This is a genomic window from Actinokineospora diospyrosa, assembly GCF_024171925.1.
GTDB lineage: Bacteria > Actinomycetota > Actinomycetes > Mycobacteriales > Pseudonocardiaceae > Actinokineospora > Actinokineospora diospyrosa.
In genome coordinates this window covers 168,739-225,310 of record NZ_JAMTCO010000011.1, presented here as the reverse complement: position 1 = coordinate 225,310, position 56,572 = coordinate 168,739, and the positions used below count along the sequence as shown (strand labels likewise).

Below are 56,572 nucleotides of genomic sequence, written 5' to 3'. Positions count from 1 at the left end.
GTTCGGGCACGACCGGCCGCTCGCCTACGGCCAGGTCTACTCGACGCTGTCCCGGTTGCTCCGCAACGGACTCGTGGAGGAGCGCGGTGTTGAAGCTGGTGGGGGACCTGAGCGCAAGCGCTACGCGATCACCGACGCGGGTGTCACCGATGTCTCGGAGTGGCTCGTGACCCCGGAGAACCCGCAGATCTACCTGCAGAGCGCGCTCTACACCAAGGTCGTCTTAGCGCTGATGTCCGATCGCGACGCCGAGGAGGTGCTCGACGCGCAGCGGTCGGCGCACCTGGCGTCGATGCGCGAGCTGACCGCCCGCAAGCGCGCCGGTGACCTCACCGACCAGCTGATCTGCGACCACGCGCTGTTCCACCTGGAGGCCGACCTGCGGTGGCTCGAGCTGACCGCGGCCCGCCTCGCTGACCTGGCCAAGCAGGTGACCGGGTGAGCGAGGTCCTGCTCAGCGGCACCAACCTGGGGAAGGCCTTCGGGCGCACCGCCGCCCTCGACGGCGCCTCCATGCTGGTGCACGACAACGAGATCGTCGCCATCCTCGGGCCGTCCGGGTCGGGCAAGTCGACCCTGCTGCACTGCCTGGCCGGGATCGTCGCGCCCGACTCCGGCACGGTCGCCTTCCGCGGCCGCGAACTCGGCCGGATGACCGACAAGGAGCGCAGTGCCCTGCGGCGCACCGAGTTCGGCTTCGTCTTCCAGTTCGGCCAGCTCGTCCCCGAGTTGTCCTGTGTGGAGAACGTGGCGCTGCCGCTGCGGCTCGGGGGGATGCGCCGCAAGGACGCCGAGGTCAAGGCCAAGGAGTGGATGGACCGGATCGAGGTCGGCCACCTGCTCGACAAGCGCCCCGGCGAGGTCTCCGGCGGGCAGAGCCAGCGGGTCGCGGTGGCCAGGGCACTGGTGACCGGGCCCAAGGTGGTCTTCGCCGACGAGCCGACCGGCGCGCTCGACTCGTTCAACGGCGAGCAGGTGATGCGCCTGCTCGTGGACACCGCCCGCGACACCGGCGCCTCGATCGTGCTGGTCACGCACGAGGCCAGGGTCGCGGCCTATTCCGACCGCGAGGTCGTCGTCCGCGACGGTAAGACCCGTCAGGTCGCGTTAGCCCACTAAGCGCTGCCCGGTGCGTGGGGATCCGCGTGGTTCCCGGGTGCGCGGGCGCGGGTGACGAGTAGGTCCACACAGGTTGTCGAGGGGGAGAGGCGGTCCGGTGAGGGCCTGGTTGAACGACTTCGGGATCGGCGTGCGGTTGGCCATCTCGGGTGGTCGGACCTCGTTGGCGCGGTTCGTGCTCAGCACCATCGGGGTCGGTCTCGCGGTGGCGGTGTTGCTGCTCGCCGCCTCCGTCGGGCCGATCCTGGACGCGCGGGCGGCGCGTGAGCTCTCGACCGCGCCCGACATGGCGCCAATCGCCGGTGTCGCGCCGACGTTGCAGGTGTCCCTGCCGTCGTTGGCGGACGGGCGCCGGATCGGCATGGTCTACCTGCGGGGCACCGGCGCGAACTCGCCCGTGCCCGCGGGGATCCCCAGGCTGCCGGGGCCGGGCGAGATGTTCGTGTCGAAGGCGCTGGCCGAGGTGATGACCGAACCCGCGCTGCGCGACCGCTTCACCGAGCGGGTCGTCGGCACCATCGACCACCAGACAGTCCGCGATCCGCAGGAACTCATCGCTTACCTGGGTAGCGCCGACCTGCAGGACTCGCCCGCGCTGCGCGTGTACTCCGTCTACAAGTTCGGCTTCCCACCGCAGGACGGCAGACCGCTGGAGCAGGACGCGCTGCTGTTGCTCCTGCTCGGCAGCATCGCCGTGTTGATCCCGGTGTTCATCTTCCTGGTGTCCAGTACCCGCATCGCGGGCATCGAGCGCGACCGCAGGCTGTCCGCGCTGAGGCTCGTCGGCTGCGACAACAGGCAGATCCGCCGGGTCGCCGCGGCTGAGGCGCTGGTCAGCTCGATGTCCGGGCTGGTGCTGGGTGCGGGCCTGTTCCTGATCGGGCGGCAGTTGGCTGCCAAGGTCACCTTGTTCGGCGCGAGCGTGTACCCCGACGACATCGTCCCGGTCTGGTGGATGGCCGGGTTGGTGGTGCTCGCCGCGCCGGTGCTGGCGGTGTTCGCGGCGCAGTTCGCGTTGCGCCGGACGATCATCGAGCCGCTCGGCGTCGTCCGGCACAGCAAGCCGACGAGCAGGCGCATGCTCTGGCGCTTCGCGGTGGTCATCTCCGGGATCGTGATCCTGGGCTGGCGGGTCAACCAGGACGCGACGACGGGTCCGCCCGACTCGGCGATCTGGGCGGTCACCGTCGCTGCCGGGGTGACCCTCGTGCTGCTCGGGGTCCCCGCGCTGCTGCCGTGGCTGGTCGAGCGCTCGGTCAGCCGGTTGCGCGGCGGTCCGACGTCGTGGCAGATGGCGGTCCGCAGGCTGCAGCTCGACAGCGGCACGTCCTCCCGGGTCGTGAGCGGTGTCGCTGTCGTGCTCGCCGGTGCCATCGCGATGCAGGCGACCTTCGCCTCGCAGGCTGACGAGCTCGAGATCACCTACCAGTACACGACCAGCTACACCCGTGCGAGCGCCTACGTCCTCCAGCCCGGGATGGCCGAGGCCGAGCGGGTGCTCGACTCATCGCCCGCGGTGGGTGCGTGGAGCCTCACCCGCAGTGTGGAGCTGCGCATCGGTGACCGCACGATGCTCGCCGAGGTGATGAACTGCGATCTCGCCACCAGGATGCGCAAGGTCCCCGATTGCGTCGACGGCAAGGTCTACCGCGAGGACGACATCGACTTGTCGGCGTTCCCGACCGGGAGCAAAACCACCATCTACGTCCCCTCCTTCGACAACTCCAGCGGGATGGCACCCGCGGGTGAGTGGGTCGTGCCTCAGGGCATCGTGTCCATCCCCTACCGCGACGGGCCGGACGCCTACATCCAAGCCATGCTCTTGTTGACCCCTGGTGCCATCGCGCAACTCCCCCCGATCAAGGCCGCAGCGACCTACACGATCCAACTCAACGATTCCGTCCCGGCTGCGGGAGATCGCTTGAGGGATGCCCTGAGTCCGCTGTCGTGGCGGGCGGGGGTGACAACGTCCGAGAGCAGGCTCTACAACAGCCAGCAGGAGACCTACCTGACCATCCGCCGCGGTCTGCTGATCGGTGCGGTGTTCACACTCTTGTTGGCTGGTCTCAGCCTGCTTGTGCTGGCTGTGGAACACATCCGGGAGCGCAAGCGCCCGTTGGCTGTCCTAGCGGCGGGCGGGGTCCCGACGGCAGTTCTCGCCCGCTCCCTGCTTTGGCAGATCGCGATACCGATCACCCTCGGCGTGGTGGTCGCGGTCTTGCTGGGGACGGTCTTGGCGGTGCAGATGATGCTGGTCATGCACAACCCGCTGCTCATCGACTGGGTAGGTGTTACGACCATGGCGGGTACCGCGGCAGCTCTTGTCCTACTCGTCTCTTTGTTGACCCTGCCGTTCCTGCGTAGCGCTACCCGCTTGGACTCGCTGCGCACTGAGTGAGGCACCGCCAGAGGCCGTCACTGGGGGTCGGCCTCTGGCGTGTGGCCTTGGGCCGCTCGCTGGGAGGAGGTGAGTTGGAACAAGCGCAGCGCGAGTTGGATCTCTAGAGCACGCTCAGGGGTTTGCCAGTCAGCGCCGAGCAGGGAACCGATCCGCTCCAACCGCTGGACGACCGTGTTCACGTGCACGTGGAGGTTCTCTTTGGCCCGGGTGAGGTTGGCGCCCGCGGTGAAGTAGGCCTCGATGGTACGTAGGAGCTCGGTTCCCCTGCGGTCGTCGTATTCCAGGACAGGGCCAAGTGTGCTGTGCACGTAGCCTTCCAAGTCGGCGTCACCGAGCAAGAGGCCAACGAAACCGAGGTCGGACATAGTGCCGCCTTCGCCAGTGCGGCCCAACGCCAGCATTGACCGGACACAGCGCATCGCTTCAGTGTGTGCGGCCACTAGACCCTCGACGCCGCACGCAGGTCCGGCAGCGCCAACGGTCACCGGTGAGTCCACAGTGGAAGTAAGAGACTCGGCGACTCTTGCGGCAAGAGCGCTGGGGTCGTCGGTGCGTGCGAGTAGGGCTACCTGATCCGCGTGCACGCCGATCAGCACCGCGAAACGGTTCGCCGCGGAGAGAAGGCGCCGCCGGGACACCTGGTCCGCCGTGATCACCAGAACCGCGTAGGCCTCGCCGAGGTCCACCCCCAAGCGGTGGCCACGCGCCACGAGCGCGGCGGGATTGCGGTCCGGCGCGGCGAGCAGGTCTGTCAACAACTCGCCACGAACTTCGTCTTCGGCCTGCGCGACTGACCGGCGCAGCATGAGGAGCAGCGCTGTGACCACGCCCGCGCGTTCGAACAGCCGCCGATCCGCGTCTGCCAGGTCAGGCCTGCCAGTGAGCAGGAGGCTGCCGAGAAGCTCTTGCCCTGCCTGGACCGCACAGACCCAACCGTCTTCGGTTGGCACAGCGCGGCCTGAGGTCCGAGCGGCGGTTACAGCCTCATCGGTCACAGACGCCTGGCTGTCCCCGACGTGCGCAAGCTCTACCCCGGTTGCGTCGAACACGGCAATGTCGCCGTGGAGCACCTCCGCCACGGCTGCCGCGATCTCCGGTAGGTCACCCCCACGCAGGATCAGGTCGGTGAGCTTGTCGTGAGCGTCTTCGGCGCGCCGCATGGCTTCGTTGTGGGCGCTGATCGTGCCGTTCGCGGTGTTGAGGTTGTCGAGCGCTAGGCGGGTCTCGTCGAGCAGCCGTGCGTTGTCGATCGCGATGGCGGCGTGGTCTGCCAGGGACGATGCCAAGGCGACCTCGTCTGGTGAGAAGTCCCTGGCTGAGCGGTCTGCGGCAAACAGGACCCCGATGACCTTGCCGCCAACGGCCAAGGGGACGCCCAAGATCGCCGTAATACCTTCATCGTGCACCGACGAGTCGATAGGCGTCGTGTGTCTGAAGCGAGGGTCGGCGAAGTAGTCGCGGGTGGCGTAAGGCCGGGCTGTTTGCGCTACCAGCCCTCCCAGGCCCTCGCCCATCCCTAGCGTCACCTGCTGGAACAGGGCGGACGCCGAGCCGTCGGTGACTCGCATGTATGTCCGGCCGGTTTGCTCGTCGTTGAGCGTCAGGTAGGAGACGTTGACCCGTAGCAGCGTCCTCGTCCGCCGCACGATCGATCGCAGTACCGCGTCCGTGTCGCGTAGACGTGCCAGGTCGCTGGCTGTGTCGAAGAGGGCGGTTAGCTCTGCCTCGCGCCTGCGGTGCGCCACGAGGGTCTGCCGTACCTGGAGGGCGTACTCGGCGGCCTGGTCGACGGCGGCAAGCTCATCAGCATTCAGCCCTGCTGCCCGTGCTGTTACCGCTACCTGGGCCAGCCGTTCTCCACTCGCTCCGGTGGCGAGTAGTCCGACCAGTTCACGCACGGCGTCGTGGGCCCTCACGGACGACATGGTCGCACCAATCCGCACCAACCGCGTGTACGGCTCGGGGCCGCCCGGTTCGTGGACGGTCCCGAGCGGTTGGCTCGATAGGGCGGACTTGTTTGCGTGGGGCCCCTACGACACCCGTGGAAGGTCCGCAAAGCAGGGGCCGAAATGACTGGCCCTGCCGCGAGGAAACGCTACGGGTGTCCACACACACGCAAACCAAGTCCGCCCCATCGAGCAGGAACAGGAGTGCACAGCCGGGTCACGCCGGTACGCGAGCGGTCGTGGGCTCGGGCTCGGCGAGCGATTGGCCACGGGTCTCCCGCGCGGCCAGCACCGCGACGGTGGTGATCGCGCACATCCCCACCAGGTAGAGCGACACCGGCAGTGTGCTCCCGTACCGCTGGAACAAGGCCGTCGCGATGAGCGGCGCTAGCGCTCCAGCGGCGATCGAGGACAGTTGGCCTCCCACTGACAGGCCCGTGTAGCGCACCCGCGTGGGGAACTGCTCGGAGAAGAAGGCCGCTTGCGGGCCGTACATCGCGCCGTGGAGCGTTAGGCCTACCGTGGCCGCCAAGATGATGACGCCAGGCGAGCGCGTGTTCAGAAGCGCGAAGAACACAAAGGCCCACACCGCCATGGCCACGGCACCGAACAGGTAGACCGGCCGCCGCCCGAGGCGGTCAGACAGCGCACCCCATAGCGGAATGCTGACGAAGTGCACGGCGGAGCCGATCATCACGGCGTTGAGCCCAATTGTCTTCGCCAAGCCCAACCCGGTGGTGACGTAGACCAGGATGAAGGCGGTGATGATGTAGTAGGACACGTTCTCGGCCATACGCGCGCCGATGGTGACCAGGACCCGTTGCCAACTGTTCCGGAAGACCTCCACCACCGGCACATGTGGCTCCGCGTGTTGAGCTGCTTTGGCCTGGGCGTCGAGGAACACCGGTGACTCGGTCACGGTCAGCCGGATCCAGAGTCCGATGAGCACCAAGACGCCGGACAGCAGGAACGGGACACGCCAACCCCAGGCCAGGAACGTCGCATCCGACTGGACCGTCGCCAACAGCGCTAAGACGCCCGTGGCCAGCAGGTTCCCGCCCGGAGCGCCGCACTGCGGCCAAGACGCCCAGAACCCGCGCCGTTCTGGAGACCCGTGCTCGGAGACGATCAGCACGGCACCGCCCCACTCGCCTCCCAGGGCGAACCCTTGGACCAAGCGCAGCACGGTAAGCAAGATCGGTGCGGCCGCTCCTATAGCGGCGTAGGTCGGCAGCAGGCCCATCGCGAAGGTAGACCCGCCCATCAGTAACAGGCTAAGGACGAGCAAGCGTTTGCGACCTATTCTGTCGCCGTAGTGCCCGAAGATCAGCCCGCCGATGGGCCTGGCCATGAAGCCGACCGCGTAGGTCAGGAACGCCAGCAACGTGCCGGTAAGAGGGTCCGCTGTCGGGAAGAACAGCTTGTTGAACACCAGAGCTGCGGCCGACGTGTAGAGGAAGAAGTCGTACCACTCGATGGTGGTGCCGATCAGGCTCGCGCCGACGATCCGCACAAATGGCTTGGACATGGCGGGTCACTCCTATCGGTTCAGTTGGCTGTCCAGCCGCCGTCGACCGGGATCGAGGTGCCGGTGACATTGGCGGTGTGCGGGCCGCACAGCCACACGACGGTGGCGGCGACGTCTTCCGGTTCGACCAGCCGCTTGATCGGCGACCGGTCCAAGAGCACTTGCTCTACGACCTCGTCGGCGCCCACCCCGTGCGCGCGGGACTGCGCCTCTATCTGCCCGGTCACTAGAGGCGTGCGTACGTAGCCGGGGCTGACGCAGTTGCTCGTCACCCCGTGCGGTGCGCCCTCTATCGCGGTGACCTTCGACAGGCCCTCCAGCGCGTGCTTAGCGGTGACGTAGGCAGCCTTGTACGCGCTGGCCCGCAAGCCGTGGACGCTGGAGATGTTGACCACCCGCCCCCACCCACCCGCGTACATGTGCGGCAGGACGCGGCGGACCAGCAAGAACGGCGCGGTGACCATCACCAGTTGGATCAACTCGAACCGCTCCGGCGGGAACTCGTGCAGCGGTGCGACGTGCTGCAACCCGGCGTTGTTGATCAGGACGTCGACCTCGGCGGGCAACGCCGCCACCGAGGTGGGGTCGGCGAGGTCGACCACGTGCGCCACCCCGCCGACCTCGGCGGCGACCGCCTCGGCCGCGGGTCCCGCCCGGTCGACGACGTGCACTTTCGCGCCCGCCGCCGCCAGCGCGAGCACGCATGCCCGGCCGATCCCGCTCGCGCCGCCGGTCACCAGGGCGGTGCGCCCGGCGAGGTCGCCGATGTGATCCGGACCACTTGTCATAGCTGATCACGGTAGGTAGCGCGGTCCCGATCGACCATGTGTGCGACGCCTACAACCTGGTACTCACAGATGTTGATCGTGGCTATGCCGACATGCGCACCAGTAACTGCGTAGTCTGATGAAGTGATTTGTCCGAAGTGCCAAAACGTGATGCGCACCGTCGACCGCCTTGGCGTGCACATCGACCAGTGCGATGGGTGTCGGGGCATCTTCCTCGACCGTGGTGAGCTCGAGCAGATTGCCGCGGCTGAGCAGCGCCACTACACGGCGGCGGCACCGCCGCCCCCGTACCAGGGTGCGCCGACGCCGCCTCCTGCCGCTTACCCGGCTCCCGCGGCGCCGTACCCGCCTCAGGGGTACGCGCCCGGCTACCGCGACTCGCCCCCTGGGTACCGCGACTCGCCTCCCGGGTACGGCCACCATGGCGGCCACGGTGGCCACTATGGGCACAAGAGGCGGAAGAAGAGCTTCCTCGAAGACCTCTTCGACTAGTCGCCGTTGAACCCGATGATCTGCGCGGCCTGCGGTGAGTGGGCCGACGTACCTCGGGTCGACGGTGATGTCCTGGTCTGCGGGTTGTGCGGACATCGGGAGCCCTTCTCGCGGCTCCCGATGTTCGCCCTGACCGGGCCAAGCGGCACCGGTAAGTCCACCGTGTGCCGCGGCCTTGGCGCGCTCCTAGGCGACCACGCCGTCGTCCTGGAGCAGGACGTGCTGTGGATCGGCGCCTTGCGCGACCCCGAGGACGACTACGGGTCGTTCCGGCAGACCTGGCTGCGGATGGCGGCCATGGTCAACCAGAACGGTCGCCCGACGGTGCTGTGCGGCACCGTCGCCCCGCCCCAGTTCGAACGTCGGCCTGAACGCGCCCTCTTCTCGGACATCCACTACCTCGCACTGGTGGCCGACGATGACGTCTTGGCCCGCCGACTGCGCGGCCGCCCTGCCTGGCGCGGCTGGGATGACGAGCAGCGCATCGCCGACATGCTCGCCTTCAACACGTGGATGAAGACGACTGAGACAGACCCACCGATGCGACTGCTGGACACCACAGATGCCACGGTGGAAGACACGACGAAGGCCGTGGCGGACTGGGTCTTAGGCCATCTCAAGCCCCGGTAGTGCCATCTATCGCTTCGCGCAAGAAGTCCGCGTGACCGTTGTGCCGGGCGTACTCGTGGATGAGATGCAGGATCACGAGCCTGAGTGACACGTCTGCCTCCCACCGTGGGAAGTACCCGGTCACATCAAGCGACTCCGCTGCCTTCTCGACCTCGCGCGAGTGCGCCACCTCCCGCTGCCACGTCGCCAACGCCTCGGCGGCTGTGGCGCCTTCGAGGTTGAAGGCCTGCTGGTAGTCGCCGCTGTCGGACCACACGAACGGCAGGTCCTCCTGGTTGATGACCCTGCGGAACCAGGTCCGCTCCACCTCGGCCATGTGCCGCAGCAGCCCCAGCAAGGTCAACTCCGACGGCGGGGACGCCTGTCGGTGCATGTCCTCCTCCGGCACGCCAGCGCACTTCATCTCCAGCGTCGCGCGGTGGAAATCCAGGAACGCTCGAAGCGTTTCCCGCTCCCCGCCGGTCAGCGGCGGAGCTATCCGTTCAGTCATGTGCTCAAGCTTCGCGCAGCGATCCGGTGCGGAGCTCGGCAGGCCAACCTGCGGTTGGCGTCCGAGTTCGCTCGATCCGGTGGCGATGTCCGCACTGCGTGGCTGTGATCGACCGCACTGACCTGCGCAAGCAGTCCGCTTGCAGGAGCTAGCACCGGGGCGTACCGTCGGAAGCGGCACGAGGAGGCGGTACCGGTGGACGACAACGAGGGCAGTGCGATGGACAGGGTCGCCGACCTCGGGCGCGGGATCGGCGAGTACATCAAGCACCAGCGCAACACCGCCAAGATCTCGCTGCGCCAGCTGTCGAGGTTGGCGGGCGTCTCCAACCCCTACCTCAGCCAGATCGAACGTGGCCTGCGCAAACCCAGTGCCGAGATCCTGCAGCAGATCGCCAAAGGGCTCAGGATCTCCGCCGAGGCGCTGTACGTGCAGGCCGGGATCCTCGACCTCCCGGCCGGGGGCCCGGTCACCGACGCCGTACGCGCCGACCGTGACCTGACCGAGCGGCAGAAGCAAGTGCTGTTGGACGTCTACGACTCCTTTCGCAGGGAGAACGCCGACAAGGCAGCCGCCGCTAAGTCCACTGTGGAAGCCGAACCGAGGAGTGAAGATGACGCTGCCCAAGACTGAAGACGTGCGTAAGGCAGGTGGGCAGGCTGCCGCCGCCGTGAACACCGCGATCGAGCAGGCCCGTACCCCGCTTCTTGCCGCGCTCGGCGCCGGTGACCTCGCCGCGAAGGCCGTGGTTGACGCCGTCAACAAGGCCAAGGCTCGCGCGGAGGCCACCCCGAACGAGTTGCGCGGCAAGTTCGACCCGGCTGAGCTGCGCAAGCTCGTCGAGGAGTACACCGCCGCCGCGCTCCGGCTCTACCAGGGCCTTGCGGAGCACGGCGAGGATGCCCTCGGCAAGCTGCGCTCGCAGCCGCAGGTCAAGAAGCTCGAAGAGGCCATCGAGGCTGCCCAGACTCGCGTTGGCGTTGCCGCTGGGGACGCGCGCACGCTGGCCGAGGACGTGCTGGCCAAGGTGACCGGCAAGACCCGTGAGGCTGGCGAGAAGGCCGCCGAGACGGCGGAGACCATTGCCGCTGATGTCGCCGAGGCCGTGGTTGACGCTGGTGACGAGGTAGCCGAAGAGGCCCGTAGTGCCTCTCGTCGGGTCGCCAACCGCAAGCCCGCGGCTCGTAAGCCCGCTGCTAAGCCGACCGCCGAGTGACGACGGTCCGACCCCTGACCTCGTGCGTCACCCCTCGGGTGGGCGCGCGGGGTCTTGTGGTGGACCCGGGTGGATCGCACGTACGCTGACGGGGTGCCCGATTCCGCGCTTTTGATCCTGAAGGTCATCGACTGGGCCGCGGTGCCGGTCGCGGCCTTCGCGCTCATCCACGCGCTGCTGCAGCGGCCGGACGCGTACTCGGCCGCCGAGCGCCTCACCAAGCCCGCCTGGGTCGGTATCACCGCTGGCGCCACCGCCGCCCTGCTGCTGTTCAGCTTCGCGGGCACCGGGTGGATCTTCTGGATGGCGGGCCTGGTCGCCGCGCTCGTCTACATCGTCGACGTGCGGCCGAGGCTGATCGAGGTGCAGCGCGGCCAGCGGTGGTGATCGCCCGGGCACACGGCTCGGGAGATCCACGCACCCTCATCGTCCCGGGGTTGGGCGCCACTGCGGGTGAGGCCCGCATCCCAGCGTCAGGGCTACCTGGCACTCGGATCGTGTTGACGCTTCCTTCGCACGCTGACGCTGCCGACGCCTCGCTGGACTACTGGCATTACCCGACGATCGCCGCTGACGTCCGCAGTGCTCTAGACGGTGTCAGGCAGGCCATCGGGGTGTCCTTGGGTGCGGCAGCCCTTAGCAACCTCGTATCCACTGAGCCTGATGTGCTCGACCGGCTTGTGTTGATGCTGCCTGCCGCTCTTACCCAACCGCGGCCATCGGCGTCTGCCGCGCACGTGCTGGAGATGTCGACGGCGGCATTGAACGGTGATCGGGCCCGCCTTCGTGCGCTTGTCGCTGCCGACGCTCCCGGCGGCCTGGACGACTACGTCAACGAGCGCACTGACGCGCTGCTGCGCTTGGGTCCGGCTCTTGCCGCCGTTGCGACGCAGATTCCAGTACCAGATCCGATGCCACTTACTCATGTCACCGCAGAAGTGCTCATAGTTGCGGCTACCGGTGATTTGTTGCATCCGCTCGAGACAGCGCAAGAGGCCGCGGTCGCCTTCCCTAAGGCGACCATGGTCCAGTTTGATTCGCCCGCGCCGATGGTCACCCACCGCCGTGAGTTGCGTTCGCTGTTGTCGGACTTCCTCGGCGTACCCTCTGCCGGGTGAACTGGACCATCGCCGGGACGCTCACCGTGCTCCCCGCCGCTGAGCACCCCGAATTGCTCGCCGACCCCGTCGCGAAGGCCCTTGCGGCGCTCGCTGCCGACCGCGTGGGGGTCGCTGAGATCGACCCCGAGCTCGCCGACACCGCGGCCTTCTGCGAGCACTACGGGTCCCCGCTGGGTGCCTCGGCGAACTGCGTGGTCGTGCTTGGCAAGCGCGGGGGCGAGGAGCGCTTGGCGGCGTGCCTGGTCCTTGCGACGACGCGTGCCGACGTCAACGGTGTCCTGCGCAGGCGTCTGAACGCCCGCAAGGCTTCCTTCGCGCCGATGGACCTAGCCGTCGAACAGAGCGGAATGGCCTACGGGGGCATTACCCCGGTTGGATTGCCGCAAGAGTGGCCGCTGTACGTAGACGCCGCTGTTGCCGCTGCCCCTGAACTCGTCATCGGTAGCGGTATCCGTGGAAGCAAGCTGCTCGTGACCGGTGACTTGATGGCCGCGCTACCCGGCGCTGAGGTCGTTGACGACCTCGCCCGATAGACCGAACGAGCGGCGTTGGCCCCGACGATCGTCGGGATGACGCCACATTCCCTGTTCCCCCACGCTTTCGGTGTGCTTGCATACGGCCCGTGAGCGGGTCGAGAGGGGCTATCACGTGACTACACAGACTGAAGTCGACGGCACGGTTGTTGAACGGGCGACCATTCGAGTGGGGATCGTCGACGACGAACCGATGGCGCGCGCCTTCGTCACCAAGATCCTGGGGGCCGCCGCGGACGTGGCGGTCGTCGCGGAGGGGGCCGACGGCGCCGACGCGCTTGAGCTGGTCCGGACCACTGAACTGGACGTCCTGCTGCTGGACCTCCGCATGCCGCGGATGGACGGCCTGGACGCGCTGCGCGAACTGCGCAGACAGCCGAGAGTGCCCGCGGTTGTCGTGCTGACCACCTTCCACGCCGACCAGGCCGTGGCCACCGCGCTGCGGCTCGGCGCCAAGGGGTTCCTGCTCAAGCACATCGAGCCCGCCGAGCTCGTGCGCGCCGTGCGGGTGGCGGCCAACGGGGGTGCCGTGCTGGACCCCACGCTGACCAACGACCTGATGGGCCACCTGGCCACCCACCACCTCGACCGCATCGGCGCGGCCGCCGAGGTCGCTCGGCTCTCCGCGCGGCTGCGCGACGTGTTGAGGCTGGTCGGGATGGGGCGCAGCAACGGTGAGATCGCCGAGGAACTGCGCCTGTCCGATTCCACCGTGCGCGGCTACGTCTCCGAGATCCTTGCCGCTACCGGTTGCGCCAACCGGGTCACCGCCGCCGTTCTAGCGCAGCGCGCCGGTCTACTGGACTGAGGTGTAAGACTCGAGGAACGAGACAGCCTCGGTAGCGTCATCGGTGACCAGGATCCACTGCTCCGCCGGACGCCCCTTGGCGAGTTTGCGTACCAATGGCGCGGCCGGGACCTCTTCGGTCCAGAACCGCTCGCCGAGGAACACCATGGGCGCGGCAGGGCCAACCGAGCCGTAGTGATTCTGGGTGTAATCCTGGAACACTTCTTGCACGGTGCCCGCGCTACCCGGGGTGTAGATAATGCCGCCCGTTGCCACGGTCAGCAGGCCCTCTTCGCGAACCGAGTTCTCGAAGTACTTCGCGTGCAACTCGCAGAATGGATTGGGCGGTTCGTGCCCGTAAAACCAGGTGGGCAAGCCGATGGTTCGAGGGAGGCTGCTGGTCGGTAGATCTACCGCCAGGCCTGCGGCCAACCAACGGCCGATCTCCGCCGCGTCCACTGTCGTGCCGCTGGCGAACTTCGGAGCTGCCGACAAGACCTTCACCACGTCGTCCACACCGGACATGTCGGCCAACCGAACACCCAGCGGCACGGCCTCCATGGCACCCGGGCCGCCGCCGGTCAGCACGGTGAACCCCGCCTGGCCCAACAGCACGCCTAGCTCCACCGCGCTGCGATAGCCGTCAGAGTCGCGAGTGAGAGCGTGACCACCCATCACCGCGATAGGCATACCGGTGAGGATGTCGCTTAGAGCCTCGCTGATGCCGTGGTCGTGCAGCCGCTCGGCCAAGGCGTGCAGCGGGTCCGGCGGGTAGCCCTGTTCGCGCGTGTGTTGATAGATCCGTGCGTCGGGGGTGAGCGCGTAGGTCTCGGGATGGTCCGGATCGAAGTCCTCGAAGAGCTCTTCCGGCGTATAGAGGTGCGACCGGTACACCTCGTACGGCAGGCCCGGCACCGCCGGGAACAACAGGGCACCTGCCGCGTGGGCGCGTCGCTGGCTCTCTGGGCGCAACGTGCAACCCAGGAACAGGGCACCGTCAAGGGAGGTACGGAGTAAGGCGTCGTCACCGGGGTCCGTTAGGTCTAACCGGACAAGAACGGCATTGCGCAGGTCCAGCCCGTTCTCACGGTGCTCGCGCAGGCTTGACAAATCGGCGATCTCGAGGCGCACGGCGGTAGCCTACGGACGCCAGGTAACCGACGTACGGAGAATGATGAACCAGGTCCAGGCGCTCGCCGAACGCACGATCGCCGCCCCCGTCGACCGCGTCCGCGCGGCCGTGGCCGACTACCGGGAGACCCGGTCGCGGATCCTCACCGGACACTTCAGCGACTACGAGGTCAAGTCCGGGGGCACCGGCGCGGGAACGGTAGTGCACTGGCGACTGCAGGCCACCAAGAAGCGGGTGCGGGACTGCCTGTTCGAGGTGAGCGAACCCACCCCGGGTGCGCTGGTCGAAGCGGACCGTAACTCCACCTTGGTCACCACGTGGACGGTCGAGGGCAACGACGCCACCTCGACTGTGCGGATCGCCACGACCTGGGAAGGCGCCAACGGCGTCAAGGGCTTCTTCGAGCGCACCTTCGCGCCCGCCGGACTTAAGCGCATCCACGACGAGTTGTTGGCCAACCTCGCCGCGGCGCTCTAGGTGCCTAGCCCAACGCTTGCATGAACGGGGCATGAATGGCTTGGCGGTCGCCGGGTAGTGGGCGACCGCCAAGAGTCATCAGATCGCAGCGGAACACCGGCTCTAGACCGTGCTCGGCCAGCCACTGGCCCAGTTCTGGGTGCTTGTTGTCGATGTCGACCCGGATCGGGCCGTTGGCGTCTGCTGCCAAGTCGGCGATGAGTGCGCGAGCATCGGCAGGGTCAACTGCGATGACGGGACCAAGGATCGTGGATTGCATCTTGGTGCCGGGACGCCAACTCGACGCGTAGCCGACAAGCTCGCCATCCCGCTCGACCACGCGCACGCGGTCGGCGAAGTCGAATAGTCCTGACAGGACGTTGGATCGGTCCACGCCGAACGTCGCCGCGTCAAACGCCAAAATGGCGGCCAGGTCCCCCTGGTCCGCCACTGTGGTTCGCCTACTCGGCCCGGCTTTGAGAACGCCGGTACGGGCGTCGACCTCCGTCAATGAGCGGAAGCCGAGTCGTTCGTAGAGGGGGCGGCCCGTCGAGGTCGCGTGCAGGTGCACGGTCGCCTCGCCCGCCTGGGCAACCGCGTGGCGAACCACGCGGGTGCCCAGGCCTTGCCGTGCGTACTTGGTGGCGACCAGCACCATGCTGATCGCGGCCAAGTCCCCGGATGTGGTCAAGATGGTGGACGCGACCAAGTCCCCCGACTGGTCGACGATCCCGTAACCCTGCCCGACATCGAGCAGGAACTCCCATTTGCGGTCCTCGTAAGGCCACTCGCGGTCGGCGGCGAGCGTAAGGCAGGGAATCAGGTCAGTAGTGGACAACTCTTGGACATGCATGGTGCGAACCTCCCCAGTGGTCACACCAAGATCGTGCCGCGTGTTTGCCTTGTGTCGCAACCGAATTAGCGGGCATAGCGGGAACTCGCCCGTTCGTCAAACGGCTATCCACACCCGATCGTGTCAATGACAGCCCCGGAACCCGCGCCTACCTTGGAATCAGAAAGCGAGTCCAACTCACCGAGGAAATCGTTGTGCGCCAACACGTCCCCAGCCGGTCCCGGGTCCGTCCCCGATCAGAACACCACCGTCTTGTTGCCGTGCAGCAGGATTCGGCCCTCCAGGTGCGCCCGCAACCCACGCGCCAGCACGACCTTCTCGATGTCGCGGCCCTTGCGCACCATGTCGGCGATGGAGTCCTTGTGGTCCACCCGGATCACGTTCTGCTCGACGATCGGACCCTGGTCCAGTTCGGCCGTCACGTAGTGGCAGGTCGCGCCGATGAGCTTGACCCCCCGCTTGTGGGCCTGGTGGTAGGGGCGCGCGCCGACGAAGGAGGGCAGGAAGCTGTGGTGGATGTTGAGCGCCCGCCCGGCCCAGTCCGCGCACAGCTCCGGCGGCACCACCTGCATGAACCGCGCAAGCACGATCGCGTCCGGGGTGTTGGCGTCCACCAGTTGCCGCAGCTGTGCGAACGCGGCGGCCTTGCCCTCGGCGTCCGCCGCGGGGAAGGGCACGTGGTGGAACGGGATGCCGTGCGCCCGGGTGATCGGGGCGAGGTCGGCGTGGTTGCCGACGACCGCCCGCACGTCGACGTCCAACTCGCCGCTGTGCACCCGGCCGAGCAGGTCGTAGAGGCAGTGCCCCTCCTTCGACACCAGGATCACCACCCGGCGGCGCACCCCGGTGTCCACCACGCTCCAGTCCGCGGCCGGGCTCAACTCGCGGGCCACCGCGCCGAACCGCGCCCGCAGTTCGTCCACCTCGAACGCGAGCGAGTCGGCCCGCACTTCTTGGCGGGTGAAGAACCAGTTGGTCTCCGGGTCGGTGTGGTACGACGCCTCGACGATCCACCCGCCCGCATCGGCGAGGAACCCGGCGATCCGCGCGACGATGCCGGTCCGGTCCGGACACCCCAACCTGATCACATAACGACGCTCATTCGGCACGCGCCAATCCTCGCAGCCCTTGTCCACTTGGCAGCCCGGCGCCCGATGCGCGCTGCGTGTTCGTCCGTGCGCGCACTGTGGCGGTGGATCCGGCGTGCTTTGGGTCAACGGTCGTGGCCGCACCCGGTCCTCGCCGACCAGCGGGCGGGCTGGTGGCCGGGTGCGGCCACCAGCCGCCGGTGGCTAGCGGCTCGACTCAGGGCGTTGGTCGAGACATGGTCGACGTTCTGGGTCGCGCCACTAGGAGAGCGTGCTGTTGGCGTACTCCGTCATCGCCGCACGGAGGTACTCGGCGAGGCGGGGGTCGGTCTTGTCGAAGTTGGCCCGGAACCGCGGGTCATCGGCGTAGACGTCGGCCAGGCCGATGTAGGACTGGCGGTTGGGCTGCCAGAACGCCTGGATCCAGCGGTAGTGACCGTCGATCGTGGCCTGCACCGCCGGGTCCCGCGGGGTGCGGTCCGCGTCGATGTGCTCGACGAGCGCGGCCAGCATCGCGGCCCACTCCTTGCCGTGGCCCTGCTGCCAGCTCGTCTGCGCGGACGCGTCGACGACCTCCGGGCCCCAGCGCTCGCGGGCCTCCTGGCGCAGCTGCTCCTGGGTCGCGGCGTCGAAACCGTCGAACCAGTGGTCGGTTTTGGTCATGGTGGTTCCCTCCTCGACATCGGTGATGGTTCTGGAGACGGTCCTGGCCAGCCGGTCGAACCGGTCGCGCTCGGCGAGCAGCCAGCGGTGGTGCATGCGCAGCACCGACACGCGGTCCCCGCCGTCGCGCACGATCTCGCCGATCGCGTCCAGGCCGAGACCCAGCTCCCGCAGCACGAGGATCTGCTGCAACCGCAGCAGCTGCTCCTGCTCGTAGTACCGGTACCCGTTGTCACCCACCCACGCGGGCGGCAGCAGGCCGATCTCGTCGTAGTGCCGCAGCGTCCGCGACGTCACCTTCGACATGCGGGCGACCTGGGCTGTCGACCACGCCATCAGAACCTCTCCTACCTGGGCTTTTCCGGCCCGACACCAACGGTAGGAGTTGACGCCGCGTCAATGTCAAGCCGGGTTCGGCGCCACCGCCGACCACGACAGCGTGACCTCGCCGAGCCGCCAGCGCCGTCGGTTGTCGAGAACCGGCCAGCCCTCGCCCGCCAGCAGGCGCACCGCCTCCACCCACCGCGCCCGCGGGCCGAACGGGGCGAACGGGGCCGCGGTCGCCCAGCACGCGTCCAGCGCCCGCAGCAGGTCGAACACCGGCTCGCCGGGCACGTTCCGGTGGATCAGGGCTTTCGGCAGCCGTTCGGCCAGGTCAGAGGGCCGCTCCAGGTCCGCGGGCAGGCAGGCCAGGGTGAAGGTCTTAGGGCCGTCGGCGTCCAGCAGCACCCAGCTGCAGCGTCGGCCGATCTCGTCGCAGGTGCCTTCCACCAGCAGTCCGCCGGGGGCCAACCGGGCGAGCATCGTCTCCCAGGACTGCCACGACTCGGCCTCGGTGTACTGCCGCAGCACGTTGAACGCGCGCAGCAGCACCGGTCGGGCTCCGGCCAGCTCGAACCCGCCGCGGCGGAAGTCCAGCCACGGCGGCTCCGCCATCGGTTTCGCCGCAGCGACCCGTTCCGGATCGATCTCCAACCCGAGTACCCGCACGCCGGGGTGTGCCGCGCGCAAGCGGGTCGCCAACTCCAGTGTGGTCACCGGGGTCGCGCCGTACCCGAGGTCGACGACCAACGGGTCTGGACTGTCCAAAGCGGACTGGACGGCGGGTGTGCCCGCCATCCACCGGTCTATCCGCCGCAGTCGGTTCGGGTTGGTGGTCCCCCGGGTCGCGACGCCCAACGCGCGGGCCCGGCCCGCGGCCAACCGCGGCACCTTGGCCATCAGCGCACCCCGGAGTCGCGGCGAGCCGCGCGCAGGTGCGGCCGCGGACCGCCTCGCCGGTGGCCCGATGGTGCTGTTGGCCCGAGGTGGGGCTGGCGGCAGTGCATTGGGAGCCGCGCCGAGTCGACCTGGTTGGTCAGCGGTCGGGCGGGCGGGGCGGGGTGACTGCGGCTGATGTGGCCGCGCACCGCGTGGACCGGGACGCACTGCCCTGGTGGTGGGACAGCGCCGGGTCGGCGGGGCGTGAGGTCAGGGAGCTTCATTGCGGGATGAGCCGGGGAAGGGGGTGGGTGTCACGAGGACTCGGCGAAGCGGGCCTCGGTGGTGAGGAGGTCGCGGACCCGGTCGGCGATGACCGATTCGATCTTCCCGCCGATCAGGGGGATGCGGACCTTCACCTCTGCGGTGGTTCGCAGTTCGCTGCCGGTGGCCGTGTCGGTGAGGGTGTAGCGGCCCTTGATGTCACCGGGGATGCCGGAGACGGTGGCCGCTGTGGTGCCGGTGAAGCCGGTGCCCTCGGGACGCCAGGTTTCTGTTCGTTCGACCACCAGGTCGCCCTTGACCAGGGAGCGGACCGCTGACGGGAGGTGTGCTGAGTCGATGCCCTGGCGCAGGCGGTAGTGGGTCGCGTCGCCGGTGGTGGTGTGTTCGACCAGGGTGGCGTCCTTGCCGCCGATGGCGCGGAGCCGGGCCTCGAGAAAGGCGCGGTCCACCAGTCGGGCGTGCACGGTGGCGGCGGGCGCGGTGAACTCCGCGCGGTGCTCGATACGGCTGGCCATGTGCGGGAGGTTACCGTTGGCGCCCGTGACCAGCCTTCCCCTCGGCGCCGACGTCCGTTCCGGTGTCCCGCTCTCCGGTTACACCACGCTGCGTCTTGGTGGGCCCGCGGCCAGATTCGTGACCGCGTCCTCGGCCGCCGAGGTGGTCGACGCCGTCAAGGCCGTTGATCGGAGCGGGGAGCCGCTGCTGGTGCTCGGTGGTGGGTCCAACCTGGTCATCGGGGACCTCGGGTTCGACGGCACGGTGGTGCTCGTGGCCAACCACGGCAGCAAGATCGACTGTGTCGAGCCGGGGCGGGTGCAGCTGACCGTCGAGGCCGGTGAGGACTGGGACACCGTTGTGGCGGGCACGGTCGAGGCCGGGCTCGGTGGGCTGGAGTGCCTGTCCGGGATCCCGGGGCTGGTCGGGGCGACGCCGGTGCAGAACGTGGGGGCGTACGGGGTCGAGGTCTCGCAGGTGCTGGTGTCGGTCGACCTGCTCGACCGGGCCACCGGGGAGGTCCGCACGCTGCGCACCGACGAGTTGGGGTTGGACTACCGCACCAGCATCCTCAAGGGCACCGATCGCGCGGTCGTGCTGCGGGCTCGGTTCGAGCTGTCGGACGACGGGCTTTCCGCGCCGATTCGGTACACCGAGTTGGCGCGGGCGCTCGGGGTCCGGCAGGACGAACGGGTGCCGGTGGCCGATGCGCGGGCGGCCGTCGTGGACTTGCGGCGGGGTAAGGGCATGGTCCTCGACCCCACCGACCACGACACGTGGAGTGCGGGGTCGTTCTTCACGAACCCGATCATCCCGCTGGCCGCCGTCGACGAGGTGCTGGAGCGGATCGTCGCCGTGGTGGGGGCGGAGGTCACGGTGCCGCGCTACCCGGCGGGGCCCGGCGCCGCGAAGCTCTCCGCTGCCTGGCTGATCGAGCGGGCCGGGTTCGGGAAGGGCTTCGCGTACGGGCGGGCGGGGTTGTCGGGCAAGCACACCCTCGCGCTGACCAACCGGGGCGAGGCGACCACGGCGGACCTGCTCGGGTTGGCCAAGCAGGTCCGCGACGGGGTCAGGGACGCGTTCGGGGTGGACCTGCACGCCGAACCGATCCTGATCAACTGCGCCCTGGACTAGTCACCGCGCTGGACCGGTCACCGCGGGGCGCCGCGCGGGGGTCAACCGGTGCGGTGGGCCCTGGTCGCCGAGGCCTGGGCCCGGGGCTTGAGCACGATCTGGTCCAGGTTGACGTGCGGTGGGCGGGTGACGGCGAAGGCGATCACCTCGGCGACGTCGTCGGCGGTCAGCGGGTCGATGCCCTGGTAGACCTTCTCGGCGCGCTCGGTGTCGCCGTCGAAGCGCACGGCGGAGAACTCGGTCTCGACCATGCCGGGCAGGATCTCGGTGAACCGCAGCGGCTCGCCGAGGAACTCCCCGCGCAGGGTCCGGTGCAGCGCCGACTGGGCGTGCTTGGCGGCGGTGTAGCCCGCGCCGCCGTCGTAGACCTCGATGGCGGCGATGGACGTGACGGTCACCACGTGGCCGTTGCCGGAGGCGATCAGCTTGGGCAGCAGCGCTTTGGTGACCCGCAGCGTGCCGAGCACATTCGCCTCGAACATCCACCGCCAGCGCTGCTCGTCGGCGGCGTCGACCCGGTCGAGGCCCTTGGCGCCACCGGCGTTGTTCACCAGCACGTGGCACTCTGGAACCCGGTTGGCGAACGCCTCGACCGACGCCGGGTCCGTCACATCCAGTTCGATCGCGTCGCCGCCGACCGATCCGGCCACCTCGGCCAGCCGGTCCAGCCGCCGGGCGCCGAGCACGACGTGGAAACCGGCAGCGGCCAGGTGCCGGGCGGTTGCCGCCCCGATGCCCGCGCTCGCCCCGGTGACTACTGCGATTGGCTTGTTCACGGTTGTCGATCCTGCCCCGGGACCCGGCCGCCAACCGGGCGCGGGAGTATGAGCACAGTCACAACGCGGGTGGCGCACCCCATCGCCACCCGGGCGTCCTACATCGGTGGGGAGAGACTCGACAGTGGGAGGTTCCACGGTGAGACGACCGGCTTCGACGACCAGGACCACCGGCCTCGTGGGAGCCCTGTTCCTGGTTCTCGCGCTGCTCGCCGGCTGCACCTCGGAGCAAACCGGCACACCGGGCGGTAGCGGCGGGGGCGACAGCGGGCAGCAGGAGGCGGCGCCCAAGGCGAAGCTGGCCGCGAGTCCGGCCAACGACGCCGCCGACGTACCGCCGGGGGACCCGCTCAAGATCAGCGTGACCGACGGGGCCATCGACTCGGTCGAGGTGCTCAGCCCGGACGGCAAGGCCGTCAAGGGCGCCGTCGCCGCGGACAAGCTGTCCTGGGCGTCCTCGGAGGTGTTCGGGTACGGCAAGAAGTACACCTACACCGCGGCCGCGACCGGGTCCGACGGCAAGAAGGTCGAGCTCAAGGGCGGTTTCACCACGCTCAAGCCCGCCAAGACCCCGCGCGCGACGATCAACCCGGCCGACAACGCGACCGTGGGCGTCGGCATGCCGATCAGCGTGAAGTTCCCCGAGGGCAAGGTCACCGACAAGGCGGCCGTGGAGAAGGCGCTCAGCGTCGAGACCTCCAAGCCGGTCGACGGGGCCTGGGCGTGGCTCAACGACCAGCAGGTGGACTGGCGGCCGAAGGAGTACTGGCCCGCGGGCACCAAGGTCACCGTCACCGCTAAGCTCTACGGCCTGGCCTACGGCGGCGGCGCCTACGGCAAGGCCGACCTGAGCACCGCGTTCACCATCGGCCGCAACCAGGTGGTCAAGGTCAACACCCCCGACCACAAGATGAACGTCTACCGCGACGGCCAGCTCACCGCCAGCTACCCGTCCAGCAACGGCAAGGACGCCGACCCGGACCTGAACACGCCCAACGGCACGTTGATCGTGATGCAGAAGGACCCCATCGGCGACTTCTCCAACCCGCGCTACGGCTACACCAACGTCAAGAAGAAGTGGGCCGTGCGGATCTCCAACCACGGCGAGTTCATCCACGAGAACGAGGAGAACCGGGCCAACATCGGCAAGGCGAACACCTCGCACGGGTGCGTGAACCTGCTCGAGCCCGACGCCAAGGCCTACTTCGACTCGGCGCTCATCGGTGACCCGGTGGAGATCACCGGCTCCAAGGCGAACATGCCGACCAGCTCCGACGTCTTCGACTGGCTCATCCCGTGGAGCCAGTGGCAGAAGATGTCGGCGCTGCGTTGATCCACACCGTCGCGGGCGCGGGCGGCGCCGGGTTGGCCGTCCGCACCGCCGGTGATCCCGCGCGGCGACCGATCGTGTTCGTGCACGGCTGGGCCCAGTCCAGCCGCTGCTGGGCGGCCCAGTTCGCCGACCCCGGGCTGCTGGCCGCCCACCACCTGATCGCCGTCGACCTGCGCGGCCACGGCGAGTCCGACGTCCCGACCGGGGGCTACGACCAGGCCGCGGTCTGGGCCGAGGACCTCGCCGCCGTGCTGGCCTTCGCCGGTGCGCCCGCCCTGGTCGTCGGCTGGTCTTACGGTGGTCTTGTCATCACCGACTACGTGCGCGAACGCGGCTGCGCCGACCTGGCGGGCATCGTCCTGGTCGGCGCCATCACCGAGATCGGCAAGGGCCATCCCGGCGGCCAGCCGGGGCCCGCGATGCTCGCCGGGCTGCCCGCGCTGTTCGCCGAGGACCCCGGTGTGGCCATTCCCGCTGTCGCGTCCCTCACAGTCGCGATGACCGCCGAGCCCGCACCAGGCACCCTCACCCAAGCCTGGATGGGAGACACGCTGCGGGTGCCGCCCGCCGTCCGCAAGGCCCTGTTCAGGCGGGATGTGGGTAGCGGTGACGTGTTGGCCGCGATCACCGTGCCGACCACCGTGGTGCACGGGACCCAGGACGCGGTCGTCGATCCTGCCGGTGCCGAGTACGCGGCCGGGAAGATTCCCGGTGCCACACTGCGTTGGTTCCCAGGGGTCGGGCACGCGCCCTTCTCCGAACGGGTCGACGAGTTCAACGGTGTGCTCCGCGAAGCTGCGCGCGTAGCGGAGGGCCGGAAGGGGTGATTGCGGGGTGACTCCCACGCAGCTGCGCAGACCTCGGCGGATCGCGGTCCTGTCGGTGCACACCTCCCCCTTGGAGCAGCCCGGTACCGGGGACGCGGGCGGGATGAACGTCTACATCACCGAGACCACCACGCGGATGGCCCAGCGCGGCATCGCCGTCGAGGTGTTCACCAGGGCCACCGCCTCTGACCTGCCGCCGGTCGTCGAGCTGGCCCCCGGTGTGCTGGTCAGGCACGTCTCCGCGGGCCCGTTCGAGGGGTTGCAGCGCGCCGAGCTGCCCAACCAGCTGTGCCCGTTCACCGCGGGCGTGCTGCGCGCCGAGGCCAGGCACGAGCCGGGCCACTACGAGCTGGTGCACTCGCACTACTGGCTGTCCGGGCAGGTCGGCTGGCTGGCCCGCAAGCGCTGGGGGGTGCCGCTGGTGCACACCGCGCACACCCTCGCCAAGGTCAAGAACGCCGCGCTCGCCGACGGCGACACCCCGGAGCCGCTGGTGCGCGTGCTCGGCGAGCAGCAGGTCGTCGACGAGGCCGACCAGCTCATCGCGAACACCGCCGTCGAGGCCGCGCAGCTGGTCGAGCTCTACGACGCCGCGCCGGAGAAGGTCCGGATCATCGCGCCCGGTGTGGACCTCGACCGCTTCCGCCCCGGTGACCGCGCCGCCGCGCGCGCCAGGCTGCGGGTGCCCCAGGACGCCGTCGTCGTGGCCTTCGTGGGCCGCATCCAGCCGTTGAAGGCGCCGGACGTGCTGCTGCGCGCCGCGGCCGAGCTGATCGACCGGGGCACCGTGGCCAGGGACAAGCTGGTCGTCCTGATCGCGGGCGGCCCGTCGGGCACCGGTCTGGACCAACCGGCCGCGTTGCAGGACCTGGCCGTCGCGCTGGGCATCACCGACGTGGTGCGGTTCCTGCCGCCGCAGTCCGGTGCCGCGCTGGCCACCGTCTACCGGGCCGCCGACGTGGTCGCCGTGCCCAGCCACAACGAGAGCTTCGGCCTGGTCGCCCTGGAGGCGCAGGCCTGCGGTACCCCGGTGGTCGCGGCCGCCGTCGGCGGGCTGCCGGTCGCGGTCGCCGACCGGGTCTCCGGCCTGCTGGTCGACGGGCACGCCACCGCCGACTGGGCCGACTCGCTCGGCCGCCTGGTCACCGCGCCCGGGCTGCGCGCCGAGCTCGGAGCGGGCGCCGTCCGGCACGCCAGGGCCTTCTCCTGGGACCGCACCACCGACGCGCTCATCGCCGCCTACGTCGAGGCCGACCACGTGCTGCGGTACGCGCCCGCGCGTGCTGAGGTTGCGGTGTGACGGATGCGCATTCACTCGACCAGGTCATCGCGGACGCGCTCACCGAGCGGGAGCTGAGCTACGAGCGACCTCAGCCGGGTCGCTTCCACGTCACCCTGCCCGGGATCAAGAAGCAGCGCACCAATTGCTGGCTCATCCTGGGCAACCACGCGCTGACCGTCGAGGCGTTCGTCTGCCGCAAGCCCGACGAGGCGCACGAGGAGGTCTACCGCTTCCTGCTGCGCCGCAACGCCCGGCTCTACGGAGTGCACTACACGATCGACCGGTTGGGTGACATCTACCTGGTGGGTCGGGTCAGCCACGCGGCGGTGACCGCCGACGAGCTCGACCGCCTGCTCGGCCAGGTCCTCGAGGCCGCCGACGGGGACTTCAACACCCTGCTGGAGATCGGCTTCGGCACCGCGATCCGCCGCGAGTGGGACTGGCGGACCTCGCGCGGGGAGTCGCTGGCCAACCTCCAGGCCTTCGCGCACCTGCTCGAGCCCGCGCAACGGGGCCGTGTCGCAGACGAGGCCGACTCGTGATCACCCGCGCCGCAACGACCTGACCCTCCCGGCCCGTCTGCATGCCAGACGGATCGTGCGGGTGAGGGGAGAGCGGGATGGTGCTCAACAAGACCCGGTTAGTCGGGTTGGTGCTGCTGGCGGCGGGGGCCTTCACGGCGGGGTGCACGTCGACGGGGACCTCGTCGGGTGCTTCGGCCCCGGTGCCCGCGATGGACCGGGGGGCGGCGGGGGACAGCTTCACCGGTGCGGAGTCCGGTTCTGCCCCCGGTTCCGGGTCGAAGGCCGAGGCCGCGCCGCAGGCGCCGGAGCAGGCGCGCGTCGACCAGCCGGGGGTGGACCGCAAGCTGGTCCGCACCGCCAGCGTCGAGCTGTCCGCGCCGAAGGTGCCCGAGGCGGCCGACCGGGTGCGCGCCGAGGCCGTGGCCGCGGGCGGGTTCTCCGGGCAGGAGCAGGTCACCGACCGGTTCGCGACGCTGACCGTGCACGTGCCCTCGGACAAGCTCGACGCGGCGCTCTCGCGCATCGCCGAGGCCGGGACGGTGACCAGCCGCAGCCAGACCGCGCAGGACGTCACCGAGCAGGTCGTGGACGTGGAGAGCCGCATCCAGACCCAGCGCACCAGCCTGGCCCGGGTCCGCGCCCTGCTCGACCGGGCGACGTCGATCTCGGAGATCGTGCAGCTGGAGAGCGAGGTCACCCGGCGCGAGGCCGAGCTGGAGTCGTTGCTGAAGCGGCGGGAGGCCCTCGCGGGCAGCGTCGCGCTCTCGGCGGTGACCGTGCGGATCAGCGTGGACGGCGCCGCACCGGTGCCCGTTTCGGAGGACGACTCGTTCTTGGGGGCGTTGGCCACTGGGTGGCACGCGTTCCTGGATGCGGGTTCGTTCGTATTGCGCGTTGTCGGGACGTTGCTGCCTTTTGCTGTGGTCCTCGGTGTTCCCGCGTACCTCATCTGGCGCTATCGGCGGCGCAATCGCTCTGTGGCGCCTCCTGCGGTTGCGGCACAGGTGGTCCCGGAGAGCTGAGTCGCTTGGGTCTGCGCTGAGTTGTCCACAACCCCCGCGGTTGTCCACCACTCGCGTTCGAGTTATCCACAACGGCTGAGTTATCCACAGATTTCTGTGGCGGCTGTTTTCGCAGGTCAGAACCGGTAGACTGGCATCGGGGCCGCCCCCCGGAGAGGGTGGGGGCTGGGGTGGCGCGGGAGGGGGCGGCTGGCCGCGGTGGGGAGGGGCGGTGGGGGTGTTTCGCCAGGTCAGGGGGTGATTGAGCTGATCTTGGCGCAGGGCGAGGGGATCGGGCTTTCGGTTCCGGGGGAGCGGCTCGGCTCGCCTGCGGCATCGCGAGCCGGATCGGACGCCTCGTCGCCTGGCGGCGACATCGGTCCCGATCCGCGATTTTGGTGACAAGCTCGATGGGGCGAACTTGTTTTGCGCGGGGCCCCTGCGACACCCGTGGCAGGTCCGCACAGCAGGGGCCGAAGAGACTGGCCCTGCCGCGAGGAAACGCTACGGGTGTCGCTCCCCCGCGCAAAACAAGTCCGCCCCATCGAGCTGGCTTGGCACCAGCGACTCCGAGGGGCGCGGGGTGATCAGGTGGGTTGGGGCGGACCTGACGGGGGGCGGGTTGGCGCCGCTGGGTTCGAGTGTTCGGGCGGCCAACTGGGTGGGTTGGGGCCGGTCCTGACGGTGGCCGGGTTGGCACCGGGGCTTCCGGGTGTCCCCGGGGTTGATCAGGTGGGGCCAGCGCGTGGGTGTTGTGCGGTTGCGCAGCCCTGGGCGGGGGGCGGACCCGGCGGAGGGCTGGGGGTGCCAGCGGGTTTGCGGTGGCCAGTGACTGGCTGGGCTGGGGCCGTGTGCGGGCCCGGAGGTTGAGTCGCGGGGCGGTTCGAGCGAGGGGGAGTCGCGTTCCCGAACCGCCCCGCGCCTGCCCGCTGCGTCCCGAGGCGGGGGGCACCCGGGAGCTCGCGGGGCGGCGGCTCGGCAGGGGAGTCGAGCCGCGCGGGACGCTGCCCGGACCAGGGAGTGCGTGGGAGCTGTTCCGGGGCGCCTATAGGTCAACTTGTCAGATGCCGGACACCAGCACAAGGCCGACCACTACGCCATTCGTGGATGTCGCAGACGGTTAGTAACTATTCGGTCACAGGAGTCTGTGATCCTGCAACTACCCGTGTCTTTGGGGGCATTTGGGGGTACAAGCTGACCCAAATTGGTGTCCCCTGATCGTGAAGATCGACAGCTGGCGCAACGGGTTCCGCCCTTCGGTCCAGCTCGGTCGTCGGGTGCTCGGTGAGCAGTGGCACACCGGGTCCTGGTGCGCTGGTCTGGCAGGCTTTCGCCATGGCCATCGGAACCCTGGTGTTGCTCCGCCACGGCGAGAGCGTCTGGAACGCGCTGAACCTGTTCACCGGCTGGGTCGACGTCGCCCTGTCCGAGAAGGGGGTCGCGGAGGCGGCCCGGGGCGGCGAGCTGTTGCGCGGGGCGGGCATCCTGCCCGACGTCGTGCACACCTCGTTGCAGCGCCGGGCGATCAACACCGCGCACCTCGCCCTCGACGCGGCCGACCGGGTGTGGATCCCGGTCAAGCGGGACTGGCGGCTCAACGAGCGCCACTACGGCGCGCTGCAGGGCAAGGACAAGAAGCAGACCCTCGCTGAGTTCGGCGAGGAGCAGTTCATGCTCTGGCGCCGCTCCTACGACGTCCCGCCGCCGCCTATCGAGGTGGGGGACGAGTACAGCCAGGACGGCGACCCGCGCTACGCCCACCTCGGTGCCGCCGCGCCGCGCACCGAGTGCCTCAAGGACGTGGTGGCCCGGCTCGTCCCGTACTGGGAGACCGAGATCGTTCCCGACCTGCGGGCGGGCAAGACCGTCCTGGTCGCCGCGCACGGCAACTCGCTGCGCGCGCTCGTCAAGCACCTCGACGGGATCTCCGACGCCGACATCGCCGGGCTGAACATCCCCACCGGCATCCCGCTGCGCTACGACCTCGACGACGCGCTCAAGCCGACCAACCCGGGCGGGACCTACCTCGACCCGGCCGCCGCCACCGCCGCGATCAGCGCCGTGGCCAACCAGGGCCGCTAGGCCCGAGTGGACTGACGGACCGGGCACAGTGGACACCGGGTGGCCGCTGCGCCCGGCCCGGCCGCGTCGACACGGCGCGGAATCATCAGGCCGGGTGTGATCCCCCTAACGGCCGGTTTCCATCGGGTGGCGGTGCCGCCCAGGCGCACGGTGCTCGATGGTTACCGGCTAGTAGGACACGATCGAGTGAACGGGGTCTGGCCGAGTGGGGAACAAGCAGGCACAACGGTGTCGGCACGGTCACCAATGCCGTTCCCGGGCTGGTCAAACCCCTGTGGCGCCTGCTTACGATCCTCGGTGTGGCCGCCCCGGTCTATCTCGCGCTGTCGTTCGGCACCCTGCTGATCGGCCTGTTCGTCGGCTTCCTCGTCGGCCGCACCCGCTCCCGCGGCACCGGCGGAGCCCCGGACGGCCCCACGGTCGCCGACCTGGTCCAACGGATCATCCAGTCCACCCACACCGGTGTGGTCGTGCTCAACCGGTTCGGTGACGTGGTGATCCACAACCCGCGGGCCGAGGAGCTCGGCCTGGTGCGCAACAACCGCGTCGACGACCGCGCCCGCAAGGCCGCGGAGGTGGTGGTGGAGACCGGCGACCCGATGGAGGTCGACCTGTCCCCGCTCGAGTCGCGCGGTGGCCGCACCCCGGAGGCCGTGCTCGGCGAGGTCCGCCCGCTCGGCGACGGGTTCACCGCCGTCGACGCCGACGACCAGTCCGAGGCGGTCCGGCTGGAGGCCACCCGGCGCGACTTCGTGGCCAACGTCAGCCACGAGCTCAAGACCCCGGTCGGCGCGATGGCGCTGCTCGCCGAGGCCGTGCTCGACGCGGCCGAGGACCCGGTCGAGGTGCGCCGGTTCACCACCAAGATCCTCAACGAGGGCAACCGGCTCGGCACGCTGGTCACCGAGTTGATAGCGCTCTCCCGGCTGCAGGGCGCCGAGCGGCTGCCCGAGATGCACACCGTCGAGGTGGACGCCGTGCTGCGCGAGGCCATGGGCCGCGCCCGGCTGGTCATGGAGTCCACCGGCATCGACGTCACCACCGACGACGACAGCGGGCTGCTCGTGCAGGGCGACCGCACGCTGCTGGTCACCGCCCTGTCCAACCTCCTGCAGAACGCGCTCGCCTACTCCTCGGCCGGCAGCCCGGTCTCGGTCAGCCGCGGCCTCGCCGACGGCTACGTGGAGATCGCGGTGACCGACCGCGGCGTCGGCATCCCCGAGGACGAGCAGCAGCGCGTCTTCGAGCGGTTCTACCGGGTCGACCGGGCCCGCTCGCGCGCCACCGGCGGCACCGGCCTCGGCCTGGCCATCGTCAAGCACGTCGCCGCCAACCACGGCGGCGAGGTCCGGCTGTGGAGCAAACCCGGCCTCGGCTCGACGTTCACCCTGCGGGTGCCCGCGCACCTCGAGCACCGCGCGCTCACCGCGGGCGAGAACGGCACCAACGGTGCGGAGCCCACGCTGGTGGGCGGCCGCGCGACGCTTCCGTCGAAATCCGACGGCACCGCAACCGATCACGGAGGAATGGCATGACGAGAGTGCTGATCGTGGAGGACGAGGAGTCCTTCGCCGACCCGCTTGCCTTCCTGCTGCGCAAGGAGGGCTTCACCGCCGCGGTGGCCGTGACCGGCCAGCAGGCGCTGGAGGAGTTCGACCGCAACGGTGCCGACATCGTGCTGCTCGACCTCATGCTGCCCGGGATGAGCGGCACCGACGTGTGCAAGGCGCTGCGCCAGCGCTCCGCGGTCCCCGTGATCATGGTCACCGCCCGCGACAGCGAGATCGACAAGGTGGTCGGCCTCGAGCTCGGCGCGGACGACTACGTCACCAAGCCCTACTCGGCGCGCGAGCTGATCGCCCGCGTGCGCGCGGTGCTGCGCCGCGGCGGCGAGGCCGGTGGCGACGGCGAGCTGCTGCCCCAGGTGCTCGCGGCCGGACCGGTCCGAATGGACGTCGAGCGGCACGTGGTCACTGTGGACGGTACCGACGTCCCGTTGCCGCTCAAGGAGTTCGACCTGCTCGAGTACCTGCTGCGCAACGTCGGCCGGGTGCTCACCCGCGGCCAGCTGATCGACCGGGTGTGGGGCGCGGACTACGTCGGCGACACCAAGACCCTCGACGTGCACGTCAAGCGGCTGCGCTCGAAGATCGAACCCGACCCGGCCTCGCCGCGCCACCTGGTGACGGTGCGCGGTCTGGGTTACAAGTTCGAGTCCTGATCGTCGCCCCGGTACGGTTCCCCAGTGCGCCTAGGTGTGCTCGACGTCGGGTCCAACACCGTCCACCTGCTCGTGGTGGACGCTCGTCGGGGTGCCCACCCCACCCCGGCGCGGTCGGAGAAGACCGTGCTGCGGCTGGCGGAGCGGATCACCCCGTCCGGTCAACTGTCCAAGGTGGGCGCGGACGAACTGGTCCGCACCGTCGCCGCGGCCAGGGAGTCCTCGATCCGGCTCGGCTGCGCCGACCTGATGGCCTTCGCGACCTCCGCGGTGCGCGAGGCGGGCAACTCGGCCGCGGTGCTGCGCCGGGTGCAGAAGGAGACCGGGGTGGAGCTGCGGGTCCTCTCCGGTGAGGACGAGGCGCGGCTGACCTTCCTCGCCGCCCGCCGCTGGTACGGCTGGTCGGCGGGCAACCTGCTGGTGCTCGACATCGGCGGCGGCTCGCTGGAGATCGCCGCAGGCATCGACGAGGACCCGGACTTCGCCTGGTCGCTGCCGCTGGGCGCCGGTCGGCTGACCCGCACCCGGTTCACCAGCGACCCGCCCGCGCGCGACCAGGTCGAGCGCACCGTCGGGTGGCTGGAGGACCAGCTGGCCCCGATCGCCAAGCGGGTCGCCAAGTACGGCACCCCTGACCGGGCGGTGGCCACCTCCAAGACCTTCCGGACGCTGGCCAGGCTGACCGGGGCCGCGCCGTCCTCGGCCGGACCACGGGTCCGCAGGGTGCTGACCGACACCGGGCTGAGCCAGTTGATCTCGTTCATCTCCCGCATGTCGGCCGCCGACCTCGCCGAACTCGAGGGCGTCAGCCCCAGCCGGGCGCACCAACTGGTGGCCGGTGCACTGGTGGCGCAGGCCACTATGCGAGCGTTGTCACTACCCGAGGTGGAGATCGGGCCGTGGGCACTACGCGAAGGGGTCATCCTGCGGCGGCTGGACCAGACGAATGGTGAGGACCACACTGTTCTCCCGGAGTGACAAGATCCGGGTGGCCGCCACTCCTGACGGGGCGGTGCCGCCCGCGGCGCGGGCGGGCACTGGACGGATCGGCCTGCACGGGGCACGGTGGAGTGGATGAGTCAAGAAGGTGGTTCGGAGCGCACCCAGCGCACCGTGGCCGAGTTGCTGGCCAAGTACGGCGGCAACTCCGGCGACGGCGCGCCCCGACGGCGGCGCCGGAAACCGGACGACGCCTCGGAGACCGCGCCGCAGGCGATCATCGACCGGGTCATGTCCGACAGCGGCAAGCTGCTGCCGATCCGCGAGGACCAGCCGCCGCACGAGCGCGCCACCCACCGGCAGGACCGCTCGCAGGTCTCCCAGCAGCTCCCGCTGCCGACCAGGCGCGCCCGCCCGGAGCAGCCCCCGGTCGACCCGAGGGCCCGGCCCCGGATCGACCCGCAGCCGCCCACCCAGCAGCACCCGCCGGTAGCGCCGCCGCACAACGCGCCGCCGCACAACGCGCCGCCGCACAACGCGCCGCCGCACGCCCCGCCCGTCGACCCGCGCCAACTCGCCCGCCCGGCCGTCGACCCCCGCCAGCAGCCGAGGCCGGACGAGCAGCGCCAACCGGTGCGCGGTGAGGACCCCCGGCCGCCGGTCCGCCAGGAACCCGTTCGGCACGAGCCGCCGCGCCAAGAGCCGGTGCGTCAAGAACTGGTGCGCCAGGAGCCGCCGCGCCAGGACGCGCCGCGTCAGGACGACCCGCGCGCCCGCCCGCCCGACCCCCGCGAGCAGCACCAGCCGGTGACCGCCGCGCGCAGGCCGGACGTGGGCGAGCCGCACACCGAGCAGCTGCCCCGGGTCCCCGCCGACGACCAGGCGCCCGACCCGGCCGAGCCGCCCGCGGGTCTGGCCCCCAACCGGGCCCCGTTGCCGCGCCGGGTCGCCGGTGGTGGCCGCAGGCCGCAGCCGACCCAGCAGAACCCGGTCCCGCCGCAGGTGTCGCAGCCCCTGCCGGTGCCGCCGCCGCAGGTCTCCCAGCCGCTGCCGGTCCCACAGGTGTCGCAGCCGCTGCCGGTCCCGCCGAGGGGCCCCGGCTACCGCGGCGACTTCCCCGGCGACTCCGCGCAGACCGCGGTCGACCCGAGCGGCCCGCCGCCGGAGTTCCACGAGGACTTCACCGGCTTCGACGACAAGGCCGCGACCCGGTTCACCGACTACTCCGCGCACGACGAGTTCGCCAGGGGTGCCGAGCGCGGCGGCGTCGACCTGGACGAGGACGACCTCGACGACCGCTTCGACGAGGACGGTTTCGACGAGGACGACCGCGACAAGCTCGACGACGACGGTGACGACGAGCCGGAGTCCGACGAGGAGCCGCGCTCGGCCGGTCGCGAGTGGCTGATCATGGTCGGTCAGCTCGGTCTCGGCGTCGTCGGCGGTGCCGTGGTCTGGCTGATCTTCAACTGGCTGTGGCGGGTGCTGCCCGCCGCCGCGCTGGTCGGCGCGCTCGCGGTGATCGTCGGGCTGGTGCTGATCGTGCGCAAGGTGCGCCGGGCCGAGGACCTGCAGACCACCGTGCTCGCGGTGCTGGTCGGCCTGCTCGTCACCGTCTCACCCGCGGCACTGCTGCTGCTCGGACGGTGATCCGGGTCGGTCTGTCGACCGCGTCGGTGTGGCCGAGGACCGCGTCGACGGCGTTCGCGCTGGCCGACGAGCTCGGCTACGACGGCGTCGAGGTCATGGTCTGGGCCGACCCGTTGAGCCAGGACGTGCCCGCGCTGGCCCGCCAGTCGCACCGCGGTGTGCCGGTGCTGGCCGTGCACGCCCCGTGCCTGCTGGTCACCCAGCGGATCTGGTCGCCGGACCCGGATGTCCGGTTGCGCCGCGCGGTCGAGGCCGCCCAGGACCTCGGCGCGCCGACGGTGGTCGTGCACCCGCCGTTCCGCTGGCAGCGCCGCTACGCCGACGGCTTCGCCGACCTGGTCGCCGGGCTCGAGGACGGCAGCGGGATCGCGATCGCGGTGGAGAACATGTTCCCGGTGCGCAAGGGCGGGGTGGAGGTCAGCGCGTTCCGCCCGTCGATCGACCCGACCGACGTCGGGCACCGCAACTACACGTTGGACCTGTCGCACACCTCGGCCGCCCATGTGGACGCCCTGGCGCTGGCCGAGCGGATGGGGGCCGGGCTGCGCCACGTCCACCTGGCCGACGGAACCGGTCTGCCCAAGGACGAGCACCTGGTCCCCGGGCGCGGTGACCAGCCGTGCGCGGCGCTGTGCGAACGCCTGGTCGGGAGTGGATTCGCCGGTCAGGTGGTGGTCGAGGTGAGCACCCGGCGGGCCCGCGGTTCGGCCGAGCGGGCGGCCGATCTGGCCGAGGCGCTGCGCTTCGCGAGGTCGCACCTGAGTGGATAGTAGCCAGTTCGGCGCAAAGGTAGGACGACCGGATGGCTGTATGGCTCGATAGGACACCGAGCCGTACAGTTCCCAGCGTGAACCCGTTGCGTTCGTTGATTCTGGCTGCCGCGCGAAACGGCACCATCCGCCGTCTGGTGGCGACCGCTCCCGTGAGCCGGGACGTCGTGCGCCGCTTCGTGGCGGGCGAGACCACGGCCGAGGCCGTCGCCGTCACCCGGCGACTGGTCGACTCCGGTCTCACCGTCACCCTCGACCACCTCGGTGAGGACACCACCGACGCCGCGCTCGCCGAGCAGACCGTCCAGGCCTACCTGGAGCTGCTCGACCAGCTGCACGCCGAGGGCCTGTCGGACCGGGCCGAGGTGAGCGTCAAGCTCTCCGCGGTCGGGCAGATGTTCGACGAGGACCTCGCGCTGGCCAACGCCAAGCGGATCTGCGCGGCGGCCGAGGCGGCGGGCACCACGGTGACGCTGGACATGGAGGACCACACCACCACGGACTCCACGCTGCGCATCCTCGGCGAGCTGCGCAGCACCTGGCCGTGGGTCGGCGCCGTGCTGCAGTCCTACCTGCACCGCACTCTCGACGACGTCACCGCGCTGGCCACCTCCGGCTCGCGGGTCCGGCTGTGCAAGGGCGCCTACAAGGAGCCCGAGACGGTCGCCTTCCAGGACCCGATCGAGGTCGACAAGAGCTACGTCCGGTGCGCCAACGCGCTGCTCGCGGGCGACGGCTACCCGAAGTTCGCCACCCACGACCCGCGGTTGGTGCGGATCATCGGCGAGCGCGCCGACGCCCACGGCCGCAAGCCGGGCAGCTTCGAGCACCAGATGCTTTTCGGTATCCGACCCGACGAGCAGCTCCGGTTGGCGCAGTTGGGCCACACCGTGCGGGTGTACGTACCTTACGGCGGGGAGTGGTATGGCTACCTGATGCGCAGGATGGCCGAGCGACCCGCGAACACCGCATTCTTCCTCCGCGCGCTCGCCTCTCGGAGCTGACTAGAACCCCGATCCGTGGCACAGCGCAAAATCGCGGACGCGGGCGTGGCAGGCTATCGCCCATGAGTAGTGCTGCAGGGCACGGCGACGTCCGGGCGGGCGGGCCCGCGCAGGCTGGTGGGGCGTTCGCCGCGGCCATCCGGGTGCGCCCGCTGGGGGACGGTACGTTCACCGCCGACCTCCCGGCCCCTTGGACGGTCGGCGGGCGCCCGCACGGGGGATTCCTGATGGCGTTGCTGGCCAAGGCGGCGGTGGCCACGCACAACGGGGCCGGTGCGCCCCTGGTCGACCCGCTCGCGGTGAGCGCGCAATTCCTGCGCCCACCCGGGGTCGGCCCGGTCCTGCTGCGCACCGACGTCCGCAAGTCCGGGCGCCGCACCACGGTCGTGGCGGTGCACCTGGAGCAGAGCGGGCACAGCTGCGTCGAGGGCGTGGTCACCACCGGCAGGTTGCCCAGGGAGCGCGCGGCCTGGACGGATCTGCCGAACCAGGCGGCAGAACCACCCGGCAACGCCATCGACCTGTCCACCGTGCCCTCGGCGTCGGTGTTCAAGCTGAGCGAGGTCTGCGACGTGCGGCTGGACCCCAACGGGGCCGGGTTCCTGCACGGGCACATCGGTGATCCGCTGCGGTTGCGGTTGTGGGCGCGGCCGCGCGGTGAGCACGCCGACCCGCTCTTTGCCTTAGTGGCCGGGGACATCTCCATGCCGGTGACGTTCAACCTGGGCCGGTTGGGGTGGTCGCCGACGGTGCAGCTCACCGCGCACCTGCGCTCGCGGCCCGCGCCGGGGTGGTTGCGGATCCAGGTCGAGTCCAAAGCGGTGCACGGCGTCTGGTTCGACTCCGACGCGACCGTGGTGGATTCCACCGGCAGGCTGGTGTGCCAAGCGCGACAGTTGGCGCTATCGGCGATCGGTTAGTGCATCACGGTTATCGACCACTTTTTCACTGTTTTCCACAATGTGCGGGCAATGGTCTAGACCATAGTTTCGCCGGGGACGGCAAATCCCGGCTACCCGATCGGGGACCGCTACCGGGAAAACCGGGAACGAGTCGTTAGCCTGTCCGCCATGACTGAGGCGAACGCACGGCCGGTGATCGCGGTGCTCGGCGCGGGCAAGATCGGCGAGGCCCTGCTGTCCGGGCTGCTGCACGGCGGCAGGCAGGCCGACGAGCTGCTGTTCACCGAGCGCTCCGCGAGCCGCTGCGCGCAGCTGACCGACACCTACGGCATCGACGCGGTGGACGTGCCGACCGCGGCCAAGACGGCCGACGTGCTCGTCGTGGCGGTCAAGCCGCAGGACATCGACCCGCTGCTCGACGACCTCGCCGTCTCGGTCAGCGCCGAGACGCTGATCGTGTCGCTGTGCGCGGGCCTGCCGACGTCGCTGTTCGAGCGCAGGCTGCCCGCTGGCGTGCCGGTCGTGCGGGTCATGCCCAACACCCCGATGCTCGTCGGCGAGGCCATGAGCGCCATCTCGCCGGGCAAGCACGCCAGCTCGCTGCACCTGGCCGTGGTCGAGGAGCTGCTCTCGGTCGTCGGCAAGGTCGTGCGGGTGCCCGAGTCGCAGCAGGACGCGGTCACCGCGCTCTCGGGCTCCGGCCCGGCGTACTTCTTCTTCCTGGTCGAGGCCATGATCGACGCGGGCATCCTGCTCGGCCTGCCGCGCGCGGTCGCCGAGAAGCTGATCATCCAGTCGGCGGTGGGCGCCGCGGCGATGCTGGCCGAGACCGGTGAGCACCCGGTGACCCTGCGTGAGGCCGTCACCTCACCGGCGGGCACCACCATCATGGCCATCCGGGAACTGGAGCGGCACGGGGTGCGCGCCGCGCTGCTGGCGGCCATCGAGGCGGCCCGGGACCGCTCGCGCGAGCTGGGCCGGGCGCACGAGGCAGATTGAACCCGAAGTGACGTCGCACTTGTCACACGTGTCCCGCTACTCTCGATCGGTACACGTGCGTGTCGAACCCGTCGGTGGGGAAGCCGACGGCGCGACGCGTGGTTAAGGACGCGGTGGATCATGCCTGCGAGCAAGCGCGACTCCGATCCGCCCGGCCTCCCGCAGGTGCAATTCCTGACGGTGGCCGAGGTGGCGGCCCTCATGCGGGTCTCGAAGATGACGGTGTACCGGTTGGTGCACAGCGGTGAGCTGCCCGCGGTGCGGGTCGGCAAGTCGTTCCGGGTTCCGGAGAAGGCGGTGCACGACTACCTGCAGAACGCCTACTTCGACGCGGGCTGAGCCGCCCGCCCGCGAGCGTGCTGACCGGGCCCGGTAGGCTGGCCAGCCGTTGTGCCTGGTGTCTTGGCGCGCGTCGACGACGTGACGCCGCACCGGAGCGCCGGACACCTGGAACGACCTAGAAACACGTAAGGACACACATGGGCTCGGTCATCAAGAAGCGTCGCAAGCGCATGTCGAAGAAGAAGCACCGCAAGCTGCTTCGCAAGACTCGCGTGCAGCGTCGCAAGCTCAAGAAGTAGTGCCCGCCCGCGGCGTCCGCTGGTGCGGACGCCGCAGGTAACAACCCGTGTGACCTGCGTTAACCCTGCGTTGCCCGACCGGGGGAGCACCGTGGGCGCGAGTAGGCTCGAGGTCTCAGCGCCCACTCCCCGGGGGTCCCCATGACGCCCAGGATCGTCCTGGTCACCGGCGTCGGTGGCCACCTGGGTGGCCATCTGGCCGCCCGGTTGGCGGCCGACCCGTCCATCGAACGCGTGCTCGGCGTCGACACCGTCGGCCCGCACCGGTCCGTCGGCGAGGTCATCGCCGGGACCGGCCGGGCCGAGTTCGTCCGCGCCGACATCCGCAACCCGCTGATCGCCCGGGTCATCACCTCCGCCGAGGTGGACACCGTGGTGCACGCCTCGCTGACCGCCAACCCGCCCGGGCCCGCCCGGCGCAGCGCGGTCAAGGAGATGAACGTCATCGGGGCGATGCAGCTGCTCGCCGCCTGCCAGCGCGCCCCCTCGGTGCGCAAGCTCGTCGTCAAGTCCACCGCCGCGGTCTACGGCGCCGGTGCCCGGCTGCCCGCCGTGCTCACCGAGGACGACCCGCCGCGCGAGCTGTCCTCCAGCGGGTACGCCAAGGACGCCGTCGAGGTCGAGGGGTACGTCCGCGGGTTCGCCCGCCGCCGACCCGACGTCGACGTCACGGTGGTCCGGCTGACCAACCTCATCGGTCCTCGCGTAGACACCGTGCTCACCCGCTACTTCGCGCTGCCGGTAGTGCCAACTGTGCTCGGTTACGACCCACGCCTGCAGTTGCTGCACTCCGAGGACGCGCTAGCGATCCTCGAGCGAGCTGTGACCAATCCGGTCTCGGGAGTTTTCAACGCGGGCGGCGACGGCGTGCTGCTGCTCTCGCAGGCCATCCGCCGCGCTGGTCGGATCCCGTTCCCGGTGCCGCGCGCGGCGATGCCCACCGCGGGCAGGCTCCTGCGCGGGGCGCGGGTGGTCGACTTCTCCCCGGACCACGTGCACTACCTCAACCACGGCCGGGTCGTGGACACGACTCGACTGCGCACGGTCTTCGGGTTCACCCCGCGGTGGACCACCCGTCAGGCGTTCGACGACTACGTCCACGGCAGCGGTCTACGCCCCGTCATCGATCCCTCGGTGATCGAGCGTCTCGAACGCGCCGTGGCGGGTACTCGGTGAAGGTGACACGCGTGCAGCAGGCCCAGGTCATCCCCCTGGATCGAGGGGACCGGCAGCGCAAGCCCGCCCAGGAGGGCCCCGCGGTCGAGCCAACACCGATACGCCCAACTCCGGCCGTTGAGCCTGCCACGGGCTTACGGGGGGCCGTGGCGGACGCCTTGGGCTTCGCTCGTAGGCGACTCACCGGCGACTACACCGTCGACCAGTTCGGGTTCGATCCTGACCTCACCGAGACCCTGCTGCTGCCTCCACTGAGGGCTGTCTACCGCAAGTGGTTCCGGGTAGAGGTAACTGGCGCGGAGAACCTCCCGGCGACCGGCGGGGCTCTTGTCGTGTCCAACCACTCGGGCACGTTGCCGTGGGACGCGTTGATGACGGCCGTGGCGGTCAAGGACAACCGCGACCGGTACCTGCGGATGCTCGGCGCGGACCTCGTCTTCCAGACGCCGCTACTGGGTGCGCTCGCCCGCAAGTCCGGCCAGACCCTGGCCTGCAACCCCGACGCCGAGCAGTTGTTGCGCTCGGGCGAGCTAGTCGGGGTGTGGCCGGAGGGTTTCAAGGGGATCGGCAAGCCGTTCGCCGACCGCTACAAGCTCCAGCGCTTCGGCCGCGGCGGGTTCGTCTCCGCCGCGCTGCGCACCGGGGTCCCGATCGTGCCGTGCTCGATCGTCGGCGCCGAGGAGATCTACCCCAAGATCGGCGATCTCAAGCCGCTCGCCCGGCTGCTCGGCCTGCCCTACTTCCCGATCACCCCGCTGTTCCCGCTGCTGGGTCCACTCGGGGCGATCCCGCTGCCGTCCAAGTGGCACATCCACTTCGGACCGCCGGTGCCCACCGCCGAGTACGCGGCGGACGACGACCCGATGCTGCTGTTCACCCTCACCGACCAGATCCGCGAGACCATCCAGCAGACCCTCTACCGGATGCTCAACCAGCGCGGGAACCCGTTCCTGGGCTGAGCCACAGCTCGCTCAACCCCCGGATCACGGTCGTCTTGCGCCACTTCGGCTCGGCGACCGCGGTGATCGCGGGTAACGCCCCGGCCAGTGCCCCCAATGCGATCTCACCCTCCAACCTGGCCAGCGGCGCGCCGAGGCAGTAGTGGGCGCCGCTGGAGAAGGCCAGGTGGTCGGCCCCCTTCGGCCGACCGATGTCGAACTCGTCCGGCCGCTCGAACGCCGCCGGGTCCCGGCCCGCCGAGCCGAGCAGCACGATGACCATGCTGTTCGCGGCGACCGGGGTGCCCGCGACCTCGGTGTCGCGGTGCGGGATCCGCGCGGTCATCTGCACCGGCGGCTCGTACCGCAGCACCTCGTCGACCGCGGCGCCCACCAGCGCCGGGTCCGCGCGCAACCGGTCCCACTGGTCCGGGTTGCGCGCGAAGGTCCACACCGCGTTGCCGATCAGGTTGGTCGTCGTCTCGAAGCCCGCGATCAGCAACAACTCGCAGGTCGTGGCCAGTTCCAGCGCGGTGAGCCCGGTCGAGGTGGCCAGCGCGCTGATCACGTCCGGGCCCGGGTCCGCCGTGCGCTCGGCGATGAGCCTGGTGAACAGCGCCCGCAGTTCGCGGTTGGCCGTGCGCAGGGCCCGCGCGTGCCGAACCGACTTAGTCCCGTCCAGCGACGCGCCGAGGACCCGGCCGTAGCGGACGAACGCCGCCGAGTCGACGTCCGGGATGCCCAGCAACGCGCTGATCACGGTGATCGGCAGCGGCGCGGCGAAGTCGGCCATCAGGTCGAACCGGTCCTTGGCCAGCGCCCGCTCCAGCAGCCGGGCGGTCGCCTCCTCGATGCCCGCCCGGTAGCCGGTGATCTTGGCGGGGCTGAACGCGGGCCTGGCCAGCGCGCGCAGCCGGGTGTGGTCGGGTGCGTCCACCTCCAGCATCGACGGGATCACCTCGACCTCGCCGGGCAACCCGGACGCGGCGAACGGCGGCGGCTCGGCGCCGTCGGTGCTGCGCACGCCGAAAGTCCGGTCCCGCAACACCTTCGAGCACAGCGCGTGCGTGGCGACCGAGGTGATGCGGAGTTTGCTGCGGTACACCCCGGTGCCTTCGCGCAGGCGCGCGTAAGTGGGGTACGGGTCCGCGCGCCACGGGCTCGACACCAGCCGCGCCACACCGTCGCCCCGACTGGCCATCAACCACACGGCCGCGCGCTCCACGGCCAGCCGGGTGCCCAGTCTCAGTTCCGCCCTCATCGCCCGATTCCCCCCATCAACGTGCCGTACGCCAACCCCGCCGCGTCCAGCGGCGCCAGCTTCCCCAGCGCCACGCCCTCCCACGCCGTGTACGCCACCGCGTACAGCGACGACACCGCCCACCACGGGGCCACCCCCGGCCGCAGCAGCCCGGCCTCGGCGACCCGACCCATGAACTCCGTCAGCGGCCGGTCGACCTGCACCCAGCGGGCCTGCAGCTCCGGCTCGGCGTCCAGCGAGGGCTGCCGCAGCAGGAACTCCAGCCGGGGGCCCAACGGCACCAGCGCGTCGACCAGGTCGCGCAGGGACTCGCCCGGGTCGTCCCCGATGGCCTCGGTGACGGCCCGGTCGAGGATGTCCAACGACTCCTCGGCCACCGCGACCAGCAGGTGCTGCCGGGTCGGGTACCGCTTGTGCAGCGTGGTCCGCCCGATCCCCGCGGCCGCCGCCACCTGCGCCAACGACGCCGTCGCGTCCCGGACCAGCACCTCGGCGGCGATCTCCAGGATGGACTTGGCTGTTCGCTGCGGAACACTCATGTTCACAACGGTACAGACAAGTCCGCCACCCGTCGAGGAAAGTGGATCAGCCCGTGCTGGTCAGACGGCGCGTTTGCGGTAGGCGAGGCCTGCGGCGACTGCGCCTGCGAGGGCGCCTGCGCCGATCACGGAGGGGACGCCGATCTTGGCGGCCTTGCGGCCGGTGCGGAAGTCGCGGATCTCCCAGCCCCGTTTGCGGGCGACTTCACGGAGACCGGAATCGGGGTTGACCGCGACCGCGGTGCCCGCCACCGACAGCATCGGGATGTCGTTGGAGGAGTCCGAGTACGCGGTGCAGCGGCGCAGGTCCAGGCCCTCGCGCGCGGCCAGGGAGCGCACCGCGTGCGCCTTCGCCGGGCCGTGCAGCATCTCGCCGACCAGCTTGCCGGTGAACACGCCGTCCGCGGTGCTCTCGGCGACCGTGCCGAGCGCGCCGGTCAGGCCGAGCCTGCGGGCGATGATCGCGGCCAGCTCCACCGGTGTCGCGGTGACCAGCCAGACGCGCTGCCCGGCGTCGAGGTGCATTTGCGCGAGCGCCCGGGTGCCCGGCCAGATCTTGTCGGCCATCAGCTCGTCGTAGATCTCCTCGCCGAGCGCGCTCAGCTCGGCGACCGTGTGACCGGCCACAAAGGACAGCGCCTGTTCCCTGCTGCTGCGGATGCCCTCGGCGCTCTCCTTGCCGCCGACCCGGAACATCACCTGCTGCAGCGCGAACTTGGCCAGGTCGGAGTTGGAGAAGAACTTGCGCGCGGCCAGTCCCCTGGCGAAGTGGAAGATCGACGCGCCCATCATGATCGTGTTGTCCACGTCGAAGAACGCCGCCGCGGTCAGGTCGATCGGCACCGGGGTGTCGGACTGTTCGATCGCGACGGAAGCCGCCTCGGCGCTCGCCTCTCCCGCGAGCGCGGCGAGGCGTTCGAGTTCGGGGTTCTTCCTACCCCCACGCCGCACGGACACCGCACGCCTCCCCGCTGGTTCTTCGCTGTGCCCACCAGGGTAGCGATCCCCCGCGCACCGCGGTGGCGCCCTCAGCCGATCCGGATGGGTCCGATGCCGGGCAGCAGTTGCGGCAGCTCGATCGGGGGCAGCGGCAACGGCAGCGGCACCGGCACGCCCGGGACTACCGGGGTGCTGGTGCCGGGGCTGGGACTGGGGGACCCGATGATCGGCGGTAGGTCCACCAGGGGTGGTGGCGTCGTGGTCCGGGGTGCGGCAGGGGTCGTCGTCACCGTCGCCTGGCCGGGTTGTGGACTGGTCGGCTGCGGCGTGTCGGTACTACCTGGGCTCGGCGTGTTGCCCGCTTGTGAGCTCGGCGTCTGTAAGACCCGCGGCGCGTCGGGTCTTACCTCGCAAGCCACGGTCGCGGGCAGGGCGCCGATCTCGTCGAGGTCGCCGGAGGTCACCTGGTAGCAGGCCATCCGGGCCAGTAGCGCGGCCGCACGGCCCTCAACGCGGTCGAGCACGGTCAACGACGCCGAGAGCCTGCTGTCGGTCTCCGAGGGCAGCTTGGGGCGCAGCGCGGCCAACCGGGCGCCTTGCTGGTCGGCCCACGCGCGCAAGGTGGCCAGCTGGTTGCCGTCACCGCCGGTCGCGATGGCGGTCAAGGCACGGCTACCCGCGATCGCGTCGTTGTCGAAGTCGCCGAGCGCGGCAAGGTAACCGGAGGTCGGCGCGTCATTCGGGTTCGCGTAGCGCAGCGCAAGCGTCTCTATCTCCGTGACGCGCGCAGTGGCGAACTCCAGGTGCTTAAAGGCCTTCTCCTCCTCACCGAAGGTCAACCCGAGCGCGGCAGCCTCACCAGTCCGCTTCACGCCATAGAGGGCATCACCAGGTAGCGCGTCACGCGCGAGGAGCAGGCTCATCCCCGCGAGGGAGAACACCAGCGCCAACACGGCGACGGCGGCCACGGTGAACCGGGTGCGGGCCGAGCCGCGGGGGGAGGGCGATGGGCGCGGAGCTGGCGCTGAGTCCGGATCGCGGCGCCCGCGCGGGGCGCGGCCCGCGCGCAGCTGCCTGCCCTGGCGCGCCTCACCGGCGCGGCGCGGGGAGGGCGACGGGCGCTCACCCCGGGGTTGGTCGTCGCGGTCGGCGAGGGCCGGGTCGGCGGACTGCTCGGACGGGTCAGGCAGGTCAGACAGGTCGGGGTCGGCCGCGCGGTCGGGGTGCTGCGGGTCGGCTACCAGGCTCGCGGTGATCTTGGCGCGCATCCGCTCGCGCGCCGCGCCGCTCGGCGCGGTACCGCGGCTGAGGGTGGCGAGCAGCTCGACCATGGCGTGGTCGTCGTCGGTGAACTCGGGACCCAGTTCGTCGACCAGCCCAGGGTGCGCGCGGCCCGCGCGCGGTCTGTCCGCACGCTCGCCCTGGGGCCCGGTCGACCCGGCTCCGCTGTCCACCATCCCGCTCCGACTCCTGTGGGTCTCGCTGTGGATGAAACGACTCGTCTGTCTCCGGGTTACGGCCCGGCCACGTGGCACATATCGATTGACCCCAAAGGGTCAACGCACCCTCTCGCACCCGGACGCGCCGGATCCAGTCGAACGGGCCGGTTCATCGCAGTTCGGAGGGCAGCAGTTGCGCCAGTCGGCGCACCGCGCGGTGCTGCAGCGCCTTGACCGCGCCCTCGTTGCGGTTCATGATCTCCGCCGTCTCGGCGACGGACAAGCCCTGCAGGAACCGCAGCACGATGCACTCGCGCTGGTCGTCGCCGAGCTGGTCGACGCAGCCGAGCAGCGCCTCGCGGGTGACCTTGGACATCACCTGCTGCTCAGGACCGGCCTCGAGCCGCTCGGAGTCGCGGATCTCCGGGGTGGTGACCTCGAGCCGGAACCGGCTGGACTTCACGTGGTCGAGCACCAGGTTCCTGGCGATGGTGACGAACCAGGCACCCACGTCGCGGCCCTGGTAGGTGACCGAGGTGATCCGGCGTAAGGCGCGTAAGAAGGTCTCGCTGGTGACGTCCTCGGCGAGCTCCCGGTCGCCCACCCGGAACAGCACGTAGCGGTAGACCACGTCCACGTACCGGTCGTAGAGCTGCCCGAAGGCCACCGTGTCACCCTGCTGGGCGGCGTGCACCAGCGCCCACGACTCGCTGTGCGCCTCCTCCGGTACCGCCGCGCCCGGCTGCCCGGCGCCGTCGGTGGCCGACCGTGCCGACGGCACACCAGGTCGGGTCGGGTCGGATCGCGTCTGGCGGGTCATCGGACGGCCGCACACTCCCTCGGACCCGGCGGTCGCGCCACCGCCGGGGCATCGCAGCTTTTTCGGGTAGTCAGTTCTCGGTGGACAACGGCGGGTGGGCCAGGATGGGATCGGAGTAGGTAGTTAACCGTGACGTGGGTGATGCGTGCCACACTGCGGTGCTCGCTGCTTCCTGGTCGTGATCGAACTGGTCGTGCTGGAGAACGAGGGGGAGGGCCGTGACGATGGCGCAGGGGTCCACCGGCAATGTCGCCGACCTGCTGACCGCGGCGAGCGAGAAGGTACCCGCCCACCCCGGGCTGCTCGACGTGCCCAGCGGCCGGTCGCTGAGCTGGCGGCAGCTCGACGCGGCGGTCGGCCGCTACGCGAACACCCTGGTCGGACTGGGGATCGCCCCCGGTGACCGGGTCGCGGTGGTGATGTCCAACAGCCTCCCGGCGTGTGTCGTGCTGTTCGCGGTGCTGAGGGCCGGTGCGGTCGCGGTGCCGCTGGGTACCGACGCCGTGCCCCGCGAAGTCGAGCGAGTTCTCGACCACAGCGGTGTGTGTTTCGCTTTTGGCGTACCCAGGGTTACCGATCGCACCGGGGGAGTCGTCACCGCCCTCCCCGATCCGGTGCTCGATGACTCCCCGGAGTCGGACTTCGCAGGTCCGAGCCGCGCGGGCGGCGAGGACACCGCCCTGCTCTGCTACACCTCCGGCACCGCCAGCACCCCGCGCGGCGTGCTGCTGTCGCACCGCGCGCTGCTGGCCAACGCCGAGCAGTGCGCCGCCCTGCGGCCCGCGCCGGTCACCCCGACCGACCGGGTGCTGCTCGCCGTGCCGCTCGCCCACGCCTACGGCCTGTCCGGCCTCTGGCAGGTCGCCCTGACCGGTGCCACCGGGATCCTCACCGGCAGGTTCGACATCGACACCGCGCTCGACGCCTGTCGCGAGCACCGGGTCACCACCGTCGTCGGCGTCCCGGCGATGTACCAGGCGCTCGCCACCGCGGGCCGCGACCGCCTCGGCGACGCGCTGTCGACCGCCCGGATGCTCACCTCCGGCGCCGCCCCGCTCGACCCGCGCACGCTCGCGCTGTTCCGCCAGGAGACCGGTCTGTCGATCTTCGAGGGGTACGGGCTGACCGAAACCGGCCCGGTGCTCACCTCCACCCTGGTCGGCGGCGTGGCCAAGCCGGGCTTCGTCGGCCGCCCGATCCCCGGCGTCGAACTGCGCCTGGTCGACGCCGACGGCCGACCCGTGGCGGCTTCCGCCGACCCGGACGAATCGCTCGCCTCGGACTTCGGTGAGGACTCCGACACCGGCCTGGTCGCCGCGCGCGGCGCGAACCTGTTCAGCGGCTACTGGCCCGACGGCGCGGGCGGCCCCGACGCCGAGGGCTGGTTCCGCACCGGCGACGTCGGCTACTTCGACGCCGACGGCGACCTGCGGCTGGTGGACCGGTCCACCGACCTGATCATCGTCAACGGCTTCAACGTCTACCCGCACGAGGTCGAGCAGGTCGTCGGCGAGCTCTCGGAGGTCGCCGAGGCGGCCGCGGTCGGCGTGCCCGACGACCGCGCGGGGGAACGGGTCAAGCTGGTCGTCGTGCCCGCGGCCGGGGTCTCGTTGACCGAGGAACGGCTGCTAGAGCACTGCCGGGCGAACCTAGCGCGGTTCAAGGTGCCCGCAGTGGTCGAGTTCGCCGAGTCCCTGCCGCACTCGGTCACCGGCAAGATCCGCCGCGCGGGCCTGCGCGGTAGCGTCGAGTCATGAGCAGGGTGACCGTCATGACCAGGCAGGGCTGCCACGCCTGCGAGGTGGCTGAGTCCGATGTGGCCCGCATCTGCGCGGACCTAGAGGTGGCCTGGTCGGCAGTTGACGTAGACAGCGACCCGGAATTGCGTGCCGAGTACGGCGATCGGGTGCCGGTGATCCTGGTCGATGACGCTGAGCACGGGTACTGGCAGGTCGAGGAGGACCGCCTACGCGCAGCTTTGGCCTGATCGTGTCCCGATCCTCGGTGCCTTCGGCTACGAACCACCCCTGTGGACACTTTGGGTAAGAGGGTCGCCGCGCTCATCGGCGTCCTTGCCGTGGCAGCTGCTCTAGCTGCCGGCCACCTGGTCGCCGGTTTCGTCGGCCCTAACGCCTCGCCTTTTCTAGCCGTAGGCAACACCGCGATCGACCTAACTCCAACTGGTCTCAAGGACTTCGCGGTCCGCACGTTCGGCACCTACGACAAGCTTGTCCTGCTCGGCGGGATGGGCCTGACGATCCTCGGCTTCGCGGTCGTAGCCGGTCTCCTATCGCGCCGCTCGCCGCTACCCGGCTTGGCGCTGGCCGGAGTGCTCGGCGTGCTCGGGATCATCGCCGTACTCAACCGTCCCGACCTGGGCGCCGTAGCCGTGATCGCGCCTATCGCATCTCTCTTGGCGGGCGTCTTCTCCTTCCGCTACCTACACAGCACCGCCCTGCGACGTTCGGACGATGAATCCCGCCGCACCTTCCTACGCCTATCAGGCGGCCTCGCCGTCGGCGCAGGTGTCCTCGGCGGCTTCGGCCAGTTCCTCGCCGGTCGCGTAGACGTCGAAGGCTCCCGCGCTGCCGTTGGCTCTCTCAAACCAGCCACCCCAGCCCCTGCCATCCCCAACGGCTCGGACTTCGCCAACATCGGCACGCCCACCTTCATCACCCCCAATAAGGACTTCTACCGCGTAGACACGGCTCTTACCGTGCCCCGCCTCCGCGCCGAGGACTGGCACCTACGCATCCACGGCCTGGTCAACACCGAACTGAACCTCGACTTCGGCGACATCCGAGACCGCCCCCTCGTCGAACGCACCATCACCATGACCTGCGTCTCGAACGAGGTCGGCGGCCCTTACATCTCCACGTCCAACTTCACCGGCATCCTGCTCCGCGACCTCTTGCTGGAAGCGGGAGTCCAGCCAGACGCCGACCAACTCTTCTCCACCAGCACCGACGGCTGGACCGCCGGAACGCCGCTTGAGGACGTGATGGACCCCCGCCGAGGCGCCCTACTGGCAATCGGCATGAACGGCGAACCCCTCCCGGTCGAACACGGCTTCCCCGCACGCCTCGTCGTGCCCGGGCTGTACGGCTACGTGTCCGCCACGAAGTGGGTCGTAGACCTGGAACTGACCCGGTTCGGACAGAAGTCGTTCTACTGGGAGGACCGCGGCTGGGCCGCCCGCGCGCCGATCAAGACCCAGTCGCGCATCGACGTACCGCGCGGGTTCGCCACCGTGCCCGCCGGAGCGGTGACGGTGGCGGGGATCGCGTGGGCGCAGCAGGTGGGGGTGGACCGGGTGGAGGTCCGCATCGACGGCGGCCCTTGGCAGTCGGCGGACCTGGCGGTGGAGGTCAACAACCAGACGTGGCGGCATTGGCGCACCACCTTCCAGCTGACACCGGGCAGTCACCGGGCCGAGGTACGGGCCGTTGACCGGAACGGGTACGCGCAGACAGACGTGCGCGTGCCGCCGATCCCCGATGGGGCAACGGGTTGGCACTCCTCTCTGTTCACTGTGGAGTGATCGTTTTCGCTCCCGCCGACTTCACGCTTCTGGGCGACAGAAGTTATCCACATGTGGATCTTCGGCTGGGGTTTCCCAAGATCCACTGTCGGTGGGGCCTAGTAGACTGGCCCTGGGGCCGCCCCCCGGAGAGGGTGGGGGCTGCGCCCCGGACCCGCGCGCGGGGGGAGCCGGGTTGGGGTGGCTCTTGGGCTGCCTGTCTTGGTTGGCGCGCTTCTTGTTTGCCGCGACGGTGTTCTTGTGCTCGGGTCGCGGCGTTGCGTGCGTGCGATCGCGGCGAGTTGATCAGCCGCGGGCGACTTCGCTCGCGGGGCCCTCTCGCTGGTGACCTCTCGCGCGTTTCCCAGGTCAACGACCATGTCTCGCCTCGACATTCACCCGTCTCAGCGACAGAAGTTGTCCACATGTGGATCTTCTGGCGTCCGCTTTCAAGATCCACTTTCGGGGGTGGCTAGTAGACTGGCCCTGGGGTCGCCCCCCGGTGAGGGTGGGGGCTGCGCCCCCGGACCCGCGCGTGCGGGGAAGCGGTTGGGGGCGGTTCTTGGGCTGCCGCAGGGGTTTGGGGTGCGGCGGGGTGTGGGTGCTTGGCGGGTATCGGGCGCCGAGTTGATCAGCTGCGGACGACTTGGGTCGTGGGGCGGTCGAATCGGTATCTCGGGGAGCGTTTTGCCTGGTCAATGCTGCCGTGCCGTCTTGGTTATTCACCCGGTCCAGCGACAGAAGTTGTCCACATGTGGATCTCCGGCGGGCATTTTCAAGATCCTTTGTCGGTGGGGCCTAGTAGACTGGCACCGGGGTCGCCCCCCGGAGAGGGTGGGGGCCGGGCTGGGCTCGGGTGCGCGGGCGCGCGAAGAGGGCGGCGTCGCAAAAGGGGCGACGGTGAGAGTGGTTGTGGGCGGGGAAAGAGTCACTCGTTCGTGGGCAGAAATCCTTAAAGGGAGCCAAACCGCGGTTGGAAGCGGTGTCGAACTCTTAGGACTGTCTACGTTCTAAGGAGATTCTGGTGAGCAAACTCAAGCCGGTCCTCGGTGTTGTCCTCGTGGCGTTGTCTCTAGCCGCGTGCAGCAGCAACGAGACGGGGAGTAGCTCTTCTTCCGCCCCTGCGGCGGCCACGACCACCACTGCCGCGCAGATGGGTGCTGCGGCGGCTGCCAGCGATGGCGTCACGACTGCGGCTGATGTCTTCGGGGGGAGTTGCAAGGCGCTGCCCCAGGGGGATGCCGCAGGCGGGCTTACCGCGATGGGGCCGCAGCCCGTCGCTACGGCCGCTAGCACCAATCCTCTCTTGACCAAGTTGGTCGCGGCGGTGCAGGCGATTCCCGGGTTGGTTGACACCCTCAACACCACGGACAACTTGACTGTGTTCGCGCCTGCGGACTCGGCGTTCGCCGCGCTCGGGGATGCGAAGTTCCAGGAGTTGGCGCAGAACCCGGCTGCTCTCGCGCCGATTCTCCAGTTCCACGTGGTCGCCAAGCGCTACGACAAGGCGGGCCTTCTCGCCGCGAAGACCGTCAAGTCGCTCAACGCCGCGGGTGGGGACATCACCATCGCCGGGTCCGGGGACGACATCACGGTCAACGGGGCGAAGGTGCTCTGCGGGAACATCCCGACGAAGAACGCGACCGTGTTCGTGATCGACACGGTGTTGACCCCCAAGGCGTGAGCGGACCGCGGGGCCTAAGCGGACCGAGCGAGGCCTAAGCGGACCGCGCGGGGCTTAAGCGGACCAAGCGTGCAGGTGGGCGGGTGTGCACCCGCCCACCTGTCGCGTTCGGGGGGAGTCGCGGGGGTCACGTTGTGGGCTTGGTCAAGCCGCTGGCCACTGACTTTGTGCACACGTTCACAAGCGGTACCGTAATGACGACCCGGAGACGAAAACCCCTCGAGGAGCTACAGCGTGGCGGCACAGCGAGGCCAGCGGAACGGGGTCGGCGTCACCCCGCCCGCCCCCACCGCCGCGGAGATCACCACCCCGATCCCGAGGGTCACCGAGGTGCCCGCCGCTCGGGAGCGGGCGCGGGCGATCCCCGAGGCCGCCGTCGCCAGGTTGGCCGTGTACCTGCGGGTGCTCTCCGGCATGCAGGAGCACGGCGCGGGCACCGTCTCCAGCGAGGAACTCGCCGTCGCCGCCGGGGTCAACTCGGCGAAGCTGCGCAAGGACCTCTCCTACATCGGCTCCTACGGCACCCGCGGCGTCGGCTACGAGGTCGCCGTGCTGATCGAGGAGATCGAGCGGATCCTCGGCCTGACCCGCAAGCACAGCGTCGCGGTCGTCGGAATCGGTAACCTGGGACATGCCCTGGCCAACTACGGGGGGTTCCCAGGACGGGGGTTTCCCGTGACCGCGCTCTTCGACGTCGATCCCGACCTCGTCGGCGTGCCCGTCGGCGGGATGCCGGTGGAGCACATCGACGACATCCCGCGCGTGTGCGCCGAGCGCGAGGTCTCCATCGGCGTGATCGCCACGCCGCCGCCCGCCGCGCAGGCCGTGTGCGACCGGCTGGTCTCCGCCGGGGTGCAGTGCATCCTCAACTTCGCGCCCGTGGTGCTGCAGGTGCCCGACCACGTCGAGGTCCGCAAGGTCGACCTGGCCGTCGAGCTGCAGGTCCTCTCCTTCCACGTCGCCCGCCGGGCCGACAACGCCGCTGTGCTCGCCGAGGCGAACGGGCGGGCGGTGGACGGGATGGTGGTCTCGTGAGCGTCATCGCCGTCGGGATGTCGCACCGCACCGCCGAGGTGCGGCTGCTGGAACGGGTCACCGTGTCCGCCGTCGACGTCCCCAAGGTCCTCGCCGACCTGCTGGCCTGTGACAACGTCGCCGAGGCGGTGCTGGTCTCCACCTGCAACCGGGTCGAGGTCTACGCCGTCGTCGAGGCGTTCCACGCCGGGCTGGCCGACATCGCCGGGGTCCTGTCCCGGCACTCCGGCACCGACGTCGCCGCGCTCTACGACCACCTCTACGTGCACTACGCCGCCGCAGCGGCCCAGCACCTGTTCACCGTCGCCGCGGGCCTGGACTCCATGGTCATCGGCGAGTCGCAGATCCTCGGCCAGGTGCGGGTCGCCTACGGCGCGGCCCGCGAGGCGGGCACCGTCGGGCGCACGCTGCACGAACTGGTCCAGCAGGCGCTGCGCATCGGCAAGCGGGTGCACACCGACACCGGTCTGGACCAGGTCGGCGGATCCGTGGTCTCCGAGGCGCTGGCTGACGCCGACGCCGCCCTCGGTGGGCTCGCGGGCAGGCGCGCGCTGATCGTCGGCGCCGGGTCGATGGGTGGTCTGGCCGCCGCCGCGCTGCGCCGGGCGGGCATCGGCGCGGTCGTCATCGCCAACCGGTCCGAGGCCAACGGCGCCCGGCTCGCCGCGTCGCTGGTCGAGCAGGGCGTGCCCGCGACCGCCACCGGGCTCGGCGAACTGCCCGCCCGCGTCGCCGAGGCCGACCTGGTGGTGTCCTGCACCGGCGCGGTCGGCGCGGTCATCGTCGAAGACCACGTGCTCCCGCGCGCCGGGCGACCGCTGGTCATCTGCGACCTCGGCCTGCCGCGCGACGTCGCCGACGGGGTCGCCGAGCTGCCCGGGGTGCGCGTGGTCGACCTGGCCAGCCTGCAGCGGCGGCTGGCCGAGTCGCCCAGCGGCACCGACACCCAGCGGGCCGCCGAGATCGTCGCCGAGGAGGTGCGCGGCTACCTCGCCGCGCAGCGCTCGGCCGAGGTGACCCCCACGGTCACCGCGCTGCGCCGCCGCGCGGCCGAGGTCGTCGACGCGGAGCTGCTGCGGCTGGACGCGCGGCTGCCCGACCTGGACTCCCCGGTGCGCGAGGAACTCGCCCGCACGGTGCGCCGGGTGGTCGACAAGCTGCTGCACACCCCGACGGTCCGGGTCAAGGAACTGGCCACCGGACCGAGCGGCACCGGCTACGCCGAGGCGCTGCGCGAGCTGTTCGCCCTCGACCCGCAGCGGCCCGCGGCCGTGACATCCCCCCTTGAGTCTTCTGTGGACGGTGGTACGCCATGGACCGAGTGATCAGGATCGGCACGCGCGGCAGCGCGCTCGCCCTGACCCAGACCAGGATCGTGGCCGACGTGCTCGAGCGCGCCGGGGCCAGGGTCGAGCTCATCACCATCTCCACCCCCGGTGACCGCTCGTCCGCCCCGATCGCCGAGATCGGCGTCGGCGTCTTCACCTCCGCGCTGCGCGACGCGCTCGCCGACGGCACCGTCGACGTCGCCGTGCACTCCTACAAGGACCTGCCCACGGCCCCCGACACGCGGCTCTCGCTCGCCGCGGTGCCGCCCCGGGAAGACCCGCGCGACGCGCTGATCGCCCGCGACGGCCTCACCCTCGGCGAGCTGCCCCCCGGCGCCCGCCTGGGCACCGGGTCGCCGCGGCGCGCCGCGCAGCTGCGCGCGCTGGGCTTCGGCCACGAGATCGTGCCGATCCGGGGCAACGTGGACACCCGCATCGCCATGGTCACCAACGGCGAGCTCGACGGCGTCGTCCTGGCCCGCGCGGGCCTGGCCCGCCTCGGCAGGCTCGCCGAGATCACCGAGACCCTCGACCCGATCCAGATGCTGCCCGCCCCGGCGCAGGGGGCGCTGGCGGTCGAGTGCCGCGTCGACGACGTCGACGTCGAACACCTACTCCAGTCCACAGTGGATGATGGGGCCACCCGCGCCGCGGTGGCCGCCGAGCGGGCGATGCTCGCCGCGCTCGAAGCAGGCTGCAGCGCGCCGGTTGGCGCTTTGGCCGAGGTAGTGGAAGATCTCGACGCCGACGACAGGGTGGTTTACCGCCTGTCGCTGCGCGGGGTCGCCGCCGCGTACGACGCCAACGACCCGGCCGGGGCCGTTGACATCATGCGCGCATCGGCAACCGGTGACCTGACCGCAGGAGAGCAGCTCGGTCGTGCGCTGGCCGCCGAGCTGCTGGAACTCGGGGCCGGGGTGCTCTCCGGTCCCGAGGCGTAGTTGATGGGAAGTGGCCTGACATGACCACCCGTGCACGAAAGTCCCCCGGACGCGTCGCCTTCGTCGGCTCCGGCCCCGGCGACGCGGGACTGCTCACCGTCCGCGCGAAAGAGCTGCTCGAACGCGCGGAGCTCGTGGTGACCGACCCCGACGTCCCCTCTGGCGTGCTCGCGCTCGCCAGGCCGGGCGCCGAGGTCCGGCCAGCCGTCGGCGAACCGGCCGACGTGGCCAAAGACCTGGCTGGCGAGGCCAAGGCGGGCCGGGTCGTGGTCCGCCTCGTCGCTGGCGACCCGCTGACCCACTCCGCGGTGGTGGCCGAGGCGCAAGCCGTGGCCCGCACCAGCGCGGTGTTCGACGTGATCCCCGGCGTGTCCGCGGCGACCGCGGTGCCCGCCTACGCGGGGATCGCGCTCGGCTCGACGCACACCGAGGTCGACGTCCGCGGCGACATCGACTGGGCCGCCCTCGCGGGCGTGCCGGGACCCCTGGTGCTGCACGCCAGCGCCAGCCACCTCGCCGAGGCCGCGTCCTCGCTGGTCGAGCACGGCCTGGCACCGCAGACCCCGGTCGCGGTGACCGCGGACGGCACCAACACCAGCCAGCGCACCATCGACACCACGCTGGCCTCGCTGGCCGCCGACGCCGGGGAGATCTCCGGGCACCTCGTGGTCACCGTCGGCCAGGCGGTGGCGGCGCGCTCGAAGCTGTCCTGGTGGGAGTCGCGCGCGCTCTACGGCTGGCGGGTCCTGGTGCCGCGCACCAAGGACCAGGCTGGCGAGATGAGCGAGCGGCTGCACCTGCACGGCGCGATCCCCAGCGAGGTGCCGACCATCTCGGTCGAGCCGCCGCGCAGCCCGGCGCAGATGGAGCGCTCGGTCAAGGGCCTGGTCGACGGCCGCTACCAGTGGGTCATCTTCACCTCGACCAACGCCGTCCGCGCGGTCTGGGAGAAGTTCGCCGAGTTCGGCCTCGACGCCCGCGCGTTCTCCGGCGTGAAGATCGCCTGCGTCGGCGAGGCGACCGCGGCGAAGGTGCGCTCGTTCGGCATCAACCCCGAACTGGTGCCCTCCGGCGAGCAGTCCAGCGAGGGCCTGCTCGCGGACTTCCCGCCCTACGACGACATCCTCGACCCGGTCGAGCGGGTGCTGCTGCCGCGCGCGGACATCGCCACCGAGACCCTCGCCGCCGGTCTGCGCGACCGCGGCTGGGAGATCGACGACGTGACCGCGTACCGGACCGTGCGCGCGGCGCCGCCGCCCGCCGAGACCCGCGAGATGATCAAGACCGGCGGGTTCGACGCGGTGTGCTTCACCTCGTCGTCGACCGTGCGCAACCTGGTCGGCATCGCGGGCAAGCCGCACGCGCGGACCCTGGTCGCCTGCATCGGCCCGAAGACGGCCGAGACGGCGCGGGAGTTCGGGCTGCGGGTCGACGTCCAACCCGAGCACGCGACGGTCCCCGCCTTGGTGGACGCGCTCGCTGAGCACGCGGCCAGGTTGCGCGCGGAAGGGGCACTGCCCCCGCCGCGTAAGACCAAGCGCGCGCGGCGATAAGACAGAAGGCGGGCGGTGTGCGAAAAGCACGCCGCCCGCTTCTTTTAGACCCCGGCTGGAGAGGCCTCCCAGATGTTCCCCAACCACCGTCCGCGCAGGCTTCGTCGCACGCCTGCCTTGCGCCGCCTGGTCAGTGAGACCGAGGTGCGCCCGAGGCAGTTGGTGCTACCGATGTTCGTGAAGGAAGGTGCCACCGAGCCCACTCCCATCGCGAGCATGCCGGGCGTTGTCCAGCACACCCGCGACACGCTGCGCAAGGCGGCTGTGGAGGCGGTGCAGGCCGGGGTTGGCGGGATCATGCTCTTCGGCGTGCCGCAGACCAGGGATGCCATCGGTTCTGGCGGAGTTGACCCTGACGGCGTCCTCAACGTGTCCTTGCGGGACCTGCGCGCCGAGCTCGGTGACGACACCGTGCTGATGTCGGACCTGTGCCTCGATGAGTTCACCGACCACGGCCATTGCGGCGTCCTCGACGACAACGGCAACGTGGACAACGACGCCACCCTCGCCGTGTACGCCGACATGGCCCTCGCCCAGGCCGACGCGGGAGCCCAGTACGTCGGCCCGAGCGGCATGATGGACGGCCAGGTCGGCGTGATCCGCGAGGCCCTCGACTCCGCCGGGCACATCGACACCGGCATCCTCGCGTACTCGGTGAAGTTCGCCTCCGCCTTCTTCGGCCCCTTCCGCGAAGCGGTCGAGTCCCAGCTCACCGGCGACCGCATGGGCTACCAGCAGGACCCGGCCAACGTCCGCGAGGCGCTGCGGGAGACCACGCTGGACCTCAACGAGGGCGCCGACCTGGTGATGGTCAAGCCCGCCCTGGCGTACCTGGACGTGATCCGCGCGGTGCGGGACATGGCCGACGTCCCGGTCGCGGCGTACCAGGTGTCCGGCGAGTACGCGATGATCGAGGCCGCGGCCGCCAACGGCTGGCTGGACCGGCGCCGCACCGTGCTCGAGTCACTGCTCGCGATCCGCCGCGCGGGTGCCGACGTGATCCTCACCTACTGGGCCACCGAGGCCGCGGGCTGGCTCGACCAGCGCTGACGGGTATGTTCGCGCGGTGACGGTGCCCGAGGAACCCCCGGTCATGCCCACCGCCGACGAGGCGGAGGTCCGAACCGACCCGCCTATCGCGGTCCGGGTCTCGTTCTGGCTGTGGGTGCTCGCCGGGACCCTCGGCGTGGTGGGCGCCGCGCTGTTCTTCACCTTGCGCGAGGACTGGGCGCTGCGCGAGTACGAGCGGGCGCGCGCCGCGGGCAAGGCCACCTTTACCGTGGCCGAGCTGACGCAGACCGCGATCGGGTTGTCCTGGTGGCTGCTGCTCGGCTCGATCATGTTCCTCGGCTTCTTCCTGCTGCTCGCCTACCAAGCGCGCCGCGGCGTGCGTAAGGCGCGCACGTTGCTGCTGGTGCTCGCGGTGTTCGGCGCGCTGTTCCAGTACTCCGTCGGCCGGGTCACCATCTACGGCCTCGGCAGCTCCCTGGTGATCATCGTGGCCGTCGGCCTGCTGTACACCAAGGGCGGCAGGCGGTTCTTCCCGGCCAACCGTGATTGACCCCGACGAGGGCCCGGTCCTCTACGCCGAGCCGGGCTCGACCTGGTGGCCGGTGCTGTGGGGCCCGTTGTTCGCCGCCGCCGGTGCCGGGGTCGAGGCGCTCAGCGGTCGGGTGCACGGGTTCGCCTGGGCGATGGTCGGCCTCGCCCTGTTCGCGATGGCTGCCGGGTGGGTCAGCGCCCGCCGCAAGATCTGTGCGGTCGCGCTGACGCCCGCCGCGCTGCACCAGGGCCGCGAATCGTTGCCGGTGGCCAGGATCAAGGCGGTCACCGAGGTCGGTACCCCGGTCGGCGCCAGGCCACTGGGCGGCGGGTGGACCGTGCCGAAGAAGACCACCGAGGTGCCGCTGGAGCTCGACGACGGAACGGTCGTGCTCGCCTGGGCGGCTGATCCGGTCGCGCTCGCCACCGCGCTGCGCCACTTGGTGACCGACTAACTCCGGTGCCTTAGCGCAATCCAGGTGCGCGGGATCTCGGACACCCCCTACTTTCTGTGCAATGACCTCGAACGACCCCGCGCCCGACAAGACGTGGCAGCCGATGCCCGTCGCGCCACCCGCCCGCGTGCTGCTGCCGCACCAGGAGTGGCCG

General features: G+C 70.4%; 59 protein-coding genes (2 of these 59 running past the window's edge). 43 read left to right on the top strand and 16 right to left on the bottom strand.

The window, feature by feature from the left end:
• From LV75_RS23425 to LV75_RS23415, 3 genes are all read left to right on the top strand, one after another.
• On the top strand, nt 1-442 hold the 3' portion of the coding sequence (locus LV75_RS23425; RefSeq protein WP_253889132.1) for a PadR family transcriptional regulator. It extends 83 nt beyond the left edge of the window; the window shows 442 of its 525 coding nt (coding positions 84-525); its start codon lies off the left edge, out of view; the stop codon is at nt 440-442.
• Entirely contained in the window at nt 439-1,119 is a 681-nt protein-coding gene (locus tag LV75_RS23420; protein WP_253889131.1) for an ABC transporter ATP-binding protein, read from the top strand. Before LV75_RS23425 ends, LV75_RS23420 begins: the two co-directional genes overlap by 4 nt.
• 97 nt (nt 1,120-1,216) lie before the next feature.
• A complete protein-coding gene (locus LV75_RS23415) occupies nt 1,217-3,517 on the top strand; it encodes an FtsX-like permease family protein (protein ID WP_253889130.1) in 2,301 nt (766 codons plus the stop codon).
• A gap of 17 nt (nt 3,518-3,534) precedes the next feature.
• On the opposite strand, the gene LV75_RS23410 is transcribed toward LV75_RS23415, so the two are convergent.
• The 3 genes from LV75_RS23410 to LV75_RS23400 all read right to left on the bottom strand — a co-directional run bounded on the left by LV75_RS23410 (nt 3,535) and on the right by LV75_RS23400 (nt 7,782).
• Nucleotides 3,535-5,445, bottom strand: coding sequence for a helix-turn-helix domain-containing protein (locus tag LV75_RS23410; protein WP_253889129.1), 1,911 nt, complete (start codon nt 5,443-5,445; stop codon nt 3,535-3,537).
• Between the two features lie 238 nt (nt 5,446-5,683).
• Nucleotides 5,684-6,994, bottom strand: a complete 1,311-nt coding sequence (locus LV75_RS23405; protein ID WP_253889128.1) for an MFS transporter — start codon at nt 6,992-6,994, stop codon at nt 5,684-5,686.
• Nucleotides 6,995-7,014: 20 nt separating this feature from the next.
• A complete protein-coding gene (locus tag LV75_RS23400) occupies nt 7,015-7,782 on the bottom strand; it encodes a 3-hydroxybutyrate dehydrogenase (RefSeq protein WP_253889127.1) in 768 nt (255 codons plus the stop codon).
• A gap of 123 nt (nt 7,783-7,905) precedes the next feature.
• On the opposite strand from LV75_RS23400, the gene LV75_RS23395 reads away from it, so the two are divergent.
• Nucleotides 7,906-8,274 carry a TFIIB-type zinc ribbon-containing protein gene (locus LV75_RS23395; protein WP_308211022.1) on the top strand — a complete coding sequence of 123 codons (369 nt, stop codon included), beginning with the start codon at nt 7,906-7,908 and terminating at the stop codon, nt 8,272-8,274.
• Between the two features lie 15 nt (nt 8,275-8,289).
• Nucleotides 8,290-8,904 carry a P-loop nucleotide/nucleoside kinase family protein gene (locus LV75_RS23390; protein WP_253889190.1) on the top strand — a complete coding sequence of 205 codons (615 nt, stop codon included), beginning with the start codon at nt 8,290-8,292 and terminating at the stop codon, nt 8,902-8,904.
• Here the strand turns inward: LV75_RS23390 and LV75_RS23385 are convergent.
• Complete coding sequence (locus LV75_RS23385) at nt 8,891-9,394, bottom strand: DinB family protein (protein WP_253889126.1); 504 nt, start codon at nt 9,392-9,394, stop codon at nt 8,891-8,893. The genes LV75_RS23390 and LV75_RS23385 overlap by 14 nt on opposite strands.
• Before the next feature lie 219 nt (nt 9,395-9,613).
• Here LV75_RS23385 and LV75_RS23380 point away from each other — a divergent pair, with 219 nt between their 5' ends.
• The 6 genes from LV75_RS23380 to LV75_RS23355 all read left to right on the top strand — a co-directional run bounded on the left by LV75_RS23380 (nt 9,614) and on the right by LV75_RS23355 (nt 13,072).
• Nucleotides 9,614-10,027, top strand: a complete 414-nt coding sequence (locus LV75_RS23380) for a helix-turn-helix domain-containing protein (protein WP_253889189.1) — start codon at nt 9,614-9,616, stop codon at nt 10,025-10,027.
• Entirely contained in the window at nt 10,008-10,610 is a 603-nt protein-coding gene (locus tag LV75_RS23375) for a hypothetical protein (protein WP_253889125.1), read from the top strand. Before LV75_RS23380 ends, LV75_RS23375 begins: the two co-directional genes overlap by 20 nt.
• A gap of 93 nt (nt 10,611-10,703) precedes the next feature.
• Complete coding sequence (locus LV75_RS23370) at nt 10,704-10,997, top strand: DUF2516 family protein (protein WP_204449200.1); 294 nt, start codon at nt 10,704-10,706, stop codon at nt 10,995-10,997.
• 110 nt (nt 10,998-11,107) lie between these two features.
• On the top strand, nt 11,108-11,728 hold the full coding sequence (locus tag LV75_RS23365) for an alpha/beta fold hydrolase (RefSeq protein WP_253889124.1): 621 nt from the start codon (nt 11,108-11,110) through the stop codon (nt 11,726-11,728).
• Complete coding sequence (locus LV75_RS23360) at nt 11,725-12,264, top strand: YbaK/EbsC family protein (protein WP_253889123.1); 540 nt, start codon at nt 11,725-11,727, stop codon at nt 12,262-12,264. The genes LV75_RS23365 and LV75_RS23360 overlap by 4 nt, the downstream gene beginning before the upstream one ends.
• A 115-nt stretch (nt 12,265-12,379) precedes the next feature.
• Entirely contained in the window at nt 12,380-13,072 is a 693-nt protein-coding gene (locus tag LV75_RS23355) for a response regulator (RefSeq protein WP_253889122.1), read from the top strand.
• Here the strand turns inward: LV75_RS23355 and LV75_RS23350 are convergent.
• Nucleotides 13,061-14,182, bottom strand: coding sequence for an LOG family protein (locus LV75_RS23350; RefSeq protein WP_253889121.1), 1,122 nt, complete (start codon nt 14,180-14,182; stop codon nt 13,061-13,063). The two genes, LV75_RS23355 and LV75_RS23350, sit on opposite strands and share 12 nt — an antisense overlap.
• Nucleotides 14,183-14,225: 43 nt before the next feature.
• Here LV75_RS23350 and LV75_RS23345 point away from each other — a divergent pair, with 43 nt between their 5' ends.
• Complete coding sequence (locus tag LV75_RS23345; RefSeq protein WP_253889120.1) at nt 14,226-14,660, top strand: SRPBCC family protein; 435 nt, start codon at nt 14,226-14,228, stop codon at nt 14,658-14,660.
• Between the two features lie 4 nt (nt 14,661-14,664).
• On the opposite strand, the gene LV75_RS23340 is transcribed toward LV75_RS23345, so the two are convergent.
• From LV75_RS23340 to LV75_RS23320, 5 genes are all read right to left on the bottom strand, one after another.
• Entirely contained in the window at nt 14,665-15,516 is an 852-nt protein-coding gene (locus tag LV75_RS23340; protein ID WP_253889119.1) for a GNAT family N-acetyltransferase, read from the bottom strand.
• Nucleotides 15,517-15,728: 212 nt separating this feature from the next.
• The gene (purU, locus tag LV75_RS23335) at nt 15,729-16,601 is read right to left on the bottom strand and encodes a formyltetrahydrofolate deformylase (protein WP_253889118.1); all 873 of its coding nucleotides are present in this window, start codon (nt 16,599-16,601) and stop codon (nt 15,729-15,731) included.
• 240 nt (nt 16,602-16,841) lie between these two features.
• A complete protein-coding gene (locus LV75_RS23330) occupies nt 16,842-17,579 on the bottom strand; it encodes a MerR family transcriptional regulator (protein WP_253889117.1) in 738 nt (245 codons plus the stop codon).
• Between the two features lie 66 nt (nt 17,580-17,645).
• Nucleotides 17,646-18,464, bottom strand: coding sequence for a class I SAM-dependent methyltransferase (locus LV75_RS23325; protein ID WP_253889116.1), 819 nt, complete (start codon nt 18,462-18,464; stop codon nt 17,646-17,648).
• Nucleotides 18,465-18,757: 293 nt separating this feature from the next.
• Entirely contained in the window at nt 18,758-19,243 is a 486-nt protein-coding gene (locus LV75_RS23320) for a DUF2505 domain-containing protein (protein WP_253889115.1), read from the bottom strand.
• Nucleotides 19,244-19,268: 25 nt separating this feature from the next.
• On the opposite strand from LV75_RS23320, the gene LV75_RS23315 reads away from it, so the two are divergent.
• Nucleotides 19,269-20,357: a UDP-N-acetylmuramate dehydrogenase gene (locus tag LV75_RS23315; RefSeq protein WP_253889114.1), complete on the top strand. Its 1,089-nt coding sequence runs from the start codon at nt 19,269-19,271 to the stop codon at nt 20,355-20,357.
• 41 nt (nt 20,358-20,398) lie between these two features.
• Here the strand turns inward: LV75_RS23315 and LV75_RS23310 are convergent, their stop codons facing one another.
• On the bottom strand, nt 20,399-21,133 hold the full coding sequence (locus tag LV75_RS23310; RefSeq protein WP_253889113.1) for an SDR family NAD(P)-dependent oxidoreductase: 735 nt from the start codon (nt 21,131-21,133) through the stop codon (nt 20,399-20,401).
• A 139-nt stretch (nt 21,134-21,272) separates the two neighbouring features.
• On the opposite strand from LV75_RS23310, the gene LV75_RS23305 reads away from it, so the two are divergent.
• From LV75_RS23305 to LV75_RS23220, 18 genes are all read left to right on the top strand, one after another.
• Nucleotides 21,273-22,466, top strand: coding sequence for a L,D-transpeptidase (locus LV75_RS23305; protein ID WP_372504217.1), 1,194 nt, complete (start codon nt 21,273-21,275; stop codon nt 22,464-22,466).
• Nucleotides 22,439-23,293, top strand: a complete 855-nt coding sequence (locus tag LV75_RS23300) for an alpha/beta fold hydrolase (RefSeq protein ID WP_372504216.1) — start codon at nt 22,439-22,441, stop codon at nt 23,291-23,293. Before LV75_RS23305 ends, LV75_RS23300 begins: the two co-directional genes overlap by 28 nt.
• Before the next feature lie 7 nt (nt 23,294-23,300).
• Nucleotides 23,301-24,593 carry a D-inositol-3-phosphate glycosyltransferase gene (mshA, locus tag LV75_RS23295; protein ID WP_253889112.1) on the top strand — a complete coding sequence of 431 codons (1,293 nt, stop codon included), beginning with the start codon at nt 23,301-23,303 and terminating at the stop codon, nt 24,591-24,593.
• Nucleotides 24,590-25,117, top strand: coding sequence for a type III secretion system chaperone family protein (locus LV75_RS23290; protein ID WP_253889111.1), 528 nt, complete (start codon nt 24,590-24,592; stop codon nt 25,115-25,117). The genes mshA and LV75_RS23290 overlap by 4 nt, the downstream gene beginning before the upstream one ends.
• A 77-nt stretch (nt 25,118-25,194) precedes the next feature.
• A complete protein-coding gene (locus tag LV75_RS23285; RefSeq protein WP_253889110.1) occupies nt 25,195-26,121 on the top strand; it encodes a DUF4349 domain-containing protein in 927 nt (308 codons plus the stop codon).
• Between the two features lie 1,314 nt (nt 26,122-27,435).
• A complete protein-coding gene (locus tag LV75_RS23280) occupies nt 27,436-28,182 on the top strand; it encodes a phosphoglyceromutase (protein WP_253889109.1) in 747 nt (248 codons plus the stop codon).
• A 299-nt stretch (nt 28,183-28,481) separates the two neighbouring features.
• The gene (locus LV75_RS23275) at nt 28,482-29,717 is read left to right on the top strand and encodes a sensor histidine kinase (RefSeq protein WP_308211021.1); all 1,236 of its coding nucleotides are present in this window, start codon (nt 28,482-28,484) and stop codon (nt 29,715-29,717) included.
• Nucleotides 29,714-30,403: a response regulator gene (locus tag LV75_RS23270; protein ID WP_026425837.1), complete on the top strand. Its 690-nt coding sequence runs from the start codon at nt 29,714-29,716 to the stop codon at nt 30,401-30,403. The genes LV75_RS23275 and LV75_RS23270 overlap by 4 nt, the downstream gene beginning before the upstream one ends.
• Before the next feature lie 24 nt (nt 30,404-30,427).
• Nucleotides 30,428-31,381, top strand: coding sequence for a Ppx/GppA family phosphatase (locus tag LV75_RS23265; protein WP_253889108.1), 954 nt, complete (start codon nt 30,428-30,430; stop codon nt 31,379-31,381).
• Between the two features lie 96 nt (nt 31,382-31,477).
• Nucleotides 31,478-32,992: an Rv0497 family membrane protein gene (locus tag LV75_RS23260; RefSeq protein WP_253889107.1), complete on the top strand. Its 1,515-nt coding sequence runs from the start codon at nt 31,478-31,480 to the stop codon at nt 32,990-32,992.
• Entirely contained in the window at nt 32,989-33,762 is a 774-nt protein-coding gene (locus tag LV75_RS23255) for a sugar phosphate isomerase/epimerase family protein (protein WP_253889106.1), read from the top strand. Before LV75_RS23260 ends, LV75_RS23255 begins: the two co-directional genes overlap by 4 nt.
• A 77-nt stretch (nt 33,763-33,839) precedes the next feature.
• Nucleotides 33,840-34,766, top strand: a complete 927-nt coding sequence (locus LV75_RS23250; protein WP_253889105.1) for a proline dehydrogenase family protein — start codon at nt 33,840-33,842, stop codon at nt 34,764-34,766.
• 62 nt (nt 34,767-34,828) lie between these two features.
• Complete coding sequence (locus LV75_RS23245) at nt 34,829-35,686, top strand: thioesterase family protein (protein ID WP_253889104.1); 858 nt, start codon at nt 34,829-34,831, stop codon at nt 35,684-35,686.
• A gap of 150 nt (nt 35,687-35,836) precedes the next feature.
• Nucleotides 35,837-36,667, top strand: coding sequence for a pyrroline-5-carboxylate reductase (proC, locus tag LV75_RS23240; RefSeq protein WP_253889103.1), 831 nt, complete (start codon nt 35,837-35,839; stop codon nt 36,665-36,667).
• Between the two features lie 120 nt (nt 36,668-36,787).
• On the top strand, nt 36,788-37,006 hold the full coding sequence (locus tag LV75_RS23235; protein ID WP_204449182.1) for a helix-turn-helix domain-containing protein: 219 nt from the start codon (nt 36,788-36,790) through the stop codon (nt 37,004-37,006).
• A gap of 140 nt (nt 37,007-37,146) precedes the next feature.
• Complete coding sequence (locus tag LV75_RS23230) at nt 37,147-37,248, top strand: 30S ribosomal protein bS22 (protein WP_018684825.1); 102 nt, start codon at nt 37,147-37,149, stop codon at nt 37,246-37,248.
• A gap of 141 nt (nt 37,249-37,389) precedes the next feature.
• Nucleotides 37,390-38,424, top strand: coding sequence for an NAD-dependent epimerase/dehydratase family protein (locus tag LV75_RS23225; RefSeq protein ID WP_253889102.1), 1,035 nt, complete (start codon nt 37,390-37,392; stop codon nt 38,422-38,424).
• A 2-nt stretch (nt 38,425-38,426) separates the two neighbouring features.
• Nucleotides 38,427-39,383, top strand: a complete 957-nt coding sequence (locus LV75_RS23220; RefSeq protein WP_253889101.1) for a lysophospholipid acyltransferase family protein — start codon at nt 38,427-38,429, stop codon at nt 39,381-39,383.
• On the opposite strand, the gene LV75_RS23215 is transcribed toward LV75_RS23220, so the two are convergent.
• The 5 genes from LV75_RS23215 to LV75_RS23195 form a co-directional block, all read right to left on the bottom strand.
• Nucleotides 39,352-40,623, bottom strand: coding sequence for a cytochrome P450 (locus LV75_RS23215; RefSeq protein WP_253889100.1), 1,272 nt, complete (start codon nt 40,621-40,623; stop codon nt 39,352-39,354). The genes LV75_RS23220 and LV75_RS23215 overlap by 32 nt on opposite strands.
• Nucleotides 40,620-41,162 carry a TetR/AcrR family transcriptional regulator gene (locus LV75_RS23210; protein ID WP_253889099.1) on the bottom strand — a complete coding sequence of 181 codons (543 nt, stop codon included), beginning with the start codon at nt 41,160-41,162 and terminating at the stop codon, nt 40,620-40,622. The genes LV75_RS23215 and LV75_RS23210 overlap by 4 nt, the downstream gene beginning before the upstream one ends.
• 60 nt (nt 41,163-41,222) lie before the next feature.
• On the bottom strand, nt 41,223-42,119 hold the full coding sequence (locus tag LV75_RS23205; protein ID WP_253889098.1) for an HAD family hydrolase: 897 nt from the start codon (nt 42,117-42,119) through the stop codon (nt 41,223-41,225).
• Between the two features lie 71 nt (nt 42,120-42,190).
• Nucleotides 42,191-43,558 (bottom strand): DUF5667 domain-containing protein, encoded by a 1,368-nt coding sequence (locus LV75_RS23200; RefSeq protein ID WP_253889097.1) that lies wholly within the window; start codon nt 43,556-43,558, stop codon nt 42,191-42,193.
• Nucleotides 43,559-43,709: 151 nt separating this feature from the next.
• Nucleotides 43,710-44,360: a sigma-70 family RNA polymerase sigma factor gene (locus LV75_RS23195; protein WP_253889096.1), complete on the bottom strand. Its 651-nt coding sequence runs from the start codon at nt 44,358-44,360 to the stop codon at nt 43,710-43,712.
• Nucleotides 44,361-44,584: 224 nt separating this feature from the next.
• Between LV75_RS23195 and LV75_RS23190 the strand changes: the two genes are divergently transcribed.
• The 12 genes from LV75_RS23190 to LV75_RS23135 form a co-directional block, all read left to right on the top strand.
• Complete coding sequence (locus tag LV75_RS23190; protein WP_253889185.1) at nt 44,585-46,117, top strand: AMP-binding protein; 1,533 nt, start codon at nt 44,585-44,587, stop codon at nt 46,115-46,117.
• Nucleotides 46,114-46,347 (top strand): glutaredoxin family protein, encoded by a 234-nt coding sequence (locus LV75_RS23185; RefSeq protein WP_253889095.1) that lies wholly within the window; start codon nt 46,114-46,116, stop codon nt 46,345-46,347. The genes LV75_RS23190 and LV75_RS23185 overlap by 4 nt, the downstream gene beginning before the upstream one ends.
• A gap of 42 nt (nt 46,348-46,389) precedes the next feature.
• Nucleotides 46,390-47,901 carry a molybdopterin-dependent oxidoreductase gene (locus LV75_RS23180; RefSeq protein ID WP_253889094.1) on the top strand — a complete coding sequence of 504 codons (1,512 nt, stop codon included), beginning with the start codon at nt 46,390-46,392 and terminating at the stop codon, nt 47,899-47,901.
• 1,003 nt (nt 47,902-48,904) lie between these two features.
• Nucleotides 48,905-49,564, top strand: a complete 660-nt coding sequence (locus LV75_RS23175; protein WP_253889093.1) for a fasciclin domain-containing protein — start codon at nt 48,905-48,907, stop codon at nt 49,562-49,564.
• A 234-nt stretch (nt 49,565-49,798) separates the two neighbouring features.
• Nucleotides 49,799-50,599 (top strand): redox-sensing transcriptional repressor Rex, encoded by an 801-nt coding sequence (locus tag LV75_RS23170; protein ID WP_372504215.1) that lies wholly within the window; start codon nt 49,799-49,801, stop codon nt 50,597-50,599.
• Nucleotides 50,596-51,924, top strand: a complete 1,329-nt coding sequence (locus LV75_RS23165; protein WP_253889092.1) for a glutamyl-tRNA reductase — start codon at nt 50,596-50,598, stop codon at nt 51,922-51,924. Before LV75_RS23170 ends, LV75_RS23165 begins: the two co-directional genes overlap by 4 nt.
• Nucleotides 51,912-52,868, top strand: coding sequence for a hydroxymethylbilane synthase (gene hemC / locus LV75_RS23160; RefSeq protein ID WP_253889091.1), 957 nt, complete (start codon nt 51,912-51,914; stop codon nt 52,866-52,868). The genes LV75_RS23165 and hemC overlap by 13 nt, the downstream gene beginning before the upstream one ends.
• 20 nt (nt 52,869-52,888) lie before the next feature.
• A complete protein-coding gene (locus tag LV75_RS23155; protein ID WP_253889090.1) occupies nt 52,889-54,421 on the top strand; it encodes a bifunctional uroporphyrinogen-III C-methyltransferase/uroporphyrinogen-III synthase in 1,533 nt (510 codons plus the stop codon).
• Between the two features lie 72 nt (nt 54,422-54,493).
• Nucleotides 54,494-55,471: a porphobilinogen synthase gene (hemB, locus tag LV75_RS23150; RefSeq protein WP_253889089.1), complete on the top strand. Its 978-nt coding sequence runs from the start codon at nt 54,494-54,496 to the stop codon at nt 55,469-55,471.
• Nucleotides 55,472-55,487: 16 nt separating this feature from the next.
• Complete coding sequence (locus tag LV75_RS23145; RefSeq protein ID WP_253889088.1) at nt 55,488-55,982, top strand: hypothetical protein; 495 nt, start codon at nt 55,488-55,490, stop codon at nt 55,980-55,982.
• On the top strand, nt 55,975-56,418 hold the full coding sequence (mce1N, locus tag LV75_RS23140; RefSeq protein WP_372504214.1) for a transport-regulating membrane protein Mce1N: 444 nt from the start codon (nt 55,975-55,977) through the stop codon (nt 56,416-56,418). The genes LV75_RS23145 and mce1N overlap by 8 nt, the downstream gene beginning before the upstream one ends.
• 61 nt (nt 56,419-56,479) lie before the next feature.
• Nucleotides 56,480-56,572: the 5' end (the start) of a hypothetical protein gene (locus tag LV75_RS23135; protein WP_253889087.1), read on the top strand. 456 nt of this gene lie beyond the right edge of the window; the window shows 93 of its 549 coding nt (coding positions 1-93); its start codon is at nt 56,480-56,482; its stop codon lies off the right edge, out of view.

What these genes read in the sequence shown, in the direction of transcription:
- LV75_RS23410 (WP_253889129.1), bottom strand. Translation starts at nt 5,445, where the DNA reads ATGTCGTCCGTGAGGGCCCACGACGCCGTGCGTGAACTGGTCGGACTA.
- LV75_RS23405 (WP_253889128.1), bottom strand. Translation starts at nt 6,994, where the DNA reads ATGTCCAAGCCATTTGTGCGGATCGTCGGCGCGAGCCTGATCGGCACC.
- LV75_RS23400 (WP_253889127.1), bottom strand. Translation starts at nt 7,782, where the DNA reads ATGACAAGTGGTCCGGATCACATCGGCGACCTCGCCGGGCGCACCGCC.
- LV75_RS23390 (WP_253889190.1), top strand. Translation starts at nt 8,290, where the DNA reads ATGATCTGCGCGGCCTGCGGTGAGTGGGCCGACGTACCTCGGGTCGAC.
- LV75_RS23385 (WP_253889126.1), bottom strand. Translation starts at nt 9,394, where the DNA reads ATGACTGAACGGATAGCTCCGCCGCTGACCGGCGGGGAGCGGGAAACG.
- LV75_RS23380 (WP_253889189.1), top strand. Translation starts at nt 9,614, where the DNA reads ATGGACAGGGTCGCCGACCTCGGGCGCGGGATCGGCGAGTACATCAAG.
- LV75_RS23375 (WP_253889125.1), top strand. Translation starts at nt 10,008, where the DNA reads ATGACGCTGCCCAAGACTGAAGACGTGCGTAAGGCAGGTGGGCAGGCT.
- LV75_RS23345 (WP_253889120.1), top strand. Translation starts at nt 14,226, where the DNA reads ATGAACCAGGTCCAGGCGCTCGCCGAACGCACGATCGCCGCCCCCGTC.
- LV75_RS23330 (WP_253889117.1), bottom strand. Translation starts at nt 17,579, where the DNA reads ATGGCGTGGTCGACAGCCCAGGTCGCCCGCATGTCGAAGGTGACGTCG.
- LV75_RS23325 (WP_253889116.1), bottom strand. Translation starts at nt 18,464, where the DNA reads ATGGCCAAGGTGCCGCGGTTGGCCGCGGGCCGGGCCCGCGCGTTGGGC.
- LV75_RS23320 (WP_253889115.1), bottom strand. Translation starts at nt 19,243, where the DNA reads ATGGCCAGCCGTATCGAGCACCGCGCGGAGTTCACCGCGCCCGCCGCC.
- LV75_RS23285 (WP_253889110.1), top strand. Translation starts at nt 25,195, where the DNA reads ATGGTGCTCAACAAGACCCGGTTAGTCGGGTTGGTGCTGCTGGCGGCG.
- LV75_RS23280 (WP_253889109.1), top strand. Translation starts at nt 27,436, where the DNA reads ATGGCCATCGGAACCCTGGTGTTGCTCCGCCACGGCGAGAGCGTCTGG.
- LV75_RS23270 (WP_026425837.1), top strand. Translation starts at nt 29,714, where the DNA reads ATGACGAGAGTGCTGATCGTGGAGGACGAGGAGTCCTTCGCCGACCCG.
- LV75_RS23260 (WP_253889107.1), top strand. Translation starts at nt 31,478, where the DNA reads ATGAGTCAAGAAGGTGGTTCGGAGCGCACCCAGCGCACCGTGGCCGAG.
- LV75_RS23245 (WP_253889104.1), top strand. Translation starts at nt 34,829, where the DNA reads ATGAGTAGTGCTGCAGGGCACGGCGACGTCCGGGCGGGCGGGCCCGCG.
- proC (WP_253889103.1), top strand. Translation starts at nt 35,837, where the DNA reads ATGACTGAGGCGAACGCACGGCCGGTGATCGCGGTGCTCGGCGCGGGC.
- LV75_RS23235 (WP_204449182.1), top strand. Translation starts at nt 36,788, where the DNA reads ATGCCTGCGAGCAAGCGCGACTCCGATCCGCCCGGCCTCCCGCAGGTG.
- LV75_RS23230 (WP_018684825.1), top strand. Translation starts at nt 37,147, where the DNA reads ATGGGCTCGGTCATCAAGAAGCGTCGCAAGCGCATGTCGAAGAAGAAG.
- LV75_RS23225 (WP_253889102.1), top strand. Translation starts at nt 37,390, where the DNA reads ATGACGCCCAGGATCGTCCTGGTCACCGGCGTCGGTGGCCACCTGGGT.
- LV75_RS23215 (WP_253889100.1), bottom strand. Translation starts at nt 40,623, where the DNA reads ATGAGGGCGGAACTGAGACTGGGCACCCGGCTGGCCGTGGAGCGCGCG.
- LV75_RS23210 (WP_253889099.1), bottom strand. Translation starts at nt 41,162, where the DNA reads ATGAGTGTTCCGCAGCGAACAGCCAAGTCCATCCTGGAGATCGCCGCC.
- LV75_RS23200 (WP_253889097.1), bottom strand. Translation starts at nt 43,558, where the DNA reads ATGGTGGACAGCGGAGCCGGGTCGACCGGGCCCCAGGGCGAGCGTGCG.
- LV75_RS23195 (WP_253889096.1), bottom strand. Translation starts at nt 44,360, where the DNA reads ATGACCCGCCAGACGCGATCCGACCCGACCCGACCTGGTGTGCCGTCG.
- LV75_RS23190 (WP_253889185.1), top strand. Translation starts at nt 44,585, where the DNA reads ATGGCGCAGGGGTCCACCGGCAATGTCGCCGACCTGCTGACCGCGGCG.
- LV75_RS23185 (WP_253889095.1), top strand. Translation starts at nt 46,114, where the DNA reads ATGAGCAGGGTGACCGTCATGACCAGGCAGGGCTGCCACGCCTGCGAG.
- hemC (WP_253889091.1), top strand. Translation starts at nt 51,912, where the DNA reads ATGGACCGAGTGATCAGGATCGGCACGCGCGGCAGCGCGCTCGCCCTG.
- LV75_RS23155 (WP_253889090.1), top strand. Translation starts at nt 52,889, where the DNA reads ATGACCACCCGTGCACGAAAGTCCCCCGGACGCGTCGCCTTCGTCGGC.
- hemB (WP_253889089.1), top strand. Translation starts at nt 54,494, where the DNA reads ATGTTCCCCAACCACCGTCCGCGCAGGCTTCGTCGCACGCCTGCCTTG.